Source organism: Epibacterium sp. HA2-3, assembly GCF_055693725.2.
On sequence record NZ_JBVFUL020000005.1, the window covers coordinates 57,672 to 115,342 of the forward strand.

The following is a 57,671-nucleotide window of genomic DNA, read 5'->3' on the forward strand; positions in this document are numbered from 1 at the left end:
GCCAGCGGGTGCTGATAGCCTCGGCCTTTGCTGCAGAGCCGAAGCTCATCATCGCGGATGAGCCGACAACAGCGCTGGATGTGACGGTGCAGAAACAAATTCTGCGTCTTATCAAGGAGATGCAGGAGCGCCACAATACGGCGCTGTTGTTCGTGACCCATGATCTCGGGGTGGTGGCCAAGATCTGTCAGAACCTGACGGTGCTGTTTGGCGGCAAGGTGCTCGAAGAGGCTGCGGTCGAGGCGTTTTTTGCAGCCCCCCAGCATCCCTATTCGCGCGCGCTGCTGGCGGCGACGCCAAAATACACCGATCCCGATCAGAGCCTGACGCCGGTGCCCCAGCGCATCATTGATGATTTGCAGGCCGAGCTGCGTTTTGCCGAAAGGACCACGACATGAGCGAGCCGATTTACCGCGTCCGTGATCTGCGGCTGTCGTTTCCGCTTCTGGCGCAGAAACCCCTGTTTGGCGCGGCACCGCGCGTGGAGGTGCTGAAGGGGCTGAGCTTTGACATTGCGCGCGGTGACGTGCTGGGAATCGTGGGCGGCTCGGGCTCCGGCAAATCGACTTTGGGCCGTGCTTTGGTGCGGCTGTTGGAGCCTTCGGCCGGGCTGGTGGCGTTTGAAGGGCGCGATATCACCCACCTCGACGAGACGGCACTCAGGCCCCTGCGCAAGCGGTTTCAGATGATCTTTCAGGATCCAATGTCCTCGCTCAATCCGCGCCGGACGGTGGGCGGGATCATCGCCGGGCCGCTCAGGCTGCACGGGTTTGACGACGTGGCCGACCGGGTCGGGCAGGCCTTGTCGCAGGTGGGGCTGCCGCAGGCGTTTCGCCACCGTTTCCCGCATGAGCTCTCTGGCGGCCAGCGCCAGCGCGTCGGCATTGCCCGCGCCATCGCCACCGAGCCGGAGTTCATCCTCGCGGATGAGATCGTCTCGGGGCTGGATGTATCCTCGCAGGCGCAGGTGCTGACGCTCCTGGAGCGGCTGGTCGCCGACATGGGGCTGACGCTGGCCTTTGTGAGCCATGATCTCTCGGTGATCCGGCGGCTCTGTGGGACCACGCTTGTGCTCAATCAGGGCGAGATCGTGGAACATGCCGCCACGCCCGAGGTCTTTGCCCGCCCCAAGGCGCAATATACGCGGGACCTGCTGGATGCGATCCCACTCCCCGAAGTGGACACAGCATGGCTTGGCATGCGCGCGGGGCAGGGGGTCTGAGAGCGAGAGTGAGCGGGTAGATATGACAGGCCAAGGGCCCTATCGGCCCACCGCATAGGCCTGCATCAACCGCGGCGTTGCGGCGGCGCGCAGCATCCCATCTGGTTCACGCAGCGCCGCCGTCAGGCGCCCAACGGTCCAGGGATCAGCGACGATCACCTTATGGCCCCGCGCACGCAGCGCATGGATGACATCCTCGCCAAAGTTGGGCTCCAGCATGATCTCGGCGGGGCGCACCTCACGCGGGAAGAAACTGCCCTGAAAATGCATCGTATGAAACAGCGGCGCATCCATACATTGCTGCAGCTCCATGCCAAAATGCACAAAGCGCAGGAACCAGATGAGCTGCCACTGGTCCTGCTGATCGCCCCCGGGCGTGCCAAAAACCAGCTGCGTGCCGTTCTTTTCCGCAAGGCTCGGCGTCAATGTGGTGCGTGGGCGGCGCCCCGGCGCCAGCGAGGTCGGCAGGCCCTCCTCGAGCCAGAACATCTGTGCACGCGAGTTCAAGGCAAAGCCAAGGCCGGGGATCACCGGAGAGCTTTGCAACCAGCCACCCGACGGGGTTGCTGAAACCATATTCCCCCAGCGGTCAATCACATCAAGATGCACCGTGTCGCCGCGTTTTTCCGTCAGATGCGACATGGTCGGCTCTTGTGCGGCCACAGGGCCGACGTCGAAATCCCGCGCGGCGCGCGCAACATAGGCGTCGGCCAGATGCTCGAATCCCGGCACCCGGCCCGGGCGCTGCGCCTGCGAGGCCTCGGCGGTGATCAATTTGCGCCGCGTGGCGTTGTAGTCCTCACTCAGGAGCACATCCATCGGGATCTCCGACTGGGCTGGATCACCGTAATAGGCCTCGCGGTCGGCATAGGCGAGCTTCATCGCCTCGGTCACGGTATGCACAAATTCCGCGCCCATCGGGTCCATCGCCCCAAGATCAAAGCCCTTGAGGATCGCCAGCGCCTGCAACAGCACCGGTCCCTGACTCCAGGCGTGGGTCTTGTGTATGGTCCAGCCCTCATAGTCATAGCTGAGCGTCTCCTCGTATGAGGCGCGCCAGGTCTTCATGTCGGCGGGCGCGAGCACCGCACCGTGTTTTTTGTCCGACACATCCATGACGCAGGCATCCGCGAGATAATCAAAGATGGCCTCGGCCACAAACCCCTCGCGCCAGGCGCTGCGGGCAGCATCGATCTGGGTGGTGCGCTCCGCACCTGCGGCCTCGCCTTCCTCGATAAGACGCGCGTAAGTGTCTGCAAGGTCGGGATTTTTAAAGAGTGCATTGGGTTCGGGCGCCTTGCCGTCTGGCGTCCAGACGGCGGCGGAGCTGGGCCACTCGGCCTCAAAGAACGCCTGCAGGCCTGCGATGGTATGGGCCACGCGCGGCAGCAGCGGATGACCGTCGCGGGCATAGAAGATCGCCGGTTCCAGAACCTCGCGCAGCGACATCGTGCCATGGTCACGCAGCATCAACATCCAGCCGTCAAAGGCACCCGGCACCACCGTCGCCAAGAGCCCCGAGCCGGGGATCAGCGCGAGTCCTTGGGACTTGTAATGTGCAATGGTCGCCGCCGCAGGCGCCACACCTTGCGCACAGAGCACCTCTGTCTTGCCGCTCTTGGCGCTGTAAAAGATCGCGGGCATATCGCCTGCTGGCCCGTTGAGGTGAGGCTCCACCACTTGCAGCACCAGCCCCGACGCAACCGCCGCGTCAAAGGCATTGCCCCCTTTCTCAAGGATGCTCATGCCCACGGCAGAGGCGATCCAATGGGTCGAGGTGGCCACCCCGAAGGTGCCTCGGATCTCGGGCCGGGTGGTGAAGTCTGACACGCTCTCTCTCCCTTTGCTGCGTCACCGCGAGGGTAGAGGGCCTGTCTCAAAGCGCAAGCCGCCTTGCGCCCGCGCGCTCAGACCGAGACTTTGGCCAACACCTCGTCCCGCGCCATCTCGCCCTTGCCGCCGGCAGCAATGACCGCCCCGCGCTGCAACACAACGATGCGATCCGCCAGGTCATAGGCAAAGTCGAAATATTGCTCGACCAGCACGATCGCCATGCGGCCCTCATCGCGCAGGCTGCGGATCACGTCTCCGATCATCTGGATGATGTTGGGCTGGATGCCCTCGGTGGGCTCGTCCATCAGCAAAAGCTTGGGCCGTGTGATGAGCGCGCGGGCAATCGCAAGCTGCTGTTGCTGCCCACCCGAAAGATCGCCCCCTCGGCGGTGCTGCATGTCCTTCAGGACAGGAAAGAGGTCAAACATCTCTTCGGGCACGGCGCGGTCGGCCTTGGGCAGGATCGAGAGACCCGTTTCCAGGTTTTCGCGCACCGTGAGCAGCGGAAAAATCTCGCGCCCCTGGCTCACAAGTGCGATGCCCTTGTGGGCGAGGTGATGCGCAGGCAGCACCGGCAGCGCCTCGCCATCCAGCATCACAGTGCCGCCCGAGCGGTTGTGACGCCCCGCAAGCGCGCGGATAAGCGAGGTCTTTCCGACCCCATTGGTGCCCATGACACAGGTGACCTCGCCCGTGCGGGCCTCGATGTCGACGCCATGCAGGATCTGGGAATGGCCATAATGCAGCGTGAGGTCACGGACCTGCAGCAAGGGATCAGCGCCCGAGATAGACATCAATCACCTCCTTGTTTGCGGTGACATGGTCAAGCGAACCTTCGGCGAGCACCGAGCCTTCGTGCAGCACCGTCACGCGGCAGTTGAGACGGCGCACAAACTCCATGTCATGTTCGACAACCACCACGGCGCGGGTCTTGGCCGCTTCGACCAGAATGGCGGTGGTGTGTTCGCGCTCGGCCGGGGTCATGCCTGCGGCCGGTTCATCCACCAGCAGGAGCCGCGGCTCCTGCGCCAGCAACATCCCGATTTCGAGCCATTGTTTCTGCCCGTGGCTGAGGGTGCCGGAGATCCGCCCCAGCGCATCCTCAAGGCCGATCTCGGCGGCAAGGGCGCGCACCCGCTCCATATCGGCGGACGCCGGTTTCCAGAACAGCACCGAGAGGGCGCCCCGCTTGGCTTTCAATGCCATCAGCAGGTTTTCCTCGACGGTCTGATCCTCAAACACGGTGGGTTTTTGAAACTTGCGCCCGATGCCCTCGCGCGCGATCTGCGCCTCGTTGAGCCCCAAGAGCGAGAGGCTCTTGTCGCCCCAGAGGATATGGCCCGCATCCGGGCGGGTCTTGCCGGTGACAATGTCCATAAAGGTGGTCTTGCCCGCGCCATTGGGACCGATGATCGCGCGCAGCTCGGCGCTGCCGATGGCAAAGGACAGGTTGTTGATGGCGCGAAACCCGTCAAAGCTGACGGAGACGCCCGACACTTCGAGAAGCTGGCTCATTCCTGCGCCTCCTTTTTGCGCGCGGCAATCAGATCAAAGAGCCCGCCAATGCCTTTGGGTGCAAAGAGCGTGACCAGCACAAACGACAGCCCAAGGAGAATGGTCCACCAATCGACCCATGCCACGGTATAGAACCCGAGGTTGATGTCGGGGGCTTGCCCACCGGTGAACCAGGTGGAGATCAGGCTGACAAAACAGGCGCCGATCACCGAACCATACAGACGCCCGCGCCCGCCGATGGCGACCCAGACCGCAAGATAGATCGAGGCCACGGGCGCTAGCTCTGCCGGGTTGATGATCCCCGCCTGCGGATAGTATAGCGCCCCCGCGACACCGCTGATCATGGCGGTGACGGTAAAGATGAAGAGCTTGTAGCGCTCCACCGAGTAGCCAAGGAACCGCACCCGGGATTCATTGTCGCGGATGCCACGGATCACGCTGCCGAATTTCCCCGATACGATCCATGCGGCCAGGAGATACCCAAGCGCCAGCGCCAAGGCCGAGGCCCAGAGGAACCAGACCGAGAGCACCGATTGCGGCACATGATCGAGATGCGGAATGTTCTGCAAACCCGAAAGCCCGTTGTTCCCGCGCAAGCCGCTGTCGTTCTGAAAGAGATACAACGCCAGCGCCAATGTCATCGCCTGCGTGAGGATCGAGAGATAAACCCCCGCCACCCGGGCGCGAAACGCCAGCCAGCCAAAGACAAACGCCAAAAGCCCCGGCACCAGAACAACCAACGCCAGCTGGATCACGAGACTGTCGGCAAAGCTCCAGACCAGCGGGAATTCAGAGCTGCCGACAACGCCAAAGATCTGCGAGCCGATGGCGTCCGTGATTTCCTCGGCGGTAGGGGGAATGGGCGCATTGGCGAGGTTTTGCGTCACGATCTGGCTGGTGCGCTCATACATGAGCCACATGCCGATCATATAGCCGCCAAGCCCGAAAAAGGCGAAATGCCCAAGGCTCAGGATGCCCGCGTAGCCCCAGACGAGGTCCATGGCGACCGCAATGAGCGCAAGGCAAAGCGTCTTGCCCAGGGTTTTCACCATCGACGTGGACAAAAGCCCAAAGCCCAGCCCCTCGGAGGCGGCGGTGATCGCAAATGTCGCCAGCCCAAGGAGGGCGAGGAACACCAGCACGGACGGATTGCGCGCGATAAAGCTGCGGTTCATGGCTCAATCCCCCGCTGCTCGGCCCTTGAGGGCGATGATGCCCCGCGGCCGGAACTGGATAAAGATGATGATGAAGATGATCATGTAGGTCTGCGCGGCGAGCGTGTTCGAGGGGTTCAGCCACTCGATGCTCTTTTGCAGGCCACCAATGAGACCCGCGCCCAGAAGCGTGCCCCAGATATTGCCGACCCCGCCCACAACCACGGTCATGAAACTCTGGACGATATAGTCCTGCCCCAGCTCGGATGTGACCTTGGCAAAGAGCCCGATGGCAACACCCGCGATCCCCGCAATGCCCGAACCAAGTCCAAACGTCAGCATATTGACCCGATCGGTGTTGATCCCCATCGAAGCCGCCATGCCCGGGTTCTGCGTCACCGCGCGGGTCTCCAGACCAAGCCGCGTGCGCTTCATGACAAAAAGAAACAGCCCCAGAAACAGCAGCGCCAGCACAAAGATGGCGATGCGGATATAGCTGATCGAAACCACATCGTTCAAAACCCACGCCCCCCCGAGCCAGTCGGGCGCAGTCAGCGGGCGGGCTTGGGTGCCAAAGATGTTCTTGGCCAGCTGTTGCAGCGCAATCGAAACGCCAAAGGTTGCCAGCAATGTCTCGAGCGGCCGGTTGTAAAGCCAGCGGATCACCAGCCGTTCAAGCGCCACCCCGGCCAGAAAGGTCACGCCAAAGGCGAGCGGAATGGCCACGGCAATGGAAAGCGTATGATCGGGGATCACCTGCTGCACCACATAGCCGGTGTAGGCGCCCATCATGATGAACTCGCCATGCGCCATGTTGATGACGCCCATCACGCCAAAGGTAATCGCAAGCCCGATGGCCGCGAGAAAATAGATCGACCCAAGCGAGAGCGCATCCAGCCCCAGATCAAGCGTCTGATTGAGCTGCACCTTGGTCTCAATGCGCCGCAGCGCCGAGCGGGCGGCATCGGTCACGGCAGTCGAAGGCTCCGCATAGACGTCGGCAAACCGATGCGCGGCGAGGGCCTCGGTGACCTCCGGCTCGGACACCAGCGCCGGGGCTTTTGCGGCCGCAACAAGGGTCTCATAGGCTGCAATGCGCCGCTCGGGGTCCGAGAGCTGCGCCAGCGCCACGCCACCAACGTAGCCGCCTTCGATATGTGCCGCCAATGTGGTGCGGATGTCATCGCTGCTCACACGGGCGGGGGCGAGATCCTGCGCCACCAGCATCTCATAGGCCTCGTCGCGGGGGAGGGTGTCATCACCGGGCGAGAGCGGGCGCGCCACATTCACCCCGTCGGGGATCGCCGCCGCATAGACCTTGCGGGTGGTCGCAAGCACAGGGTTGAGGGTGGCGCGGACATCAACGCCAAGATCGCCCGCCATGTCATTGATCGCCTGAATGCGCGCGCCATCACTGCTGCCGTAGGCAATGGTCAAAAGCCGCTCGAGCCGCTGCTTCTTGGCCAGGAGGTCAGGGTCATCCTCGGTCGGGATCGCTGCGCGCAGGGGCGCCAGCGCATCTGCCGAGGGGTCGCGTTCGAGCGACAAGAGCGCCTCGGCGCGCCGCTCGGGGTCCGGATCGGAGAGCTGAAACTGCACCAGAGCCACCGCCAGAAGCGCGCGGATACCGCTGTTGGGTTTGATCTGCTTCAGATCCCCCTTCTGGGCTGTGGCAACGACCTGCTGCTGGTCGAAATCATAGAGATCATAGCCCGCATCCGTCTTTTGGGCGCGAAAAAACAGCCCATCGGATTGACGCTGCCAGATGTCCTTGGCCTGCCAGGCCTCCAGCACCGATTGCGCCTGAGCAAGACCGCTGTTTGCCACCGCGTCGATGGCGGGGCCGATGGTCTTGCGCGAGGATTTGGTGATGATCGCCGCGTGCTCCTGCAGGATGTCCTGCATGGATGTGGCAGAAAGGGCGGATTGCGCGGCGACGGTCTGGGGCAGGGCGCCAAACACCACCGGCAGCAAGCTCAGCAGCAAGCCAAGGCTTGCCAGCACTCGTCTTATCATGAGGTTCTTCTTTCCCGAGTCCGGTGGGAGAGGCCGCATCGGCCTCTCCCGCAAGGTGCTGTCAGATCAGTAGTTCGATTTGATCTGCACGCAGCTCTCGGTCTCGGTGTTGTACATGCCGCAGCCCAGTTTCTCCCAGTCCGACATCAGCACGGCCGATTCCGGCAGGAAGTCGGTCCAGGCATCGCCCGCCACTTCGGAAGTCTGGCTGATGATGTCGAACTGGCCGTCCTCGAGGATCTCGCCAATCAGAACCGGCTTGGCGAGGTGATGGTTGGGCAGCATCTTGGCCATGCCGCCGGTGAGGTTCGGGAATTCCTGCCCGTACATCGCCGTGCGCACCGCATCCACATCGGTGGTGCCAGCGGCCTCGACGGCCTGCAGCCACATGTTGAAGCCGATGTAATGGGCTTCCATCGGGTCATTGGTCACGCGGTCCTCACCCATGACGTCTTTCCACTTGGCGACAAAGGCCTCATTGGCTTCGCTTTCGGCGGATTGGAAGTAGTTCCACGCGGCCAGATGGCCCACGAGGTTGGAGGTATCAAGACCCGAGAGCTCTTCTTCGCCCACCGAGAAGGCAACCACGGGGATGTCATCGGCCGAGATGCCCGCAGCCGCGAGTTCCTTGTAAAAGCCGATGTTGGCATCGCCGTTGATGGTGGAGATCACGCCGACCTTTTTGCCGTCGGCCCCCAGAGCGACCACATCGGCGACGATCTTGGACCAGTCAGAGTGACCAAAGGGCGTGTAGTTCACAAAGATGTCTTCCTCGGCGATGCCTTTGGACTGCAGGTAGCTCTCGAGGATGTTGTTGGTGGTACGGGGATAGACATAGTCGGTACCCAACAGCGCGAATTTCTCCACCCCAAGCTCATCAAGGAAGTAATCCGTTGCCGGGATCGCCTGCTGGTTCGGGGCCGCACCGGTATAAAACACGTTCTTGGAGCTTTCTTCGCCCTCATATTGCACCGGGTAGAACAGCAGACCGTTCAGTTCCTCGATCACGGGCAGAACGGATTTGCGGCTCACGGAGGTCCAGTTACCAAAGATCACATCGACCTCATGCACGCTCAGAAGCTCGCGCGCCTTTTCCGCAAACAGCGGCCAGTCGGAGGCCGGATCAACCACGACAGCCTCAAGCTCGCACCCCAAAACACCGCCCTTGGCGTTCTGTTCGTCGACAAGCATCAGGACGGTGTCCTTGAGCGTGGTCTCGGAAATCGCCATCGTACCGGAGAGCGAGTGCAGCACGCCCACCTTGATGGGGCAGTCTGCGGCGTGGGCGGCAAGGCTCATGGTGGCCAGGGCGACCGTGCTGGCCAGAAGTGTTTTTGCGGATGTCATAGCTGTCTCCCGTCACGCCTCATGCTGCGCTTGCCCTTTGGGGGGCAATTCGGCAGGATCGGCGCGCAATGTGTTTTCGTTGCATTCGTGTGGCGGCCAGACCGAGTGGCAATTCGCTGGTCGTCACACACCCGCCAAGGGCTCTTGGGCCTGTTCATGCGGATGAAACAAGGCTCCGCGCAGGGACGATTTCGAGCAAGGCGTTTTGCACCCGGCTGGGCGCGCGTTTCGGGAATGCACTCGATTTGGGCGGGAAACATACATGTCTGAGTAAGAATTGAGCGCTTGGCGCTGCGGTGCAGCAAACACAGCTGCGCCGCGCAGGAGCGCCCGCGCGGCGTATGGGGGGACCCTCTGTGGCAACGTGGCCTCGCGGGTCAGGCGACCTGATCGCTGCCAAGACCCGAGATCGCCTGGATCAGGCTGTCCTCGGTCACTTCTTCCGAGGTAAAGGTGCGCATGATGCGGCCGGAATACATCGCCGCGATCCGGTCGGACACATGCAGCACCTCGGGCATCTCCGAACTGATGACGATCACCGCATAACCCTGCGCCGCCAGTTCGCGCAGCAGTTTGTGGATCTCGGATTTGCTCCCGACGTCGATGCCGCGGGTGGGCTCATCCACGATCAGCACATTGGGATGCATCGACAGCCATTTGCCGATGACGATCTTCTGCTGATTGCCGCCCGAGAGATTGCCCACCTTCTGCCGCCAGCCGGGGGTGCGAATATCAAGCCGGTCGCGATACTGGTCAAAGATCGCGATCTCTGCGCCCTCGGCCACAAACGGCCCCGCCTTCATGTCATCGACCTGTGGCAGCGTCATGTTGTCCCGACAGTTCATGCCAAGCACAAGCCCCTGGCCCTTGCGATCTTCGGGCACGAGGGAGATCCCCATGTTGATGGCATCCACCGGCGAGCTGATCCGCACCTCGCGCCCTTCGAGGAATATCTGCCCGGCAGAGGGGTCCCGCAGCCCAAAGAGCGTCTCGGCAATCTCGGTGCGGCCCGCGCCCACCAGCCCGTAAAAGCCCAGCACCTCACCCCGGCGCACGTCAAAGCTCACATCCGTGAAGAACTTGCCGCAACTGAGGCCGCGCACCTCGAGGGCGACATCGCCCAGCTCGTGATGGCTGGCGTTACGAGACAGATCGAGCTTGCGCCCGATCATCATCTGCGTCACCGATTCCTCATTGGTATCGGCCGTCCGCACCGTGCCCTGATACTGTCCGTCTCGCAGCACTGTGATGCGGTCGGTGATCTTAAAGATCTCCTCCATGCGGTGCGAGATATAGATGATGCCGACGCCCTCGCGCTGTAGATCCGCGATCACGTCAAAGAGCACCACTTTTTCCGCATCCGTCAGCGAGGCCGTGGGCTCGTCAAAGATCACCGCCTTGGCGTCCACCGTCAGCGCGCGGGCAATTTCGACCATCTGTTGATTGGCGATCGACAGATCCCCCACCCGCGCATTGGCGTCGAAATTCACGTTGAGCTTTTTCAGGATCGCATTCGCCTGTGCGGCCAGCTTGGGCCAGTCCACCCGGCCAAAGCTCTTGCGGGGCAATTCGCCAAGGTAGATGTTTTCCGCCACCGAGAGCTCTTCGGCGAGGCTCAGCTCCTGGTGGATAAAGACGATGCCCTTATCCTTGGCCTCCGGCGGGCCGGCCATCACCGCCTTTTGGTCGCCCATGTAGATGCTGCCACCGTCGGGCTGGTAGATGCCGCCGAGGACTTTCATCAAGGTGGATTTCCCGGCGCCATTCTCGCCCATCAGGGCGTGGACCTCGCCCGGCAACACCGAAAAGGAGACCCCATCAAGGGCGCGCACGCCGGGGAAGGTTTTGACAATGTTTTTGAGACGCAGAACCGGATCACTCATACCTTGAGCTCCTCTTTGCCTTTGACGTTGAGCTGGCGGTCGAGGAACAGCACCGCGATGAGAATGAGACCGATCACAAGGTTCACGGTCGAGGTATCGGCCCCGATATGACCAAGCCCCTTGCGCAGCAGCTGGATCGCGATGACGCCACCAAATGTGCCGATCACATTGCCCGCACCGCCGGTGATCTTGGTACCGCCCAGCACCACCGCCGTGATGACCCAGAGTTCATAAAGCTGGCCGTCATTGGGATTGACCGAACCGCTTTCGGAATAAAAGACCACGGCCGAGAGCGCCGCCAGAAAGCCGATGATGGCAAAGTTGACCATCATATGCGGGCCGACACGGATGCCGGCGTTCACGGCGGCGTCGCGGTTATCACCAATGGCATAGGCGTTGCGCCCATGCACGGTGCGCGTCATCAGGAACCAGATTGCCAGCGTCACGATCAGCAGGAACCAGGTTGCGGTGTGCAGGCCAAGGAATTGCGCCTCGGCGAAATCCACCAGCGTCCAGTTCAGATGCGAAGTCGGGTTCTCGCCATTGAACATAAAGACGATACCGCGATAGCCGAGCATGGACCCCAGCGTCACGATGAAGGCATCAACCCCCGTTTTCCACACAATAAGCCCGTTGAGCGCCCCCAGAAGCGTACCCACCGCAAGCGCCAGAAGCCACGCCACCGGGATCACCCAGTCGCCAAGCCCGGCAAAGATCGGCCATGTCATACTGTCGAGCAGTACAATCGCGGCAATCGCAAATGTGGCCCCGACACTGAGGTCGATATTGCCGTTCACCATCACGATGGTCATGCCCATGGCGATGATCCCGATGGGGGCGGACTGCTTCAGCAAAAGCAGCATGTTCTCAAAATCCATAAAGGCCTTGTCAGAGAGCGACAGGAACTCGCCCGCGACGCTGAAGAAGATCAGCTCCAGCACGATGAAGCCCCAGATTGCGCCGTTTTTCAGCGCTTTGGACAATGCACCCGGTTGCATGGGCCTCTCCCTTCTTATGCGATTGGCGACCAGAGCTTGCCGCGCTTGGCCGCAATATCGAGCCAGACAGCAAGGATGATGATGACCCAGGTCACAACGAACTGGACGTAGAATTGCAGACCCATCAGCAGCAGACCGTTCTGGATAAAGCCAAGGATCAGCACGCCGATCACCGTCTTGAAGATGGTGCCCGACCCGCCCAGAAGCGAGGCGCCGCCGAGGATCACGGCCGCCAGCACCTCAAGTTCTAGCCCCTGGCCGACGGTGTTCTGCGACCCCAGAGAGCGGCTCGCCTGAATGAGTCCTGCAGTGGCGACGCAGGCCGAGGAAATCAGGTAGCAATTAAAGACGGTGCGCGCGCGGCGAATACCCGAAAAGGTCGCCGCAGTGCCATTGCCGCCCACCGCATAGATCTTGCGGCCGAATGCAGTCTTGCCCAGCACCAGCCCCAGCACCGCTGCCAACAGGGCAAAGATCAGGATCGGCACCGGAATGCCAAGGGCCGTCCCCTGCCCAAAGACCCCAAACCAGGTGCCTTCCTTGTCTGCAATGTCCATGTTCTGACCGCCCGAATAGGTCAGCGTCAGCCCGTGAATGGCCGACAGCATCCCCAGCGTCACGATCAGAGAGTTGAGCCGCAGGTAGCCAACCAGAAAGCCGATCAGCGCCCCCAGCGCCATCGTCATGGCAAACATCGCCGGGATCGCCATCAACGGTCCGATCTTGTCGTGCAGATCCAGCACCACGATGGTGGAAAAGGACATCATCGACCCCACCGAGAGATCGAGGTTGCCGCTGATGACCACAAAGGTCACCCCCAACGCCATCACACCCAGGATGGCCGAGGAGCGCACCACGCTCAACACGTTGTCAACGGACAGGAATTTGGGATTGGCGATGGTAAAGACGATCAGAAAGACCGCAAAAGCAATCAGGATGCCTTGAGAAGCAAGGACTCGTCCCAGTCGCTCTTTGTTCAGTGGTGCCATCATCCCCTCCCTTGGGTTCTGGGCATGTTGTGTTGTCTCCGGCATCGGCTCCTCCTGCCTCGCTCCGTCAAACTCCGTCCGTCAGATGCACTACCTCATACGAGGGTCATGCCCCCGTCGATCATCACGATCTGTCCGGTCATGTAGTCGCTCTCGCGTGAGGCGAGAAACGTGGTGGTTCCGGTGATGTCGTCCGGCGTTGCCACGCGCCCCTTCAGTATATTGGCGGAGAAGGCCTCCATCGCTTCTCCGGGGCGCTCAGACGCGCCGATCTCCATCAGGTCCTGGTCCACCTGTTCCCACATTTCGGTTGCCACAACGCCGGGGGCAAAGCCTGTAACCGTGATGTTGTGCCTGGCCAGGTCGCGGGCCCCCGATTGGGTCAGCGACACCACCGCCCACTTCGAGGCGCAATAGGGCGCGACATTGTCAAACCCCTGGCGGCTGGCGATGGAGGCGGTGTTGATGATCTTGCCTCCCTTGCCCTGGGCGATCATCTGATGCGCTGCTTCCTGCATTCCGATCATACAGCCCAAGCCGTTGATGCCCATAATAAAGTTCCAGTTGTCCTCGGTCACATCGAGAAAGTTCATGGGCCGGTTCACCCCGGCGTTGTTGAACTTCACATCAAGACGACCAAAGGTGTCGACCGTATGCGAAATCATCTGGCGCACCTCGGCGCGATTGGTGACGTCCACGGCGGCAGAGGTCACACGTCCGGCGTGCTCCTGCGCAAGGCTCTGGGCCGCATCGGCCACCTTGTCGTCGTTGATATCCGCCAGACAGACCATGGCTCCCTCCCGCAGGAGCGCCTCGGAAATGGCGCGGCCAATGCCCTGCGCCGCTCCGGTCACAAGGCAGACACGATCAGATACACGTCCCATCGGCGTGCCCCTTTCAAAGTCTTGGCTATCAGAAATGGAATGTGGGGCGTCCGCGTCAAGCGAGACGCCCCACTGGGAGTCGCTGCCTTAGAAGACAGGCTTGGTGAACTCACCCATGTTGTCCTGCGTGATCTTCGGCGTGTCGAAGTAGTTCAGGAACGGGATGTCCTTGCCAGAGAGGATGTCCACCGCGGTCTGCAGCGCGGCCTCGGCATCATCCACGGGCGACTGGTAGATGGAGCCCCAGTATTCGCCAGCGGCCATCGCCTCGTAGCCCACCGCAAAATTGGTGGCGCCGACAAAGATGATACCATCGCGACCGGCGGCCTTGGCCGCGTTCAATGCGCCCACACCCATGTTGTCGTCCCCGGCATAGACACCGTCAATGTCGTCATATTTGACGAGGAAGGCTTCCATCACCTGCTGCGATTTCTCGCGGTTCCAGTCGCCGGGCTGCGTGTCGACGATGGTCACATTCGGGCAGACCTCGGGCAGGCGGTCCTCAAACCCTTTGGCCCGCTCAATCGCGGTGGTGTAGCCGGGCTGGCCGGTAATGTGAACCACCTGGGCCTCATCCGCGATCCCCATGTCCTTGAACTTGTCGCACATGATCTCGGCAGACCGCGCACCCTGGGTGATGTTGTCGGGGCCGGAGAAGGATTTGATGAAGTCAAACCCGGCTTCGGCGATGTTGGAATTGGTCACAACCACCGGAATACCGGCTTTCTCGGCCTTGCGCACCGCGGGGATCACCGCTTCGCCATTGGTGGGCCAGATGATGATCGCATCAACTTCCTGCTGGATCAGGTCTTCCATCTGGGCAATCTGGCGCGCCACGTCACCGCCTGCGTCCAGGACCACGGCTTCGACCTCTTCATTGGCTTCGGCAGCGGCAATAAAGGCCTTTTCATAGGTGGTCTGGTAGCTGTCCACACCGACGTTATTCTGCGTGATCCCGATCTTCATCGTGTCGGCAGAGGCGGCCCCGGCCAGCAGCATCGCGGTGGTGGCGGCAAGCGTTGTTCTCATCTTCATATTTGATCTCCTCCCAGTGATTTTGGAAACGTCCGATTGGCTCTGGAGTTTCATGCACCCCTCCCGGGCGCTTTTCTGTCCTCCAGAAAACTGGCTGACTTCGGGCAGATTGCCAACTCTGACCCCTCAGGAATGCAGCAAAAATATCCATTTTGGATGTTTAAAAGTCCAAAATGGATAAATTCGCGCTACGCTGTAATTCTCACTTTGGACATCTTCAGGAGGAAATCCCGTGAGCAAATCCGCGTCATCCAAATCGGATAAAATCACGAAACTCCGCAATCCTCTGCACCGCAATAGGTCAAGCGCTCCGATGAATGCTTATGCAAGACATGACCAGACCGAACCGGTCTCGCCCGAGGCGAGATCCGAAGCTCTTGGCGTGTTGTCCTTTCTCGAGGAGCTGAGTGACGAGTTGGAGGATACGCTCGACGTCTATGCGCCCAACGCACATTTGCGGATGGCGATGCATCTCATCAAGGGGCATTTCGAAGCCAAGACAATCACCCCGACCTCGCTGATCGGGGCCAGTCGCGTGCCCTATGCCACGGCAAACCGCCGGCTCAAGGACATGATCGAGGCGGGCCTGATCGAGCAACGCCCGCGCACCAAATCCGGCAAAAGCTTTTCCATGCACCCAAGCGACACGCTGCTGGACCAGTGGACGCAGCTCTCCGGGCGGGTGCAGCGGATGGCCGAAGCCCGCTATGGCGGGCGGCATCGCGGGCCGGAGACCAAGGACTACTACTTTGGCGGCAGCTATACGGCGGCGCAGTCGATCCTGCCGATGCAGGTGCTGAGCGAGCCGCTCAAGGTGGCCGGTGGCCTCAGGGTGCTGGCCCATGGCGATCCCACATTCATGGTGATGGAGAACCTCAAGCGGCAGTTCGAACAGGTGATTGGCGTAGCGATCAGCCAGCGCGCGTTCTCCATCGACCGGCTGCGCGAAGAGGCGCTGCGCAATGCTGAGCGCGCCGCCAGCCGGTATGACATTATCGCGGTGGACCTGCCCTGGATTGGCGAGTTTGCCACCAAGGATGTGCTGATGCCGTTGGATCAGGTGATGGATCTGGCGCGGCTGGACACGGCGGATTTTCACACCGCGGGCTGGAAAGCCGCGCATTGGGGCGGGCGCGCCTATGGTGTGCCGGCGCAGACCACACCGGAGCTGCTGTTCTATCGTCGGGATCTCTTTGCCGAAGCGGGGTTCGAACCCCCCGCGACCACCGACGCCTTGCTGCACGCCGCCGAAGCGCTGCACGAGCCGCGCCGAGGGCGCTATGGCATCGCCTGGAACGCCGCCCGCGGCACCGCACTTGGCCATACTGCATTGATGGCAATGGCAGATTTCGGCCAACCGGTGCTTGACCTTGTGCAGAACGCGGGCGGGTTTGACACCGACGCGCTTGCAAAAGGGGGCTATCGCGCCACCATCGACACGCCCGCCGGACGGCAGGCCGCCGAATACCTGCTGGAACTTCTGCAGTATTCGCCGCCCGATATTCTGTCGATGTCCTGGTACGAGCGCGTGCGCCCCTATGCGGCGGGCAAGGTTGCGATGGCCTATGGCTACACGCTGCTGGCGCCGTATTTCGAGCTGGACGAAAGCTCTCCCGCTTGCGGGCAGACCGGGTATCTGCCGCATCCTGCGGGCCGCGACGAAAGCCCGATTGCCCCGGTGGGCGGCTATGTCATGGGCATACCGGCCAATCTGGCCCCCGAACGCATCCCCGCCGCCGTCGAGGCGCTCACTGTCTTCACGTCCCCCGAGGCGCAAAAGCTCTTTGTGCAGCACGGCAGCCGGACCAACCCGCGCTACTCTGTGGGCTCGGACCCCGAAGTGCGCCGCACATCGCAGATCTTCGAGGCCGTGGACGAAATGTCCTGGCGCGATGAGCTGCAATTCTGGCCCCGCCCGCCGGTGCCCGAAATCGGACAGATCATCCGCATCTGTGGCGAGGACTTTCACGACATGCTGCGCGGGGTCACCTCCCCGCGCGAGGCGTTGCGCAGCGCTCAGGCGCGCGCGGATGCCTTGATTGCATCACACGGTACATAGCGACTTGAGGAGGAGAGACCATGGACCCCAACCGTTTGAAAGGCAAAAACATTCTTATCACGGGCGCGGCGCGTGGGATGGGGGCTGCCAATGCCGAAGCCTTTGCCGCGCAGGGGGCGAATGTCTGCATCGGCGATCTCGACGGCGATGAAGCCCATGCGCTTGCGGAAAAGATCAACGGCGCTGGAAACGGTCGCGCCGTCGCGATCAAGATGGACGTCACCAAACGCGAGGACAACGCTGCCGCCGTCAAGGCGACCGTGGATGCCTTTGGCTCCATCAACGTCGGGCTATTCAACGCTGGTCTCAACAAGCCCCGGTTCTTCATGGATATCGATGAGGACAACTGGGACATGATCATGAACGTCAACACCAAGGCGATGTGGCTCGGAATGCAGGAGACCGCCCGCCAGATGATCGCACAGGGGCCAATGGAGGGCCATCCCTACAAGCTCATCAACGTTGGCAGCATCGCTTCGCGCAAACCGCTGGTGGATGTGACCGTGTATTGCACCTCGAAATACGGCTGCCTGGCGCTCACCCATTGCGGGGCGGTTGGCCTTGCCGAGCACAACATCACCGTCAACGGCTATGCGCCGGGCGTCGTGGTGACGCCCCTCTGGGAGCAGCTCGACAAGGACCTCGTCGATATCGGCTTCAAGGAGCGCGAAGGTCAGGCCTATGACGACATCGTGCGCGACGCGCTGCAGATCAAGCGCGTCTCCTACCCCAAGGACATTGTTGGAACCGCGTCGTTCCTGGCCTCGGACGACAGTGACTACATGACCGGCCAGATGATCCACATCGATGGCGGCTGGTGCATCCAATAACGCACTAAACAACTGAAATTGAATAATAAACGGGTGTGCGAGCGCATACCCGAAGGAGGAACTATGTGCCGCGCACTAACCCCGAACGTCCTGACCCCACAGGATCTTGAACCCAATTGGCAATGGGAAGGCCGCCTGCCGGCCTGGGGCCCGACCCAGGTGGATTTCGAACGCCGCGTCGATCACGACCGGCTGCGCCGCTACCGCCTGAGCCGCACCCGCGAGGCGCTGAAGAAAAGCGGCGCTGGCTCGCTTTTGCTGTTTGATGTCAACAACATCCGATATGTGACCGCGACCAAGATCGGCGAGTGGGAACGCGACAAGATGTGCCGCTTTGCCCTGCTCACGGGCGATGACGCGCCGCATGTCTGGGACTTTGGCTCTGCGGCGGTGCATCACCGCAAATACTCCGACTGGCTGGTGCCGGATCACTGCCACGCGGGCGTTGTCGGCATGCGCGGCACCATCCCGCCGAGCTTTGGCCTGATGAAGAAATACGCCGAAGACATCGCAGGTCTCATCGAGGATGCGGGCATGAAGGGCATGCCGGTGGGCGTGGACTATGCCGAAACCGCCATGTTCGAGGCCCTGAAAGAGGCCGGCATCAATGTGGTGGACGGTCAGCAGATCATGCTCTCGGCGCGCGAGATCAAGAACTGGGACGAGATCCAACTTTTGACGCAGGCCGCAAGCATGGTCGATGGCGTCTACCACATGATCTACGAGGAGCTGAAACCGGGCGTGCGCGAAAACGAGATTGTCGCCATGTCCAACAAGCTCCTCTACGAGTGGGGCTCGGACGATGTGGAGGCGATCAACGCCATTTCGGGCGAGCGCTGCAACCCGCATCCGCACAACTTCACCGACCGCATGTTCCGTCCGGGCGATCAGGCGTTCTTTGACATCCTGCAAAGCTATCAGGGCTATCGCACCTGCTACTATCGGACCTTCAACATCGGCAAATCGACGCCTGCGCAGGTGGATGCCTACGTCAAGGCGCGCGAATGGATTGATGCGTCGATTCAAGCGATTAAGCCGGGCGTGACCACCGATCAGGTCGCCAAACTCTGGCCGAAGGCCGAGGAGTTCGGCTTTCCGGACGAGCTGTCGGCCTTTGGGCTGCAATTTGGTCACGGGCTCGGGCTGGCATTGCACGAACGGCCGATCATTTCGCGCGCGGTCAGCCTCGACAACCCGATGGAGATCCAGACCGGCATGGTCTTTGCGCTGGAAACCTATTGCCCGGCCAGCGACGGCTATTCCGCCGCGCGGATCGAAGAAGAGGTGGTGGTCACAGACACCGGTTGCGAGGTGATCTCGCTCTTCCCGGCCGAAGAGCTGCCGATCGCCAACCGTTACTAACCTCCCCCGAAGATGGCTCGGGCCTTCGGGTCCGGGCGCTTTTTCCAGAGAGAGATCCCATGAGTGCCGCCAAGACATCATCCAATACAGAAGACTATCTGCGCATGTATCGCCAGATGGTCCGCATCCGTACCTTTGAGGACAACGCCAACCAACTGTACCTCTCGGCCAAGATGCCGGGGCTGACGCATATGTACTCCGGCGAGGAGGCCGTCGCCGTCGGCATCTGCGAGGCGCTGAAAGTCACCGACAAGATCACCTCGACCCACCGCGGCCACGGCCATTGCGTCGCCAAGGGGGCCGAGTTCAAGGAGATGTTCTGCGAGCTTCTGGGCAAGGAAGAGGGCTATTGCCGTGGCAAGGGCGGCAGCATGCATATCGCGGATCAGTCCAACGGCAACCTCGGCGCAAATGCCATTGTCGGTGGGTCCATGGGGATCGCGACCGGCTCGGCCTTTACCGCGAAACTCACCGGCAAGGACGATGTGACGGTATGTTTCTTTGGCGATGGCGCCACCGCACAGGGGCTAATGTACGAGGTCATGAACATGGCCGCGCTGTGGAATTTGCCGGTGATTTATGCCTGCGAAAACAACGGCTACTCGGAATATACCCGCACCGATGAAATCGCGGCTGGCTCCATCACCGCCCGCGCCGAGGCCTTTGGCATCGAGGCGCATCAGGTCGATGGCCAGGATGTGCTCGCCGTGAATGAGCTCACTGAACAGCTGGTGGCGCGCGCCCGCAAAGGCGAGGGGCCGTTCTTCATGGAGCTGATGACCTATCGCTATCACGGCCACCACGTCGGCGACATCAACCGCGAATACTACCGCTCCAAGGAAGAGGAGAAGGACTGGAAGGAAAACCGCGATCCGATCATCAAGTTCCGCGGCTGGCTGGTCGAGCAGGGCATCGCCACCGAAGACGAGATCGAAGCCCTCAATGAGGCGGTGCGCAAGGATGCCGAAGAGGCGGTGACTTACGCCCTGGAGGCCAGGTACCCCGACGAGTCCGAGGTCGACATGCACGTCTACACCGATGTCAAACACGCGCTGGCCTGAGGAGAGCGACATGCGAGAGATTACCCTATCCCAAGCGGTCAACGAGGCGCTGGCCGAGGAAATGCGCCGCGATGAGACCGTGTTCATCATTGGCGAGGACGTGGCCGAGGCGGGCACACCCTTCAAGGTCCTGAGCGGTCTGGTCGAGGAATTCGGCACCGATCGCGTGGTCGACACCCCGATCGCAGAGCCCGGCTTCATGGGTCTTGCCGTGGGGGCGGCGATGACCGGCACCCGCCCCGTTGTGGACCTGATGTTTGGCGATTTCATCTATCTGATCATGGATCAGCTCTGCAATCAGGCTGCCAAGACCCATTACATGTCCGGCGGCAAGATGAGCGCGCCTCTGGTGCTGCGCACCAATCTGGGCGCAACCCGACGCTCGGCGGCGCAGCACTCGCAATCGCTGCACGCGCTGGTGGCGCATATCCCGGGGCTGAAGGTGGCCATGCCCTCTTCCGCCTATGAGGCCAAGGGGCTGATGAAGACTGCGATCCGCGACAACAACCCGGTTGTGATCTTCGAAGACAAGCTGATGTACAACGACAAGGCCCCGGTGCCCGAAGAGGAATATCTGATCCCCTTTGGCGAGGCCAATATCCTGCGCGAGGGCGCCGACATCACGCTGATCGGCACCTCATCCATGGTGCAGGTCTGCGAGGCCGCCGCCGAGATCCTCGCCAAGGAGGGCATCAGCGCCGAGGTCATCGACCCGCGCACCATTGTGCCGCTTGATGAAGCCACGCTGATCAACTCCGCCAAGAAGACCTCGCGCGTGATCGTCGTCGACGAGGGCCATCAGAGCTATGGCGTCACGGGCGAAATTGCCGGGCGGATCAACGAGAAGGCCTTTTATCATCTGGACGCGCCGGTGCTTCGCATGGGCGCGATGGATGTGCCGGTGCCCTTCACGCCCGCGCTCGAGGACCTCACCGTGCCCACCCCGGAGGCCGTGGTCGAGAAGGCGCGCAAGCTGATGTCGGGGGAGATGATCCATGCCGCATGAGGTGATCATGCCCGCCCTTGGCATGGCGCAGGACAGTGGCCAGATCGTCGCCTGGCACAAAAGCCCGGGCGACGAGGTCGCCGCTGGCGACGTGCTCTTTGAGGTGGAGACCGACAAGGCCACGATGGAAGTCGAGGCGCAGGCCAATGGGGTTCTGGGTCAGGTGCGTCACGAGGCGGGCGCCGATGTGCCCGTGGGCGAGGTGATCGCCATGATCGGCACCTCTGCCGAGGCCACTGCGCCCGCGCCCTCCGATGGGAACGCCGCCAGCGCGCCGCCCCCTAACGCTGCCGCCCCGGCGCACGAAATCCCCGATGGCCACGGCGTCATCATGCCCGCGCTTGGCATGGCCCAGGACTCCGGCTTGATCGTCGCCTGGCACAAGGCCCCCGGCGATGCGGTCGCCTCTGGTGATGTGCTCTTTGAGGTGGAAACCGACAAATCCACCGTCGAGGTCGAGGCCGATACAAACGGATTTGTCGCGGCCCTTCTGGCCGAGGCGGGCGAAGAGGCCCCGGTGGGCGAGGTGATCGCGGTGATCTCCAAAGAGAAGCCAAACGCCCCCGTGCAACTGAGCCGCAGCGCCCTCGGCGACGCCCCGGCGTCCGCCGCAGCGGCCCAACCGGCAGAGCCAAAGGCCAAAGCCGCTGCAACCGCAGCGGAAACGCCAACCTCGGCCCCCCGCGCATCCGCGCAATCGGGGCCCGCCCCTGATGGGCGCATTCTGGCCTCACCCAAGGCCCGGCGGCTGGCGCTCGAGCAAGGTCTTGATCTTGCACGCCTGGCAGAGGCCGGCCATCCGCAACCCTATCACGTCGCTGATCTTGAGGTCCTGCGCGCCCTGCCCACCAAGGCACCCGAAGCTGCCGCCGCCAGCGCACGCCGTCTGACCGCCGATCTCGCCAGCGAAGGGTTCTCCGAATTTTCTGCCTGGGCACAAGACTCTGCGGGCCTCAGCGATGCGGCGGCGTTGCTTGCGGGCTTTGCCGGGGCGAGCCTTGGCCGCGCGGCCATTGTCGCGGTGGAAACCGTGAACACTCAGCGCCTCTATCAGGTGCCGCCAGGTCCCTTGGGGGATGTCACCGAAGCCGATCCCGACAGCATCCCGGATCTCTGCCTGCGCGATCTGCGCCTGAGCCGGATCAGCGGCGTCGATCTTGGACCCGAGGACTGCCCCACGCTGACGCTCTGCGCGGGTGGGTCCGGGCTGGTGGTAACGCTGGAATGCGCCGCCCACAGCCTCACCGCGCGCGAGGCTGTCGCCCTTCTTTCCAATTTTGCAGCGCGGATGGAACAGCCCGTCCGCCACCTGCTCTGAGCCATGGAGACTGTCATGGAATTCACCGATCTTTACATCAACGGCACATGGGTGCCCGGCGCGGAAAAGGCACGGTTCGACGTGGTGAACCCCGCCACCGAAGAGGTGATCGCCTCCGTTGCCTCCGCCGAAATCAGCGATGCCGACGCCGCATTGGACGCGGCTGAAGCCGCCATGAAGGACTGGGCCGCGCGTACCCCGCGCCAGCGGTCCGAGGTGCTGCGCAAAGCCTGGGAGCTGATGAGCGCCCGGCTGGAAGAATTTGCACACTATATCACGCTCGAGAACGGCAAGGCCCGCGCGGATGCCATGGGCGAGGCCACCTATGCGGCAGAGTTTTTCCGCTGGTTTGCCGAGGAAGCCGTGCGCGCCGACGGTCTTATCACCCATGCACCCGCCTCGGGCGCGCGCATCATGGTACAGCACAAACCGGCGGGGCTGGCGGTGCTGGTCACACCTTGGAACTACCCCGCCGCCATGGGCACCCGCAAGATCGCGCCCGCCCTGGCGGCAGGCTGCGCGGTCATCATCAAACCGGCTTCCGAGACGCCATTGACGATGCTGGCGCTGATGCCCTTGCTCGAAGAGGCAGGCGTGCCGCCGGGGCTGGTGAATGTGCTGCCCTCCAAACGCACAGGCGCGCTGGTGGATCACATGCTGCATGATCCGCGCGTGCGGGTGGTGTCTTTTACCGGCTCAACCGGGGTGGGGCGCAAACTGTTGCACTCCGCCGCCGATCAGGTGTTGAAACCGGCAATGGAGCTGGGCGGCAATGCCCCCCTCATCGTATTCGACGATGCCGATCTCGATGTCGCCGTCGAAGGCGCAATGCTGGCCAAGATGCGCAATCTGGGCGAGGCCTGCACCGCCGCCAACCGCATCTACGTGCATGAGGCCGTGGCCGCGGAATTCACCCGCCGGTTCTCGGCCGCCATGGGCGCGCTCACGGTCGGCGATGGCACCGATCCAAGCGTTGACGTCGGCCCGCTGGTGAACGCCGACACCCGCGACAAGGTGGCGAGCTTTGTCGCCGACGCCGTGGCCAAGGGCGCCAAGATCGAGATCGGCGGCACCCAGCCCGAGGGGCCGGGGTTCTTCTACCCGCCCACGGTGCTCTCGAATGTGCCCGAGACCGCCGAATGCGTACATGACGAGATCTTCGGGCCGGTGGCGGCGATCCAGACATTCACCGATCAGGAGGACGTGATCCGCCGCGCCAACGACACCGAATACGGTCTGGTGGCCTATGTCTTCTCCGAGGATATGAAACGCGCGCTGCAAGTCTGCGAGCGGCTCGAATACGGCATGGTTGGCCTCAACCGTGGACTGGTCAGCGATCCGGCCGCCCCCTTTGGCGGCGTCAAACAGTCCGGCCTTGGGCGCGAAGGCGGGCATGAGGGGATGCTCGAGTTCATGGAAACCCAATATATCTCGGCCAGCTGGTAAGGGGGCGCTTATGTCAGACGTCATCGCATCCCCTTCGGTCCGCGCCCTGGCGCGCGAAAAGGGCGTGGATATTGAAAAACTCGCTGCGGATCTCGGTCGCCAGACCATCGCGCGCGAGGATCTAGAGGGCGGCGCCTCCGCTGCCCCGGCGGGCGACACCTCCTATTGGGAGGTCGATCACAGCGCCTTTGGCCCGGTCACACAGGAGCCCATGAGCCGCTTTGGGCAGATCGCGGCGGCCAATCTTGCCGCCGCCAATGCGCTGATCCCGCAGGTCACACATCATGACCGCGCCGATGTGACCGCGATCGAGGCGCTGCGTCAGGAGCTTCGGGCCGAGGCCCAGGCGCAGGGCGTCAAGCTCACGGCGCTGGCGTTTCACGTCAAGGCGCTGGCACGCGCATTGCGGGAGTTTCCCCGGTTCAACGCCTCCCTCAGCGCAGATGCCAAGACCTTGATCCTCAAGGACTATGTGCATATCGGCATCGCCGTCGATACCGCTCATGGGCTGATGGTTCCGGTGATCCGCGACGCCGACAAAAAGGGGCTGTTGCAGATCGGCGCCGAGATCCGCGACCTCGCCAGCCGCGCACAAAACCGCAAGATCGGCCCCGACGAGATGGGCGGCGCCTCGATGTCGATCTCCAATCTGGGCGGCATCGGCGGCATTGGCTTTACGCCGATTGTGAACCCTCCGGAACTTGCGATCCTTGGCATCACCCGCACCGAAACCGTGACCGCCTGGGACGGGGACACGCCGCGCCCGGTGCCGATGGTGCCACTGGATCTGAGCTACGATCACCGGGTCATCAACGGTGCCGATGCGGCGCGGTTCCTGTCCTATTACGCAGGGCTCCTGAGCGACCCGCGCCGGATGATGGTCTGACAAAAGCCTTTGCGCCTGTGCAGAATGTGCAGGTTGGCGCAGACGGGCGCAGAGGACCAATCCTCGGCGCCCGCAATGAAACCCTGTGGCGCGCGGTCAGACGCCGTTGAATGTCACCTGCGACAGGATCGTATCCACGTCGAGCTCTACCGCATCGCGGGGCATGTCACGGGCGAAATTCAACCGCACCGCCGCGCGCCGTCCCTCGAGGGTGAAATGCTCTGCGCGCCCGTCAAAATCGATCACCGACTGGCCGGTCCGGATCGAAACCCGCTCGAAAGAGCCTTTGATGTCGGCCGCCAGATTGCTGAGCGCGATGTCGAGGTTCAAGCCCTGGGGCAGCGACAGCGTCACATCCGGGTCGCACCAGAACCCGATCCGCATCGGCCCTTTCTCCACCGAAATCAGCAGCTGATCCCCTTCGGTGCGCACCGAGGAGGTAAGCGCACAGCCGATATTGTCCTCGGTGGTCAGCATCGCCTCGCGGGCATCCCCCGCATGGGTGGTAAGCCGCAGCGCTGTGCCATCCCCCTTGAGGATGACCGTCGCAATGGCGCTGTCCAGCGCGATGGTCTGGTGGTCCTCTGCTTGCACCAGCCGCGGCGCGGCGCTCAGGAGGACCACAGCCGCGCTGAGCACGGCGAGGGTGATTTTGGTGTTGCGTTTCATGTCCAATCTTCCTTTGCGAGGGCCAAACGCCCGGTGTCGCCTGAGAGAGAAGATTGGGCAGCAGCCCCGGTGGCGCGACCTGATCCGCGAAAAAGGACGTCCCAAAACGGGAATTGGGTCCCGCGCGGTCAGCTCTCCGACGCGCGCTCCTGCACCCGCACTGCATCTTTCTGCGGGCGTGGTTCGGTGGCGCTACAGGCCCGGCTGCGCCATTCGCTTGGATTGAGGCCGGTCACACGCTGGAATTCGCGGTTGAAATTCGACTTGGTGGTGAAACCCACCGCAAAGATCACTTCCGTCACCGGCATATCCGTCTCTTCGAGGATACGGCAGGCGTCGCGGATACGAAACGTGTTGACATATTTAGGCACATTCATCGCCCGCAGCGTGTTCACCGCGCTTGAAACCTGTCGGGCGGGGACGCGGATCTTGCGCGCGATCTCATTGAGCGAGAGACTCTCGTTGCGATAGAGATGGTTGGTTTCCATCTCCTGGTCGAGCTTGGCGAGGATGCTCTCGGCGCTGGTTTCATCCTCCTGCGAGTGTGTCTGGGTCTGCGGCGTGCTGGGTTGCGGGCGCGGCGGCGCGGCGGCGGTGTCGTGACGGGTAAAGAACACCACGATGAGCGCCAACAGGAACGTCAGGTTCGAATAGCCCACCAGCGCCGGCGAGATCTGGCTGTCGTTGAGCCGGATATCCAGCGCCACCATCACATCGACCCCCGCCGAAATCAGCAGGATCGTCCCCGCCACCAGATAGGCGCGCTGGGTTGGAATAAGGCTCTGCAGCGGACGGCTGGCCATCCAATCGAGGTCAAGATGCATCCCCGACCAGATCAGATGTCCGCCAAAGACAAGATAGGTGAGGATCGGCAGCGCATCGACAATATCGTCATTGCCAAGCAAAAACGCCGTGGCATTGACCACAATGAGCGTCACCAACAGGATAAAGATCGCCGTCCGCCCATGGCGCCCGACCCGCCCGGCCAGCTCGTTGAGCGACAGCCAGGTCAACGGCGGCAGCGCGATCGCCAGCGAAATGAGCGGCAGTTTGGGCATGTCCTGGAATCCCCAGGAAATCCCCAGAAGCACCGATTGCAGCGCAAATCCGGACACCGTGAGCAGCACCACCCAATCCAGCCCCCGGCCGATGTAACGGGCCAGCTGGATGATGACAAAGATCAGGAAAAATGCAGTCAGGAACGGCAGGGGGAAAAACAGCAAGGCCTCTGGTCTCCGGTCAATGTGGGCAGGCGTCCGAGTGCCGGGGCATCCTCAATTCAGGCAATGCACAAAGCATTTCAATGCTTTGAGGGCCGCGCTCAGGCGGAAGGGGAACACAGGCGTGTGTCGGGCTTTGCGATGCCAGTCTCATGTCAGGCCGCCCTTTCAAGATCAACGCGCATGTCCAATATCCGATGTTCAATCTCTACGGCTTGGGTGGAGCATACCACCATCGCGCTATCAAACTCATTACACACCTCCTTATAGGAGAGTCGGGCCCCGCTTGGAAACCCCGGCGTATCCCGCAGCACAGCAGGCAGAAACGGATCAAGTGCAAAGCTTCCGAGCGGGCAGGCCAAGCCACGCCCATCTGCTTTGATATAGGCCTCTTTCATGACCCAGAGCCGCTGAAAGGCGCGCGCGAAGGCTGCGCCGCTGAGCGGCAGGAGCGCGGCCTGTTCCTCTGGGGCAAACAGGCGCTCCACCAGACGGCGGGCCTTGGGACGGGGGCGGCGCTGCTCCAGATCGACCCCGATCCTGGCCTCGGCGCAAAGCGCAATCATCGCGCCCCGACCGGAATGGCTGAGGCTGAAATGCGGGGCCTTTGCATGTTCCAGCACCGGGCGGCCATGGGGTTCGCTGGCAAAACGCAGCGCCGCGGGGGAGGTGCCCACATAGGCCCCGAGGATCTGACGCAACGCCACATGCGCAGCGATATATTGAAGCCGCCGCTGCGGATCGGGCAGGGCAGCGGCGCGGGCCCGTTCGCGCCGGTCCAGACTCTCTGCCGACGCCGGGACCCTATGGGGCAATCGCACCTGCCAGCAGATCACCTTTAGGGGGCGCGCACTCTTTGCGCCTGTCATAGCCCGCTGGCCATGCTGCGCCCGATCAGATCCAGGAGGATCTCGCTGGTGCCACCCCAGATCGACTGCACCGATGCATCCAGAAGATCCTGACTGGCGCGCGCGCCGCTGTCACCGCTGATCCCACCCGCCCCGCGCAATTGCACTGCAAGGCTTGCAAGCGCCTTGAGCGTGGCGGTGGTGCGCAGCTTGGCGATACAGGCCTGTTTGGGATCAAACCGCCCCTCCTGCACCTGCGGGATGCACTGGTCCACAAAGCTGCGGTTGACCGCGCATTCACTATAGAGCTCCGCCAGCGAGAACCGCGGGCTCTGATGCGCAAGCAAGCTCCCCTCCGGGGTCTGACGGGCGTCGCAGTCGCGGATCAACTCGGCAAGGATACGCTCGGCGCAGGCCTGCGCGTAGATCGCCAGCACCAGTCGCTCCACCCCCAGAAAGCTCATGAGATAGACAAAGCCCATGCCCTCGGCGCCCAGCAGATTACTCTGCGGCACCACGCAATCGTCAAAGGTGATGCGGCCCGTATCCAGCGCCGCCATCCCGGTTTTCTCGATCGCCGCCTGGGTGACGCCGGGGCGTTCGGTTTCTACCAGAACAAGGCTCAGTCCGGGCTGGTCCCCGATGCTGCCCCGCGCGCTCTTGGCGGCCACGATGACCACATCCGCCTCGGACCCGTTGGAGATATGCGTCTTGGTGCCATTCAGCACGAGACTGTCACCCCGCATTTCGGCGGTGGTGGTCATGGTAGAAAGCGCGCTGCCCCCCTGCGGCTCGGTGAGCGCAAGCGCGGCCAGCACCTCGCCCTGTGCCATGCCGGGCAGCAGCTTCTGTTTCTGCGCCTCACTCCCGAGACGTTGCACAAAGGGGGCAACGATGTCGCTTTGCAGGCAGGTAAAGAGCCCGTGGATGCGGTGGCGGGCCAGCTCCTCAATGATGATTGCGCTGTCGCGAAAATCCCGCCCGGCGCCGCCGAACTCGGTGGGCAGACCGCGCCCCAGGAGCCCCGCCGCCCCGGCCTTGGCCCAGGCTGCGCGCGGGGTCCTGCGCGCCGCCACCCAGGCGTCGTGATGGGGGGCGATCTCGGATTGCAAAAAGGCCGCAACCTCGCCGCGCCAGCGCTCGTGTTCGCTGTCAAAAAGTTTCCGCGCAAACATGGATACCTCGCCGTCAATTCAGGGTCAGGACTGGGGGAGCGGTTCCGGGCGCAAGACCTCGGCCCCGCCCAATTCGACCGCGCGCAGGCTGTGGCGCAGCTCCTCTTCGCTGCTGGGCACATCCAGCACCAAAGTGGTGTAGCCAAGGGCGCGATAGCGCCCCACATAGGCGGCCACCTCGCCATAGCTGCCCACAAGATAGGGGCAGAAGGTCTTGTAATTGCGCAGCGGAAACAGCCAATAGGCTCCATCACGGGCCTCGTGCAGATCCTCGGCCTTTTGCGAGATCTCCTGATGCCAGATGCTGTCGGTGGTGCCGCGCGCCATCTTATGCGCCAGTTGCCCGCGCCGATCCTCGGGAAAGCGGCTGCGCGCCTCACACCAGGCCTCTTCTGCGGTCTCGCGGGCGATCACCCCAAACCTCAGACCGATTTGCCCCGCGCCCACAAGCGGAGCCAGCGGTTCGAGATCCTGCGGCGGCTTTGTATAGCTCAGACGGGTCGCACCTAGCGTTGCAGCCGCGGCGGCGCAGGCCTCGGAGGCACCCGAAAGATAGAGATCCGGCATGAGTTCGGGCGGCAGCGCGGGCGAAAGCCGCAGATTGGCGACCGTGTAATATGACCCGCTGAAGGTCACCGTCTCTCCGCGCAACAGCGCCTGCAGGATCTCGGTGTATTCCACCAGCCGGTCATAGCGCGCGTCATGTTCTGTGGCATCGCCAAGCTGCTCGAGATCACGCACAAAGCCCCCGGCCACCATATTGAGCGCCATTTTGCGCCCATAGAGAAAGGCCAGAGAGGAGACTTTTCGCGCCGCAGCCAGCGGCGACATATAAAGCGGCTGCACCGCCACCAGCGGCTTGAAGCGGCGGGTGCGCTCCATCACCGCCTGCGCGACGGCCCAGGGGTCCATCAGGCTGTTGTCGGTGTAGATCAACATGCCCTCAACCCCGGCGGCCTCGTTCCATTGCGCAAGCGTGCCCACGGCCTCGAGATAGGTTCCGGGGGCAAATTGGACCGAGGGCGGGGCGGTGGTGAGCAGCTTCATTCTGAGGTTCCTTTTGTCAGGCACAAGGGGGGGCGGTCAGACCGGTTCGGTGCAGAAGGCGTCGAGCATCTCGGGGGGCTCCAAGAGGTGCAGCACCCGGTCGATCTGTCCGCAGAGCTCGGGGCGCAGCACCGAGGCGGAAAACGCCAGCCGCAGCCGCGCGGCAAGATGGTCGCACTCCGCATCTTCCTGCTGGCGCATCTGGGCATAGGCCCGGTCCACCGCGCCGCCGATCCGCCACGCCCAATCCGCAGGGCGATGCGCCGCCGCCAGATAGGCGGCCTGTTGCGCGCCGGGGCAGACATGCTCGCAAAGTGCGCGCGACAGCGCCTGCGCTTGCAGGGCGGCAACGCTCATGCCCTGACCATAGAGCGGATTGAAGGTGGCGATGGTGTCACCGATGGGAAAGTACCCGCGCGGCAGCGGCGCATCCGCGCGATCAAAGCGGCGAAAACGCACGGATTTGATCGCAAAGCCGCGCAGCGGCGACAGCATCGGCGCGTCCGCGATACGTGCCTGCAGGTCGGCGCCCGCGATTTCGAGCGCGCGCTGACGAAACCCCGCCGCATCGCGCGGCAATGCGGCGCCAAAGCGCCCGATCAGCGTGATCACCCAGCGGTCGTCCTCGATGGGCGCCATCACCAACCCTTGGGTCGCAGGGGCCTGGGCAGGCCGCAACCAAGCGCTTGGCGGATGGGCCAGATCCCCCGGATGCCGTGCAAAAAAGGCACTGGTATAGCGAATATCGGGGTGGCGGGTGGTCTCTGGCGGGGGGCGCAGACCGGCCGCTTCAAACCACTTGAGACTGTCGCCGGCCCGACCCGAGGCATCGACCACGATCTCGGCCGCAAGGCTCTGGCGGCGCCGGCTGGCGTCCTCGATTTCGACGCCAATAAGGCGCGGAGGCTCTGCAGCGCGCTCGGGAGGCGCCAGCCTGAGCCCCCGGACCCGCGCCGTACAAAGCGTGAGCGGCGCAAGCGCCAGCACCCGCGCACGCAGGGTATGTTCCAACAGAGCGCGGCTCTGGCTCAGAACGATGGGGCCGGTGTCCTCGGGGGCGCACCAGGCATGGCCGTCATGGCTGCGCCACTGCGACCGCACCCGGAGCGGCAGGCTGCCCGCATCGCGCAGGGCGGCGCCGAGGCCGGGCACCAGTGCTTCGAGCGCCTGCCGCCCGCTGTCGAGCAGCGCATGCACATGCGGCGCCTGCGGGATATGGCGGCGGATGGTCGGCGCGGAGGGCAGGGGCTCCTGTTCTATGAGCGTGAGCGAGGCCACATGGGGCGCCAGCGCACTGGCCGCCGCCAGCCCGGCAATCCCGCCCCCGATCACCACCGCGCGCGGGCCCACCGGGGTGGCGCGCGCAGGGTGGGCAGGCCTCTGTGGCGCGGCCATGGCGTCAGGCCCGCCCGGTCATCGCCGCGCGCAGGGGCACCCGGGTTGCGCGCAGGGCCGGCAACCCGCCCCCAAGCGCCCCGATCCCAAGCGCCAGCGCCACCGCGCTCAGCGCTTGCGGCCAGGACAGCGCGAGCTGGAACGCAAGCTGCGCATTGGCGCCGCTCTTTGTGGAGGCGCTCCAGCCATCCAACCCGATCCACGCCAGCGCCACGCCAATCGCGCAACCAATGAGCGTCAGGGCCAGCGCCTCCACCAAGGTGGCGACAAAGGCTGCGCTGCGGCTGAACCCAAGCGCGCGCACGGTCGCGATCTCCACCATGCGGTCGGACACCGAACTGTACATGGTGGTCATGGCCCCCACCGCGGCACCAATGGCCATCACGATGGCAAGTGGCCAGCCGAGATAGAGGATGATCCGGCTGATGTCGCTGGCCTGCGCTGCGTAAAACGCCTTTTCGGTCTGCGCGAGCAGGCCAAGGTCGAGCCCGTCGACATAGGCGCTGAAACGCGAAAAAGCTGCCGGATCTTCAAGCCGCACCCTGAGCGACTGCACTTGATTGGGGCGATTGAACTGCGCCTGCACCAGACCCGCATCCGCCAGAAGCTCGCTTTCAAAGACGCTGCCCCCGGCGGTGAAGTGGCCCACCACCCGCCATTGCGAGCGGCCAAAGGAAATGCTGTCGCCAAGCTTCAGGTTCTCATAGCGCGCGGCCAGACGGGCACCGACCACGATCTCGGCCGTGCCCGGCGCCATCATTCGCCCGGCGCTGATCTCAAGACCCGGGCGCAGAGCCAGCCCATTGGCAGAGATCCCGCGCAGGGACAGGGTTTCATTCTTGCCGCTTTCCTGCGCCACCGCATCGACCGGCACCACCAGTTCACGCGAAATCAGCGGCGCGCCGGCGGCGGTTCTGGCAATGCCCGGCGCTTCCTCGATGAGATGGGCCTGTTGCGTGCTGATGCGGCTCAGTGCCTCGCTAAAGGCGCCCCGGCTCAGCACCAGCGCCACATCCTCGGATCCCGTGGAGGACAAGGTCTTGCGAAACCCGTTGGCCATGGCAAGGAACCCAAGCAGCACCAGCACCACCAGAGTGACAGAAAGCACCATCGAGAGCGAAATCCACGCCCGACGCGGCAGGCTGCGCAGATTTGCGCTCGAAAGAGCAAGGGATTGACGGATTAAGCCGAACATGAGGTCACCTGTGTTTGAGAGCTGCCGCAATCGGCAGGCGAAGAGCGTTGATCGACGGAAGCGCCCCGCAAGCCAGGGCAAAGCCCACCGCCAGCGCCACCGCCGTGGCAATCACGCGCGGGGTCAGATAGAGGCCCGGCACCACGCTTTGCAGCGCATCCGCCAGCACCGGGATCGCCGCCGCCGTCAGGCACAGACCGAGGCTGAGCCCCAGTGCAAACAGCACCAGCGTCTCGGCCAGCACGATGCGCATGATGCGCCCACCGGAAAATCCCAGAACCTTGAGCACGCCGATCTCCAGCGTGCGCTCGCGGATGGCAAAGATCATCGTATTGGCCACGATCATCAGGATGGTGGCAAAGGCCACGCCGACGATCAGCCGTACCAGAAGCGCGATATTGGCAAACTGCTCCAGAAAGGCCGACATAAAGGCGCTCTCGGTCTGGGTGCGGGTCTGCGCGCCCGAATTGGCATAAAGCGCGTCGATCTCGCGGGCCAGCGCCTCGGTATCGGTGCCGGGCCTTGGCTGAATGCCAAAGAGATCCACCCGGTTCTTGTTGCGCATCACGGCGGCATGAAAATAATCCGCCCGTGCGAGCAGGAAACTGGTGTCGGTGGTCACCTCCGCCCCGTCAAAGATGCCAGCAATGGTAAAGCGCCAGTTGCGATCCCCGCCCTCGCGGGCATGCACAAAACTCGTCAGCGTTACTGTGTCGCCCGTGCGCCAGCCCATGCGTTCGGCAAGGGTGCGCCCGACCAGAATGGCCGTGCGATCCGCCTCTGCGGCCCGCAGCATCTCGGGGTCAAAGGCATAGGCATCCGCATAGACCCGCGCATAGCTCTCAAGATCGACCGCATTGGCGCCGACGATATTGCGCTCATGTTCCACATAGGCCCGCAGGCGGGTGATATGGGTGACATCCGCAACGCCGTTCAGGGCCTTGATCTCAGGCAGATAGGACAGCGGCAGGGTCTCGTTGCCGCCCACTTTGGAGGCCACCACCAGACGGGAGGTCTGCGTGCTTGCCCCCTCAAACCCCTGCCGGAAACTGGACAACACGCCAAAGATAAAGAACGCGACGCCAATGCAGAGGATCAACAGGATACTGCGCAAGAGCTTGCGCGTCAGGTTCTGTCGGATCAGCAAAGAGGGGCTCAGGCGCATTGCGCGATCTCCTCAGAGACAAACCGTCCCTTATCGAGAATGACAGTGCGCTTGGCCACACGGGTAGAGCTTTCATCATGGGTCACCATGATGATGGTCTTGCCGAGTTTGGTGTTCAAAAGCTGCAGCAGCTCCAGAATTTCATCGGCGGATTTGCGGTCGAGATCACCGGTAGGCTCGTCGCAGAGCAGGATCCGCGGATCGCTCGCAATGGCGCGGGCGATGCCGACGCGCTGCTGCTGACCGCCCGACAGAAGCGAGGGCAAATGGTCGTGGCGATCTGCAAGCCCCACAATATCGAGGATCGTATGCACCCGCTCGCGCCGTTCAGAGGCGCTGAGATCCGTCAGCAGCAAGGGCAGCTCCACGTTCTGCGCCGCGCTCAGCATCGGCATCAGGTTGTAGAACTGGAACACAAAGCCGATCACCTCCGAGCGCCAGCGCGTCAGGGCGCGGGTGCTCATCTTGTCGAGCATGGTGCCGCCGATGCTGACATGGCCGCTGTCCACGGTGTCAATGCCGCCGATCAGGTTCAAAATGGTCGACTTTCCCGACCCCGACGGCCCCATGATGGCGAGGAAATCGCCATCCGGAATGGTCATGGTCAGGTCTTCAAAGATCGGAATGCGCGATTTGCCGAGCGGATAGCTCTTGTAAACGCCGGTCAGTTCGATGTCATAAGAAACAGGGGTCATGGGTCAATTGCTCCCGTTGAGGCGGAGTTGGGCCAGCGCCCGATCCGTGCGGTTGATGAAAGTTGCTTTGGCAGACATGTTGGGGCGCACGCCGATCAGGTCGTCGGCCTCAAGGCGCAGGCGCACGCGGATGGTCGCCTTCTCGCGCGAGGCGCGCGGATCGATCATGGTGACTTGCGCGGCGAAACTGCGCTCGGGGAAGGCATCCAGACGCACCTCGGCACCCTGGTCGAGCCCGATTGCGGCGATGTTGCGCTCGGCCACATCCACATCGACATAAAGATGGCTGATATCCATCAGCTCCATCAGGCCCGCCTCATCGGCCCCGCCACTGGTGCCGGACGCCACCATCATACCCGGCGCCGCCGGAAGCGCGACGACTACCGCATCAAACGGGGCGCGCAGGATATGTTTGTCCAGATCCCGCTCTGCACGTTCAAGCGTCAGCCGGGCGGTCTCCACCTGGCTCTGGGCAATGGCGATCGCGTTGGCTCGCACCGCCAGATCGAGCCGCGCGTCCTCGAGTTCGGCGCGCTTTCCCACCCCGCGCGCCTCGAGGGTCTCAAGGCGTTGAAGCGGCCCTTCGGCAGCGGCAAAATCGGCCCGCGCGCTGCGCAACTGCGCCTTGGCAAGACGATAGGATTCATGCGCCAGCCCGACGGCAAGCTTGGCATCGCTCTGGTCGAGATGCAGCACCGGATCGCCGGTTTTGAGGCGTGTGCCCACCTCCACATCGACCCGGGCGACCTGCCCGCCGATGTCCGACATCAAAACCACCGAGGTCGGCGCGACAACAAAACCGGACCCGATCACCCGCGGCCCCGTAGGAGCCACATTGGCGATCCCGCCGGAGGCGTCCCCGGAAACCTCACCGGAGACCTCACCGGAGATCGCGCCGGGCGCAGCCTCGACGCTATCACCGGCCCTCGCCAAAGCGGATGTATCAGATGACGCCGCCCCCTGCGCAGTCGCAACCTCTGAGACGGGCGCAAAGGCCGGTGTCTCGCCAGATATTGCCGCCTCAACACGCAGACGCGCAGCCGCCCAAAGCCGTGAGGCCTCAGTGATGGCGGGCTGGGCAAATCCCGGAGCGCGCTCGCCCAGGCTCAGCCCAAGCACCAGCGTTGTGGACAAAAGCACCAGCCCCGCGCCCCCCAGACGCCGACCAAGGCGGCGGCGCGGCTTTGGCACCAGCGGCGGCGTTACCGAACGCAGAGGAGCCGGACCTTGGCCAGCATTCTGCGACACGTCAGAGGCGCGAGTCTCCGCAGCCTTCGCCGCCGCCGTCCCGCCCCGAGGAGAGGTCCGATCAATGGAGAGGGACCGCAGGCGGGTCTCAAGATCTTCGGAAGCGGACATCTGGAACTCTCTCCTTGGGGGGATGGGACGAAAACGGGGTGGACGGGGATGGCCCCGGTGGGGGCCTTTCAGGTGATCTCTGTTGATCTTGGCGCAGGCGGCCAAAGCGCGAGACCTAAATCACAAAGTAGGACGTCCTAATCGCGGAAGCCCTCATGTCTTCAGTGGGTTATCCGAATATTGCACCTGTCTGTCGGCCTCTGCACCGCGTTGCGCACCCTCGGGAACCACCGGCACCGGTGCCGCAAGCCGCGCCAAAAGCGCCGCGGAATCGACCTTACCGTTCACCGTCACCGGCAGATGCTCCAAAAGGCGGATGTCGCGCGGGATCATGGATTGGGGCAACCGCTCGGCGAGCGCTTCGCCGCACCGCGCCGCCGTGAGCTGCGCCCCGGATGCAGGCTGCACAAAAAGCACGATGTCGCGCAGCTGTCCGCCCTCGCGCACCGGCAGGCAGGCGGCCTTTTGAACATCGGCGAGACCATGCGCGGCGCGCTCGATCTCGTCGAGCTCGATACGGTTGCCGTTCCATTTCACCTGCCGGTCGGCGCGCCCCAGCAGAAACAGGTTGCCCGCCGCATCCTCGTAGCCCAGGTCCCCCGTGCGATAGCGCGCCAGCCCGTCCCGGTGAAAAAACGCCCGGTTGGCAGGGTGGTCGGCGGGAATATAGCCGCCGACGATCTGCGGCCCGCCCAGCTCCACCTCGCCGGGGGTGCCGCGCGGCACATCCTGGCCTTCGCTGTCGACAATGCGCATCACGTTCTGCGCCAGCGCCGGCCCCAGGGGCAGCAACGCGTTCTCTCGCAGATCACCCGCCACAAGGCTGTGGACATGGCTCATGCAGGTGCCTTCGGAGGGGCCATAGGCATGGCGGACCTCAGCTTCGGGAAAGCGGCGCCAGAGGTCCTTGATCAGGCTCGGCTGCACCGCCTCGCCGCCGATGAAGAAACAGCGCAGCTCCGGCAGGGTCCGGGCGTCAAACTTCGGGTCAGTGCACATCAGCTGCAACAGCGAGGGCGTCGAGAACCACGAGCGCACCGCGACCTGATCGCGCTTAGCGCTCAGCGCGGCGATGTTCCTCTGCGGCATGATGTTGTTGCGATGGTTCAGCATCACCACCGGTCGCCCGAGCGCCAGCACCGGCCAGAGATCAAGCATCCCCATGTCAAAGGCGAGGCTGGCGTGGTTGACATGACCGCTCTGCCACGGCGGAAGACCCTGACCCGCAATCTGCTGCAACATCTCGCCATACCACGCATAAAACGCGTCGAAGTTTCGCTGACGGATCGGCACGCCCTTGGGATATCCAGTGCTGCCGGAGGTGAAAATCACATAGAGAAGCGCCTCGGGATCGGCGTCTTGCGCCAACGCCTCGGCACACCCGTCTGCCTGCCACATCTGCGAGGCGCGCGGGATCGGATGCACCGATACTGCGCCCTTCAGGGCTGGCGCCTCCCCTGCGTGGAGCAGATGCGCCGCGCCACTGACCCGCAGCATCCGGGCAATCCGGTCGATCGGGTTGGACCGGTCGGCAAACACAAAGCCGCATCCCGCCAGCATGCAGGCCAACATCGTCGCCACCACCTCCGGCTCCTTGTGGCCATGGATCATCACCGGGGCGGAAGGGGGCTCTGCTTGCAGCCACGCCAGCACCGCCTCCACCTGCGCCCCAAGCGCGCCAAAGGATGTAATGCCGCCCTCACTCACCAGCGCCGGGGCCTCCGGCGTTTGGCGGATCTGGGTGAGGATGTCGCGCAGGACCGTCGGTGTCATGGGGCTCTCCCTGTGGGGGTGTCGGTATGGACGTCGCATCAAAGCGCGCGGCTCTCGGTCTCGGCGCGGGCGCCGCGCGCATGAAAAGAGACCGGTACTGCCCCGCGCGGGGCCAGCGTGGAGCGCAGGATCGGGCGCAGATTGCCCCGCTTGCAGTCCGGCGCGAGCTGCATCTGAAACTGCGAGACCACCGCGCGCACCGCGACCGAGAGCTGGTGTTGCAGGAACTGCGTGCGATTGCGCACCCGGGGGCCGATCCCAAAAGGCAGATAGCTGCTGCGATCCTCGGGCGGGGTCAGAAAGCGCCGCCCGTCAAACCGGTTGGGGGTCTCCCAATAGCGCGCATCGCGGTGAACCAGCCATGGCGCAAAAAGGATCGTGGTGCGCGGCGCCACCCGGTAGCCCTGCACCTCCATTTCCTTGCTGGTGATCCGGTAGATGAACGGCAGCTCCGGATAGAGCCGCTGCGCCTCTTGAATGACGGCGTAGCACAGGGGCGTCTGCGGGTCGGGCGCATGCAACAGATCCGCACATCCCGCCAGTTCATCGGCCATATCCTCAACCAGATCAGGGCTTTGCGCCAGATGGGTGAGCGTCCACAAAAGGCCCAGCCCGTCGATGTTGAGCTTCTCCAGAAGCAAGCGCCCGAGCGTCGGGCGCAGGAAGTCCACCCGCTCCGCGGCGCTGAGGTCCGGCGGCAGGCAGCGGTTCATCGTCGCCAGTACATTTGGCGCATCCGCGCCGTTCTGCGCCAGACCCGCATGCACCGCCCGGTCCAGAAACCCGCGCGCGATCTGGAATTCCTCAAGCGCCTCGGGGGTGGCGGTGGCCTCGGCATCCAGCGTGCTCATGGCGAAATAGAACTGCTCGATCTGCATCAGGCCTTCGACCATCTCCGGATCGGGCAGGGCGCGGCCAAAAAGCGCGGGACAAAGCGCGCGCACCGCCCAGAGCGAGCAGATCGGGCGCAGATCCACCGGCGCCCCGGCGCTGCGGGCAAGATCCGCAACCAAGGCCTCTGTGGCGTGGATCAAACTGTCATGCGCCCAGCTGTCCCACTGCGCATTGACCTCGGCCAGCCCGGCGCGGCTGGCGTCCCAGATGGCGGCATTCTCGGGCCGTTCCAGCGCATCCCCGATCAGGATCCGGGTGGTGCCGGCGTTGCTGGCAATATCGCCCAGCTCGGTCTGGAACTGGCCTTGATGGTTCTTCCAGTAGCGGATGCTGTCGGTGCCGGTCATCAGCAACATCTGGCGGCTGTCACTGGCCCGGATCATCACCACGTCGCCATGCTGGCGCATTGCGGTCTCGGCCACTTTGAGCAGACCAAGGTTCTGGTGGAACTCGGAACTTGCATCAAACACGGGGATCTGCGGATCGGTCATGAGGGGTCCTCTCAGCTGGGCGTTTCTAGGCTGGACGGGCTGTGCACATGGCGGTGACTTGCGGTCTTTGCCGCCTCTGCCAGCCAGGCCCGGTCGATCTTGGAATTGCGGTTGAGCCCGCTTTCAAAGCCCGCGTACCAAAAGCGCGGCACCAGATAGGGGGGCAGGTCGCGGGCCATCTGCTCTGCCAGCGCCCCCAGCGCGGCGGTGGTGTGCGCGCCAAAGACATAGGCATTAAGCGCGCGCGCCTCGCCGCGCAGCACATAGGGTTCGACCACCGCGTCCTCGATCCCGGGCTGGCGGCGGATATGGGCCTCGATATCGTCGAGGTCGACGCGCACGCCCTGCACCTTGATTTCGCGGTCGATACGCCCCTCGAAATACCAAAGCCCCTCGGGCGTCACGCGGCCCCTGTCGCCGGTGCGATAGCAGTTGGGACGCGGAAAGGCGGCGGCCTGTTTTTCGGGCAGGTTCAGATAGCCAAGCCCCACCGACGCGCCCTCGATTTCGATCTCGCCGCGCAGGGGGCCGGGTGTCGCCACCAGCCGCGTTCCGGCGCGCGCAGAGCCAATGGGCAGATCCTGCGGCGCGTCCAGATGCGCGCGGGTGATCTCGACAGAGGTGACCGCAACCGTGCATTCGGTCGGCCCATAGGTGTTGATCACGCGACAGCCGGGAAACCGCTCGAACAGGGTCTCGACCACCTGTTTGCTCAGCGCTTCGCCGCAGAACAAAAAGGTCGAAAGCGCAGGCAGGGTCTCGTGGTGGAACCGGCGGTTGCGCAGCATCAGCCGCATGATCGACGGCGTCGACACCCATAGACCCACCCCATCGGCCCGAAGCCGCTGGATATAGGCGGTGGAATTGGCAAACTCCGCATGATTGAGCGCCGTGATCGGGCAGCGCCGCTGCCACGCGCTCCACAGTTCAAACAGCGACACGTCAAAGCAATGGCGGATCGTGCCGCTCACCGCCTCAAAGGATGCCTCTGCCAGCAAGCCCTGCTGCCAAAGGATAAAATCCGCAAGGTTGCCATAGCTCACCTGAATGCCTTTGGGCTGACCGAGGGTGCCCGAGGAGAACATGATATAGGCCACGTCTTTCGCGGTGACAGGGGGCAAGGCGCGGGGCGCCGCCACCGAGGCGCCAGCAGGCTGCCGGTCGAGATCGACGCTCCAGACCGGGAGGGCGGGGTCCGCCATTGCCGCCGAGACATGCGCCAGATCGCCGGGATCCGGCTCTGCGACCAGCACGACGCGCGCTGCGCAACCCGCCGCGATCTGGCGCAGCCGCTCCGGCGGCGTGTCGCGCTCGGTCGGCACCAGAGGGCGTCCGGCCAGAAGACAGGCCCAATAGGCGATCATGTAGCGCGGGTCCTTGTGACCCCAGATCAGCACCGGGCCGGGATCGGCGGGCAGATCCACCAGCCGCGCGGCCAGCGCCAGCGACGCATGATAAAGCTGGTCATAGCTGAGCTGCGCGCCACCGGTGCGATAGGCCGCCGTGTGGACGCCCCGAAACCCGGCATGGATGTCGCGCAACAGCGCCCCTGGATCTGCCGCAGCGGATGTCATGCGGGCACGTCCTCTTTGATAAAGGAGGCGATCAGCGCCGACAGGCTCTGCACGGTGGAAAACTGCTCCGGGCGCAACTCCGATGGGTCGATCTCCAGCGCGGGCAAACGCTCTTCGAGCGCCATGAACAGCTCCAGCAGCAGGCCACTGTCCAGCCCGAGGTCGTCTTCGATCCGTGTCTCGGGGCCAATCGAGCTGCCGTCGTCCATGTCGAGCAACTCCACGATGGCGTCGATGATCTGGGTGTCGATGTCTGAGGTCATGGAAATGTCCTTTTGGTGGGATGCGTGGTTTGCGGCGTTATTCGGCGGCCGCGAGGTCACTGTGATCGGGGGTTGGGTCGGGGTTTTCGGAAGGCCCTGCGGTCGGGCGGGGGGCGGCGGCGATGGCCGCCAGCGCGGCGCGGTCGAGCTTGCCGTTCTGGGTGCGGGGCATCTGCGCATGGATCAGGATGCGCGCGGGCACCGCATGACTGTCGAGGCGGGTCTTGCACCACGCGATGAGGTCGCGATCCGTGCAAGGAGGCGCAGCCTCTGCCTGCGTCAGCGCCACATGCGCATGGCAGACCTGCCCCTGCACCGGATGCGCCGCGCCCAGCACACAGACCTCGGCCACCTCCGGGTGGGCAATCAGCGCTGCTTCGACCTCGGAGGGGGCGACTTTTTCGCCTGCGATCTTCAGGATGTCATCGCTGCGCCCGACAAAATAGAGATACCCCTCCGCATCCAGACGGCAGGTATCACCGGTATAGAGCACCCGCTCGCCGGGGCGCGGGCCGGGGCGCAGACGCTTGGCGGTGGCTTCGGGATTGTTCCAATAGCCCTGCATCACCGTGCTGCCGCGAATGACCAGCTCTCCGGTGGCGTTCTGGCGGTGGCTCTTGCCGGCACCATCCACCACCCACATTTCGGTGTTGGGGATGGCAAGACCCACACTGCTGCGCCGCCGCCCCAGCTCTGCGGGCGGCAGATAGGTACAGCGGTGGCATTCGGTCAGCCCGTACATGGAAAATATCGTCGCCTGAGGCAGCGCCGCCTCCAGCTGGTCAATCAGCTCCACATGCAGGGCCGCCGCCGTCGAAGACACCAGCCGCACCGCGCTCAGGTCAAAACGATCCGCAAGCGGCGCGATCAGCGGCACCATCGTCGGCACCACCGGGAACACCGTGGCGCGGCTCTGGGCGAGATGCTTCAGACCAAAGAGCGGCTGCTGAAAGCCCGGCTCGGCATGGACCTCCGCCCCGGTGAGCGCCGCCATGGTGATCTGGTGCAGGCCGTAGTCGAAACTCATCGGCACCGCGCAGAAAATCCGATCCTCGGGACCATAGCCAAGGTAGCTCGCGACGGACCGCGCGGCGCTGGTCATATTGAGATGCGACAGCATCACACCCTTGGGCGTGCCGGTGGAGCCGGAGGTGTAAATCAGCGTCGCCAGATCCTGATCGATCACGCGCGGCTCGGGCAGCGGGTCGACCAGCTCGCCAGCTTCGGCGGCACGGATGCAGGTCTCGAGCGCATCGCTTACCAGCGGCGTGGCCTCGTGGATTTCCCCCAGCGCCGCGCGCAGGGTCTCGGCGCTGCTGGCATCGCCGATCACTGCCGCCGGGGTACAATCGCGCAGCACATAGGCCAGCTTGGTGACCGGCGTGCCCGGATTGAGCGGCACCGCCACCGCGCCCGCGGCCAGGATGCCCCAATAGGCCACTACAAAGCTCACCGAATTGGGACAGCACAGCAGCACCCGGTCTCCCGCCTGCACCCCGCACGCGGCAAGGGTCTGCGCGGTGCGGGCGGCGGCTGCGCGCAAGCCCTTGTAGCTCAGGGCGTGCTGCGCATCGCGCACCGCTGGCGCTTCGGGACGGGCGTCCGTCGTCTTGGCAAGGAAATCCGTCAGGAGAGAATGAGAGGCGAACACGCGGCGTGCTCCTTTTCTGAGAGGGCAGGGCTGGAGGTAGCAGAGCTTGCGGTGCGGTCTGGCCGCGCGTCCTGCGGGGACCGGCTGATTGGCGCCGCCCCGGCATAGCCCCCCATCCCGATCGACAGGATCGCGCAGGTCTGCCCGGCTCCAAGAGCGGGCAGCTCGCGCTTCAGCAACAAAAACGGGTCGCTGGTGTAGCAATGGCCGATCTCGGGCAGCAGACTCAGACGTAGGCGCTCGGGCGCAAGCCCGGTCTCGCGACAGAACATCTGCCAGGCCAGACGGTTCACGTTATGGGGCAGCAGCGGCGAGGTGCTGTCCCAGTCAAATCCGATCCGGGACAGGGACTGACGCACGATCCCGCCATGAGCCGCAAAGAAATCGCCCATCTCGGCCGTGGTTCCGGCCCGCCCCCGGGCAAATCGGGGATGGGTACAAAGGGCCACCTCGCCCACCCGCACACCACCGGGCGCCTGATCGAGGATCAGGCCGCAAAACGCATCGCCCATCAGCGTGCAGCCGGGCACATAGCGATCCCCCAGCGGCAGGCCGATGTGGCTGTCGCCCCCAAGCACCAGAACCGCGCGCGCGAGCTTGGTGCGCAACAGGGTGCGCGCCAGATCCAGCGCCCAGAACAGGCCGCCGCAGTTATACTGGTCCACCTCATAGCGCCGCGTGATCCCCGCCAAAAGCGGCTGGCTGGCGCAGAGCGCCGCAACCGGCGACTGCCCGGCGGCATATTGCAGCGGCTGGCCATGCACATAGATCAGCGCATCCGGCAGCGCGCCGCTATGCTGCGCCGCCAGCGCCCCGAGCACGTGATCGAACTGCTGCGCCAGCGTTTCGCCCTCCGGCACCGCCGCCACCTGTTCAAGCCCGAACATGCGCTCAAACACCCGCGCCTCTGCAGGGCTGCCCCCGGCGGCGCGAATGATTTCCTCGGCGCCGATGCGGGCAGGGGGGATATGGCTTGCAAGCTGCGCCAGCCGCATCACACGCCCCGTCTCTCTGGATGGTCTGGTCTCCCGGAGAGATCCGCGCCTGCCGGCGCCTCTGGCGAAAGACCCACAAGGCAGACTTCGCAGTTGTGCCGCGTCACCATGAGACAGGCACGGGACCCATCAAGTTGCATCAGGCTGCGCAGCGGCGCGGCGCACATCTGCCGTGTTTGCGACGGGCACCACTGGGCAAACCCTTCGCCAAGCCCCGCCAGCGTCTCATCCGCGATCAGAACCGTGTCCTCGGGCACAAGGCCAAGATCGCGGCAGGCAGCATCCACCACTTGCGGCAGGTCGCCACTCTCGACCCCGATGCGCCGACGATAGCCGCAATACTGCAGCCCCGTCTGCGCGCCGCGCTCCAGAACCATCACGCTGGCAGAGTTTTCCGGCGTCAGCGCCTCCACCAGTGGCGCGCGATAGAGAAGGTGTTTCTGGTCCATGGTCATCACCAGGGCCCGCCCCCCCGGCCGGCGCAGGTAGCGCGCGGCGCACTCCATCGCAAACAGGGGCGCCGACAGACCCCGGTCGGAAATGGCAAAGCCAAACCCCTCGCCAAGCCCCAGGCGATGCAGCGCAAAATTGGTCACTGAGGTGCCCAGATGCAGATCCGGCATCCAATGCGCCAAGAGCACAAGGTCGATGTCCTCAAGCGTATCGCTCTGCTGCAACTCCTCCAGAAGCGCGCCCGCCATCGCGGCAAAGGACGCCCGATCCGGCGCCGAGAGCCAATTGGCCACATTGCTCTGGCGGGCGCTGTCATACGCCTGACCGTTGGAGCGGAAAAACCGCGCGTTGAAGTCTTCCCAATAGGCGTGCTGATCGGCGGCATCCGCAACCGGCTCTTCCAAGCCGTTGAAACTGCGGCCTTTGATCTTCTTGAGGTCCAGACGCAACGTCATGCGGGCACCTCTGCCACATAGGCGCGAAACGCATTGAGCACATGGATATTGGAGGTACCTTCCATATACTCAAAACCCTTGGCATCGCGCATCTTGCGCCGCAGCAGCGGATCGGTGAGCATCGCCGCAGGCGCCTCGCGGGCGATCCTGGCCACCAGCGCATCGCTAAAGGCCACGGCCTGATATTTGATCTCGCTGATGCGGTGGCTCTTGGGCTGGCCGCGCATGGCACTGGCACAGACTTCCGCCAGCGCCGCGATCAGCGCCGCATGGCTGCGATAGGCATCGCCAAAAGCGCTGGCCTGACCGTGGCGTTCCAGCCGCTCCAGCATCCCGCGCGCATTGCCAAGCGCCAGCGCCGCGACCACCGGACGGTAGCGCTCAAAAACGCCGTTGATGGCCATGAACCCGTCGCGCAGCGTCGGGCGTTCGGATTGCGCGGCCACAAGATCGGCCTCCGTGACCGGCACGTCGCGCAGTTCCAGACGGCACAGATCCGCCCCCGACATGCCCGAGGTGGGCAGGCGGGTGATCTCCAGATGTGCGCGCAGCTTTTCCGGCTCGATCAGCACCAGCGCCCGGCGTCCGGTTTCGGCAAATGTCGCAAAGACAATCCCGATCTGCGCCCGCGCCACATTGCCAATGAGCATCTTGCTGCCCCGGAGCACATAGCCCGTCCCGGTTGGATGCAACACCGTCGTCCCCGCCGACGCGTCCGAGCCGACCTCCGGTTCCGTCACCGCAAAAAACGTCCCCTGCGGGCCATGGCGGTAGGCCGCAAAAAAGCGCTCTTTCTGTTCGGGCGTGCCCACCGCGTCGAGGGCGCCTCCGGCAAGCGACGGTCCCTGCAGCGCCAGGATCGACCCCGCATCAAACCGCGCCAGCCGCTCCACGATGGCCACATGCAGATCATGCGGACAATGGGTGATGCCGAGGCCGCTCTCCGAGAGGGGAAAGCCATTATAGGCCTCCGGCACGCCAATCATGGTCAGGGCACGCGCCATCGGATCAGCCCAGAGATCACGCCAGGCCTCGGGATCATCGGCCAGCTTGGCGCCGGTGGTTTCAAAGAGCGGACGCAGCGCCTCGACCCGCGCAAGCACCGGATGGTCAAAAGGCGCCGGCAGCGCGGGCTGCAGGGCGGCGGGCGTCTCGGCCTGCACCCGGATCTGGCAGGGGATCTGGCGCGGGATCTGCTCATCGAGAAACGCCTGCAGCTCTGCGCGTTCGCGCACGAGCGTCGCCGTCTCCCCGTCAATCATGATCTCGGCTGGCGCGCCAAAACCCAGAAAATTCACCGGCGAGGCGGTGGCGCCATAGGCGCCGGACTGGTGGATGCAAATAAGGTCCCCCGGCGCGGGCGCGGCCAGCGGCACATCCTTGGCGATGACATCCATCGGCGTGCAGAGCGGCCCCGTAAGGCTCCACGGGCTGATGTCATCCGGCTTGGCGGGACCCGCAGGGTCTGGCACCAGCGACACCGGGAAATTGCGCCGCATGAATCCCTGTCCCGCCGCCGCGCTATGGAGGTTCGAGCCGCCATCGCAAACCGCGAACTGCGCGCCCTTGCTGGTTTTGACCTGCCGCACCGCGGTCACAAAACGCCCCGCTTCGGCAACCATGTAGCGGCCCAGTTCCACCGCGATCCTTGTCTCTGGGTGAAGGTCGCAAAACCCGCTCATCAGGGGCCGCATCGCTGCTCCGAGGGCCGCAAGATCCAGCGGGCTCTCATCCTCGTAATAGGGCACCCCATAGCCGCCGCCGATGTCGACGAACTCCAGTGGCTCCGGCAGGGCCTCTGTCATCCGCGCCGCCAGATCGAGGATGCCGCGGGTGTTCTCCACGATGGTCTCATGGGCCAGGATCCGGGTGCCCATGTAGACATGCAGCCCCACGAGACGCAGATGCGCGCAGGCCGCCACACGCCGGAGTGCTGCCTCCAGATCGCTCTCGTCGATGCCGAACTGGGTGGGCCGCCCGCTCATATTGAGCCGCGCGCCGCTGACTGTGAAACTCGGATTTATCCGAAGCGCCACCGGCTGACGACATCCGGCCCGTCCGGCGATGCGATCAATCTGATCGAGCTCGGCCAGCGATTCCACCACGATCGCCTTGATCCCGAGCGAAACCGCGCGCGCCAGATCCTCTTCGGCCTTGCCGGGGCCGACCATCAGGATGCGCCCCGCAGGCGCGCCCGCCGCAACAGCGGTTTCAAGCTCCAACCGAGAGCTCACCTCGGCCCCCGCGCCCTCTGCCACCAGAAGCCCGACAAGGCTCAGGTTGGGGTTGGCTTTGAGCGAATAGAAAAACTGCGTTCCGGGCAGCGCCTCGGTGAGCGCGCGATAGCGCGCCCGCACCAAAGCGGCGTCATACACATAAAAAGGCGTGCCCACACGCGCCGCCAGATCATGCAGCGTCGCGGCCTCCTGCGGTCGGATTTCGAACTCAGCCATGTTCAGACCGCCACATTTTGAGGAGTATGTTCTTGGATAAAGGCGGCAAGCGCCTCTGCGCTCTGAAAGACCGCGCCACCGCCTTCAAAACGCTCCATGAATTCAAAGCTCTCCACGCCCGTGCGGTCCGAGAGCGCGACGATGAACTGCACCAGCTCGATAGAGTTCAACAGCCCGCCACTGCCAAAGAGCGCATCGCCACCGCGCGCACGCTCGATCCGTTGCGGACCAAGGCCGATGTCGCTCAGGCTGGCCAGAATGGTGTCTGTGAGGTCGGTCATCAGGAAACTCCACTTGTCTGAAAAAGCTGGGGCAGCGGCACATCCGTCACCCGCAACAGCGCACAAGACGCGGTCGCGCCGAGGCCGATGCTGAACAACAGCACCTCGTCTCCGGGCACGAGCACCCCGTCCTGCGCCCCGCGCCAAAGGTTGAGAAAAGGATCAACGCCAAAGCAGTGGCCGTAGCAGCCAATGGTCGAAAGCCGCAGCTGCGCTTTCTGAAACCCGGCATCCTCGGCCACCTGATACCAGGAGGGCGCATTGACGTTATGCGGCATGATCCAGCGCAGATCCTCGGGGCGGCGGCCAAACTGGGCAAGCGCATCCGAAAGCGTGCTGCTGGCCAGTTGCAGATAGGCGCTGTCGAACCCGTCGAGATAGTTTTCGCCGCGCAGGCCGGTGTTCTTCCAGAACTGCGGCGCGTGGCGCACGAAGGTCTCAACCACCTCAAAGGGGCCGGGCACATGGCCCACCAGCACCGCCGCCGCCGCCTCGCCCATGATGGTGGTGTTCTCGATCACCCGGATCGCGGGGTGAAAGGCTTTTTCGCCAATCAGGATCAGCCCCAGCGCGCCGGGGTCCAGCAGGTGATCCAGAAGCCCAAGCATACTGAGCCCGGTGGCGCAGTGGTTCATGGTGGCCCCGAACACCTCAACGCCCGCGGCGGCAAACGCCTGCAGGCAGGCCGGACCGGTGGCACTGGCGGGGGGCTGGTCCAACGATGGCGCCTGGCCAAAGACATGGGTACTCAAGAGCGTGTGGCAGTGGACCGCGTGGCTCAGGGCGGGGCGGAGGTGGTGGTTGCGCGCCATCACCTCCTCGCTCGCCCGCGCAAGCAGCCGATCGAGCGGCTCGGCATGGTCGCAGTGAAAGGTCTCAAAGCCAAAGAACCGATCGAACATGCGGATCTGGTTGCGGCTGAGGGACAGATCCTCGGCCAGATCCACCAGCTTTTCCGCCCGCGCGGGAAAGACAACCGAGAGGTCGATGACATTCAGCATGGCTGTGCCCCCACGATCCCGGTGCGCGGCCGTGCGGTGGCCGGCGGGGTGGGGCGGGCCTTGCAGGTGGCTGCAGGCAGCACCGCGCCCGCCACCGCGTCAAAGAGGCGTGGATCGGCCAGAATGCTGTGGTGATTGCAGTCTTCCAGCAGCCGCAAACCCGCCGCCGGAGCCACCGCTTGGATTGCCTCCGCCTCGCTCACGCGCACCTGCCAGTCGCGCCGGGCATGGATCACCAGCAGACGCGCGCCCATGGCGGCATAGAGATCCGGCCCGATCCGGTCGGCCGGGCGCCCGTCGCGGCGTTCAATATAAGACAGCAGCGGTGCCTCGAGGCTCTCGGGGGCGCCGATGCGAAAGAGATAGGCCTTGAGAAGGGTCTCAAGCGAATAGGGCGCACAGATCGTGACCAGCCGCGCCCGGTGCAGCCCCGCCTCCAGCGCCAGCGCCGCAATCAGACCTCCGGCAGAATGGCCGACAACCGTTTGGATGGACTCGCCGCTGTACTGCGCGGCCAGAATGCGCGCCTTGGCGCCAAAGCTCATGGGGCGGGCAGGATTGCGCCCTTCGCCGGGCAGGTCCGGCACAATCACGCGTGCGCCCCGGGCGGCAAGTTCCAGCGCCAGCGGCAGCATCATGTCACTGCGCGCGTTCCAGCCATGCAGCAGCAGCACCTTCGGCCCCTCCAGCGGCCCAAACCGCTGCTCGGCAAGCGCGCCGGTCGCGGCCGGGTCGTCTTCGGGATCGCTGCGCTCGGGCACCATCCGCTCAAAGCGGTGCAGCGCCAGCCACGCCCCCCAGCGCGGGTTGAGCGCGGCAAGCCCGCTCAATTCCTGCCGCCGCATCCGGCCCCGGATGGCGCGAAAGGCAAACATCGGCCCCGCCGGTGCAGGACGCCCCGCCGCCCGGCGCAAGAGCGCCCAGGCGCAGAGGCCGGGATAGGCCAGCTCAAACAGCATCCGCACGCCCCAGCTTGCGCAGGAGCAGCAGGAACTGCACTGCAAAAAGACCAAAGCTCAGCGCGGCGGCGGCGATCAGTATATCCAGAATGAGCCCCATGCCCGCGCCCTGAACCATCGCCCAGACCACGCCCGCGCAGGTGCCTGCCTCCACAAGGAAGGTGATCACCAGCACCTGCAGCCCCCGGCCCAGCTGCTCGAGGATCACCTGCAGCATGGCAGAGCCGGAAATCAGGAAAAACGTCATCAGCAGCGCTGCAAACATCTCTTCGGTGGCAAGGCGCAGCGCTTCGGTCTCAGCCGGCACCAGAAGATCCAGCGCCCCGCTCCAATGTGGCAGCAGCACCGTCGCCGCCGCATAGAGGCAGAGCATGAACGGCACCCCGATCACCAGATAGCGCAGGCGCTGCCCGCTATGGCCCTCTTCGGCCAGCTGGTTCACGAGGATCGCGATGGCAGAGCCAATGGCGATGGCCGGGATCATGAAGGCAATGCGGTAGCGCAGCACCACAAAGAAGGCCGAGGCGCTGTCCTCCCCGATCTTGGCAAGGATCGGAAACACCACCGACGCGCTGACAAAGCCCACCACGATGGAGCTGAACACAGGGATGCCGACCCCGATCTGAAGCTGACGCATGCGGATGCGAAAAGGCTCCTCAGGGCTGTCTTCGCCGCTGCCGACTTCGCGGTGCAACAGCCACGCGATCACCGGCAGCATCAGGACCGGCCCCACGATATTGCCCACCAGCACCGCCTCAAAGCCCCAGCCGTGGCTGGAAACCAGCACATAGGTGGTGCTGAGATCGAGTGCGACGAGCCCTGCAAATGGCACCAGCCCCAGGAGCACTTTGCCCTGTCCCCGCATCGCACCATAAAAGATGTCAAAGACCACAAAGGGCACCAGCGACAGCATGAACAGCGGGAAATGCTCAAGGATCACCAGCATCTCTGCATCCTCGACCCTCAGCAGTGCCACTGCACCATACCCAAGCGCCGCCACCGCCAGAAACAGCAGCACGCCGTTGCGGCACAGGCGATGCACCGCGCGCAGGGTGCCGCGACGCGGCCAGTTGTGGCGCGACCGGGCGCTGAAGACCTGCGCCGTGATCGCAAGCCCCTCCATGATCGCCAGCGCCAGGATAAAACTCGGTTGCAGCAGCGACAGCGTGGTCAGCGCACCGGTGTCCGGCACCCGCGCCAACAGCGCCACCTTGCCCAGATTGAGCGTCGAGGTCGCCGCCGCGCCCACCGCAAAGGGGAGCGCAAGCAAGAGGATACGCGACAGGGTCTGCCCCACAGAAGGGCGGTCCCGGTCGAGAATGGCATCGGCAGTGGTGTTGGCAGGTTGCATCAGAGGCTCCTGAAGGGCGTTGCGGCAAAAGTACCAGACATGGGATCAGGCATCGGGTCAGGGATCGGATCGGACAGGCTGCCGGACCGGGTGTTGACCCGGCTGCCGGATGTCGACGCAAGGCGCGGGCTCAGGGCTTCGGCCCGGTCCCGGGTGCCCAGCAGCGCATAGCGCAGCGGTCGGCTTTGGGCGGGGCGGGGGCTCAGGCGCTGGGTGGGATCGCGCAGCACCAGCGACAGCCGGCTGCGCGCCGTCAGCGCCCGCGCCAGCACCATGGCGTCGCTCAGGGACTTGCGGCACTCCACCCGCAGCGCATGCACCGGCCCGTGATGATCAAGCGTCTGCAGCAGATGTTGCAGGATGGGGCTGCGGGTGTCGGGCTGGTGGCCGCAATGGAGATAGACCAGGAGCGGAATATCCGCCTCCGCGCAGAGCCGCTGCCAGTCCTGGCGCAACCGCTGTGCATGCAGCGCGCCCGCCGGGCCGTCGCCCTGAAACATATAGGTCAGCGCTGCACTCTGGCCGCGCGTCGCCTGCAGCCGCTGCCACGCCTCAAGCCGTGCGGGACGGCAGGGATCGACGCGCTCTGCACCCGGTGTCTCGGAGATCTCCGGTGTGTCACACGAAAACAGCAAGGGCCGCGGGTTTGGACGGTCAGGCAGCGATCCGGCCGCAAGCAGCCGCACCTCACCAAGCGGGGCGTGGGTCACCATGGGGTCATGCTCCGCTCTGTTGCGCGCCCGCCATCGCCTGGCCGCGTCCCTGCGGACTGGCCAAGGTGGCGCGGATCAGCACCGACAGATACTCCAGCCCATGCACCGAGGCATCGCGCAGCCCATGGCCGCCCATCAGCTTGGAGCATTGCAGAAGATGGGTGTCGATGGCGTTGTGGATCTGGTCCGGCGCCTCAAACCCCTGCGCGCCCGGCGCGAGGGCCAACTCCCGGCGCAGCTGGCTCAGAAAGGCCCAGCTGCTTGAGAACCGCGCTTTGACCAGCTGGTGATGCAGGGTTTTCTGGCCAAGACTCTCCCGGTCGCGCAGATGGGCAAACGCCAGATCGAGCGTGCGCGCCAAAAGCCCCGCCCGCAGGGCCACAACCAGCCCATGCACCTGCGGCGCGATGGGCTGCGGGGCTCTGGGCTCCAACTGCGACAGCACCAGATCGTAACAGCCGATGCCGGGTTCGCGTTCGGTGTCGCGGATCACCAGATCCCCCGGCGCCGCCGACAGGGCCACCAGTGGTGCGCCCGGGCGATGCACCGCATGGCAGGCCCCCGCAAGGAACCCGTCACGCCCCGTCGCCAGGAGGCAAGTCGCCTCCAGCGCATGCGCGGGTTCGGCCTGGCGCGCGATGTCAAACACCTGTTGCGCCGGTGTTTCGGCCTCGCGATCAAGCATGCGCCCGCTCCGCCTGCGCGAGGCTGGCCTCCACATGCTGCACCAGGTTCTCCATGGTGTTGAACCCGGCCTGCCCGATGGTCTCGGGATCAAACCGCAGCCCCGGCAGCTTGTCTTCGAGCCCCAGCAGGAACTGCACGAACATATAGCTGTCGAGGTCAAAATCCCGGTCAAACCGCATCTCGGGGCGCAGATCGGTGACCGGGCGTTCGAGAACCTCGCTCAGAACCTCGGAGATGGCGGTGGCAATGGTGGTGTTCATAAAAGACTTCCTTCGTCTTGCGCAAAAGGGATGGGGTCGTGGGCTCAGCTGAGGCCGGGGGCGGGGCGGGTGTCCGGCTGGCCCGCGCCGGGGCGAGCGGGGAACTCCTGATCGGTGGCCACGGGACGGGCGCGATCGAGGAGGCAGGCAGCAAAGGTGACGCCGGTGCCCGCCGCCAACAGCAGCACCTGCGGCGCGGGCGCACCGCTCTGCGTCAGCGCATCGAGATTGAGCAAAGGGTCAGAGCAATAGGCGTGGCCCGTGCCCGCCACATCGCCGCGATAGCTGCGGTGCTGCCAGTCAAAGGCCCGGATCAGCGCCTCGGTGACGGGTCGGTTGAGGTTATGCGGCACAAAGACCATCTCCGGGTCGAGCACCCCGGCATGGCGGTCCAGGAATCTGCGCACAAAGTCGATCAGCGCCGGGGTATAGACCTCCTGCAATGCGCTGCGATCCTCGGCACGCATGGCCTCGGGATTGATATGGAACCGGGGCAGGTGATGCACATCGCTCGCCCGGAGCTGCCAGGCGCCGGGGTCCGGCGCACCATTGAGCACCGCCGCTGCGGGCACTTCGGCCAAGAGCCCGACGGTCAGCCGCGCCACCGATGGATGAAACGCCTTCTCGCCCGTCAGGAGGATCACAGGCGCCCGCTCGGCCCCGCCCCCCGCACCGCTGCAGGCCTCTAGGAAATGCAACGCGACCAGCGCCGAGGCGCAGCTTGTCATCGACAGCCCTAGCACCTCCCAATGGGCCAGCCCCTGCGCATCCGCGAGACGGCGCAGCCAGTTCTGATCGCTTAGCGTGTTGTGGGTCTGGGTCTTGCAATAGACCAGCATCCCCGGCCTTTGCCCGCCATCAGAGAGCTGCGCCACCGCATCGCGCAGCACCGCACCAAGCATCTCGGTTTGATCGCCGCTCTGGCGCATCACCGATTGCAAACCAAAAAATCGATCATACATCTTGGCCGAGGCGACCGTGAGCCCATGGCTCCCGCCAAGCTCCGAGATCGGCACTTTCTGGCCGCCATCCTGCGACACCGCGATGTGGCTGAGGCGTATGCTGGCGTTCATTGGGCCATTCATGGAGCCGTTCCTCTTTGAGGTCGTCCCAACGGCGGGCGACCTCAAAACCGCTACAACGGCGTAAAATCTTGGGCGTCCAATTTCACGAATTAGGACGCGCTAGATTGCGAATTAGGACTTCTTTAACCTCGGTGGGGCGTGGCCTAGATCACGACAAGCCTCTGTAAAGAATGTCATAATTCTCGCCACATGAATCCCTTAACCCGCTACGGCGCCGAGTGCGCAAAATTGGGGCTGGCTGCATAAATGCACCTCTGGAGATATGATCGCGTTCCAGCGCCCCCGCCTCCACGGCCTCGATCAGGACGGCGCGATTCCCGTCTTTAGGCCCTGCGCGCGCAGACCATGCGGCGGGCCGTTCAATTGCGCGCGTCAGATCCGCACGGGTGCTTTCTTTGCTGCCTCCGATCGCGCGGAGCGCGGGTCACGCAATATATATAACATAATCATCATTATGGCATCATGTGATAGTCGGCGCCGAAACAGACCATGACCCGTAAAAACACAGGCGGCCCCCGGACACCGGAGGCCGTTTTATGGTGCAAATCCGCGCGATCACGCCTTCGCGTTTTTGGGGCCTTGCGGGATCAGACCCTGTGTCATCTCACACCAGCGGCCCCACGCTCAGGCCTTCCTGCGCCGGTGGGTGCGACCTCATCCGGCTCTGTCCGCAAGCGCCGTCGCCGCCCTGAGGAACGCCGCCTCCGTTTGCGCGAGGTCCTCCTCGCTCAGCGCCAGCGAGGGATAGAGTTTCCCCGGAGATTTAAAGACCCCTTCCGCCCGCAGCACCCGGTTCCAGATCTCATTCGATTTGGGGTCGGCATGTTTTGCACTGCGGTAATCGACCGGGATCTTGTCGGTGAAATAGATGTCAAAAAGCGTCGGGTCACCGCAGATCCGATGCGAGATGCCACGCGCCGAAAGCGCCTTTGACTGCATCTGCATCAACCGCTCTCCAAGGTCCCGAAGCCGCTCGTATTGGCCGGGGCGCTGCAGGACCTCCATCGTCTTCAGCCCCGCGGCCGAGGCAACCGGATTGCCCGACAGAGTCCCCAGTTGCATCAGCCATTTCTCGGCTCCGACGGTGGCCTTGTCAAAATGCGCCATGATGTCCGCCCTGCCCCCCAGCGCCGCCAGAGGGAAGCCGCCGCCGATGATCTTGCCCAGCGTGCAGATGTCCGGCACCACGCCATAGCGCTCCTGCGCGCCACCATAAGCGAGGCGAAAGCCGGTCACGATCTCGTCAAAGATCAGCAGCACGCCGTATTGGTCACAGAGGTCGCGCAACCCTTTCAGATAGCCAGGCTGGGCCGGGATGATGCGTTGCAGCGGCTCCACGATGATCGCGGCAATATCGCGATGCTCCTTCAGCAGCGACGCCACCGCCGCCAGATCGTTGAACGGCGCAATCAGCATCTCGTCCGCAACACCCTGCGGGATGCCCGCACTGTCGGGCACGGCGGTCGGAAAATTGACGATGCGGCTTGGGGCCAGGCTCATCTGCGCCTCGGCGGACATGCCGTGATAGCCGCCCTCGAATTTCAGGATCTTGGACTTGCCGCTATAGGCACGAGCAAGGCGGATCGCATACATGTCGGCCTCGCCCCCGGAGGTCACAAAACGCACCTGCTCACAGCAGGGCACCGCCTCCACGATGGCCTCGGCAAGCGCGATGCCTTGGGCGTTATTGGCAAAAAAGGTCATCCCCTTGGGCAGTTGTTCGAACACGGCCTCCAGAACCTCCGGGTGGCCGTGCCCCAGCAGCATCGGACCGGAGCCGATGAGATAGTCCACATATTCGCGGCCATCTTCGTCCCAGACGCGGCTGCCCTGCCCGCGCGCGATGATGATGCTGGCGTCGAAATTGCCAAAGCCCGCTGCGGGCAGAACCTCGCGGGCGCGGTCGATCCATTCGGCTTGGGTGTGGGTGCGGTGCATAAAATCAATCCAGTATCAGGTCGGGCGAGCCGAGGGCGGTTTCATCGATGGCGATCCCAAGCCCCGGTCCATCCGGGGGCGCAATCCGTCCCGCGATGCGGGTCGGCGCGGTCGGGGCAAGACGCGGGGCGACATAGTTTGAAAGGTCACAGACATTGAGCACCCGCTGCGGCGGGCTTGCGGCTCCGAGGTGCAGCGCGGCGGCGGTCACGATGTCACTGCCCCAGGTGCATTCGATGCACATCTTGGCCCCCAGATGCAGACAGAGATCACGGGCGCGCCGCGTCGCGGAGAGCCCCCCGAATTTCGAGAGTTTCAGCGCCACCGCATCCATGATGCCAAGCTGATGCCCGGCCAGCAGCGACGCGGTGTCATGCGCCAGCTCGTCCAGTTTCATCGGCAAGCCCGTGGCCGCCTGCACCCGCGCGCAGTCTTCGAGCGTGGCGCAGGGCTGTTCGAGCATCACATCCAGATGCGCCGCCCCGCGCCCCACGCGAATGGCATCAAGGGTCGTCGCGCCACAGTTCCAGTCGCCATAGACAAGATAGCCGGGCCCAACGCTCTCGCGCACCTTGGCCAGCCGCTCCACATCCGTTTGCCAATCCCCGCTCGCGCCCAGCTTGACCTGAAACTGCGTAATCCCTCCGGCTTTGGCGTCGCGGGCAATACGCGCCATGTCGTCCGGCACCACGCAGGTGATGGAATGATAGAGCGGCAGGCTCTCCTGTCGCCGCCCGCCAAGCAGGGCATGAAGCGGCAGCCCCGCCGCCTGCCCCGTGAGATCCCAAAGCGCAATATCTAGCGCCGATTTGGCATAGACATGACCGGGCAAGTGGCGATCCGCCTGCGCCATGAGCGCTTCGGCGCCAAGGGGATCTCCCCCCAAAAGCACGGGCGCCAGCTCGGTCAGGGCCGGGGCGACCCCACGGGCATAGGCGGGCAGGTAATGCGGGATGGGGCAGACTTCACCCCACCCGGTCAGGCCCGCGTCCGTGTCGAGGGCGATCACAACGGTCTCAACCGTGTCGCAGGTTTTGCCATCGGCCATGTAATAGGTGGCGTGGCTCGTCAACGGGACATGCCAGAGCCGCAGTCGCGTGATCCGCGGCCCCGATCGCGCGCGGGCAAACGCCGCAGCGGCCACCTCGTTCATTCCGCCGGCTCCGCGACAGCGTCCATGCGCGGCAGCAGGCTTTGCGGATCATAGGCCGGCTCGCCAAGCACGCGGGCCGCGCGCGCCGCCCCGTGGATCACGATCTCAAGCCCTGTGCCGGGCACAGCGGCCCGCGGCTTGACATAGGCAAACGCAAGGATCTTGCCGACCGTATGGCCAAATACGATCGATGCGATCGAGCCCACGACCTCGCCCCCCAGCAGCACCGCTTCGCCGCCATGGCCGTCGATCTCGCCATCGGGTTCGATCTCCAGATAGGCACAGACCCACGGCAGATCCGTGTTCAAAGTCTGCTCTTTACCCAGATAGGATTTGTCCGTCCGGGCAAAGCGCAGCACATCGGCCTCGGCCAGCGTGACTTCGTTGGTCAGCTCCCCTGCCCCTTTGAACCCCTTTTCCATCCGCATCACATTCATGGCAAAGCTGCCGTAATCGGCAATGCCAAACGCCTCTCCCGCGGCCCAGAGCGCCGCATAGACATCCGACATCGCATCAAACGGCATATGGAGCTCCCAGCCCAGCTCCCCCGCATAGGACATGCGGAAGGCCCAGACGGAATGTCCCGCGATCTCGATCTGTTGTGCCGAGAGCCAGCGAAACGCCCCGTTGTCTAGCCGCGCCGAGGTGCAGCCCTGCAACACGCTGCGCGCCTTTGGACCATTGAGCGACAGCGCGCCCCATTGATCCGACAGCGCAGTGACAGTGACCTCGACCCCCTCACGATGGGCTGCAAGATGATCCAGAAGGCGCTGCTCAAAGAAGGCCGCGCAGACGAGATAGAACCGATCTTCGGCCATCCGCACGATGGTGGTCTCCAACTCGATCCGCCCGCGCCGGTTCAGCATATGGGTCAGCGTGATCGACCCCACCTTCTGCGGCATCCGGTTCGCGGTGAGCCGGTCGAGCAACTCATAAGCCCCCTGCCCTTCGACCAGCACCTTGGTGAAGGCTGTCACATCCATGATGCCCACCCGCTCACGTACGGCTTTGACCTCGGCGGCGACCACGTCATCCACGGCGGTGCGGCGAAAGGAATAGTGATCCTCCTGGGCAACGCCCTCTGTTGCAAACCATCGCGGCCGTTCAAACCCATAGACCTCCTCAAAGACCGCGCCCTTGGCCTTGAGCGTGTCGTAGAGCGGCGAGGGTTTGACCGGGCGCCCGGCAAGGCGGTTGAAATGCGGGAACGGAATTTCATGGCGCAGGCAATAGTCTTCCTTTGCCTTGATCACCTGCCAGTCCTTGTCCGCATAGGCACCAAACCGGCGCGGGTCATACTCGCGCATCGAGATATCCGCCGCCCCATGCACCATCCAGCGCGCCAGTTCCCGTGTAAGGCCCGGGCCCCAGCCGATCCCGATCTGGGTGCCGCAGCAGCACCAGTAGTTGCGCACGCCGGGCGCAGGGCCGATCAGCGGGTTGCCATCCGGCGGGTGGCTGATCGCACCATGAACATCGCGGCTGATGCCGAGTTCCGCAAAAATCGGCATGCGGTTCAGGCTTTCTTCGAGCCAGGGCATGACCCGGTCATAATCCGGTGCAAACAGCTCGTTTTCGGCCTCCCACGGGCAGTGATCTTCCCAGACGGTATTGGGATTGGCCTTCTCG

50 protein-coding genes (2 of these 50 cut by a window edge) are annotated in these 57,671 nt (G+C 64.1%); 10 read left to right on the forward strand and 40 right to left on the reverse strand.

Annotation, left to right across the window (positions count from 1 at the left end; translation table 11 throughout):
• Together ACZ1HH_RS20085 and ACZ1HH_RS20090 are read left to right on the forward strand one after the other, a co-directional pair.
• A protein-coding gene (locus ACZ1HH_RS20085; RefSeq protein WP_472635813.1) for an ABC transporter ATP-binding protein crosses the window boundary here: on the forward strand, window positions 1-398 show its 3' portion. It extends 463 nt beyond the left edge of the window; 398 of the gene's 861 nt are visible here — the last part of the coding sequence; the start codon falls outside the window, past its left edge; it ends in the stop codon at window positions 396-398.
• Window positions 395-1,222, forward strand: a complete 828-nt coding sequence (locus tag ACZ1HH_RS20090; protein WP_472635812.1) for an ATP-binding cassette domain-containing protein — start codon at window positions 395-397, stop codon at window positions 1,220-1,222. The genes ACZ1HH_RS20085 and ACZ1HH_RS20090 overlap by 4 nt, the downstream gene beginning before the upstream one ends.
• 39 nt (window positions 1,223-1,261) lie before the next feature.
• Here the strand turns inward: ACZ1HH_RS20090 and ACZ1HH_RS20095 are convergent, their stop codons facing one another.
• The 11 genes from ACZ1HH_RS20095 to ACZ1HH_RS20145 form a co-directional block, all read right to left on the reverse strand.
• On the reverse strand, window positions 1,262-3,052 hold the full coding sequence (locus tag ACZ1HH_RS20095; RefSeq protein ID WP_472635811.1) for a gamma-glutamyltransferase family protein: 1,791 nt from the start codon (window positions 3,050-3,052) through the stop codon (window positions 1,262-1,264).
• 77 nt (window positions 3,053-3,129) lie between these two features.
• Window positions 3,130-3,849, reverse strand: coding sequence for an urea ABC transporter ATP-binding subunit UrtE (gene urtE / locus ACZ1HH_RS20100; RefSeq protein WP_472635810.1), 720 nt, complete (start codon window positions 3,847-3,849; stop codon window positions 3,130-3,132).
• Entirely contained in the window at window positions 3,830-4,570 is a 741-nt protein-coding gene (gene urtD / locus ACZ1HH_RS20105; protein WP_416370187.1) for an urea ABC transporter ATP-binding protein UrtD, read from the reverse strand. Before urtD ends, urtE begins: the two co-directional genes overlap by 20 nt.
• Window positions 4,567-5,745, reverse strand: a complete 1,179-nt coding sequence (gene urtC, locus ACZ1HH_RS20110; RefSeq protein ID WP_472635809.1) for an urea ABC transporter permease subunit UrtC — start codon at window positions 5,743-5,745, stop codon at window positions 4,567-4,569. Before urtC ends, urtD begins: the two co-directional genes overlap by 4 nt.
• A 3-nt stretch (window positions 5,746-5,748) precedes the next feature.
• Window positions 5,749-7,740 carry an urea ABC transporter permease subunit UrtB gene (gene urtB, locus ACZ1HH_RS20115; protein ID WP_472635808.1) on the reverse strand — a complete coding sequence of 664 codons (1,992 nt, stop codon included), beginning with the start codon at window positions 7,738-7,740 and terminating at the stop codon, window positions 5,749-5,751.
• Between the two features lie 66 nt (window positions 7,741-7,806).
• Entirely contained in the window at window positions 7,807-9,087 is a 1,281-nt protein-coding gene (gene urtA / locus ACZ1HH_RS20120; protein ID WP_416370190.1) for an urea ABC transporter substrate-binding protein, read from the reverse strand.
• Window positions 9,088-9,464: 377 nt separating this feature from the next.
• Window positions 9,465-10,970, reverse strand: coding sequence for a sugar ABC transporter ATP-binding protein (locus ACZ1HH_RS20125; protein ID WP_472635807.1), 1,506 nt, complete (start codon window positions 10,968-10,970; stop codon window positions 9,465-9,467).
• Window positions 10,967-11,968 (reverse strand): ABC transporter permease, encoded by a 1,002-nt coding sequence (locus ACZ1HH_RS20130; RefSeq protein WP_416370192.1) that lies wholly within the window; start codon window positions 11,966-11,968, stop codon window positions 10,967-10,969. The genes ACZ1HH_RS20125 and ACZ1HH_RS20130 overlap by 4 nt, the downstream gene beginning before the upstream one ends.
• Before the next feature lie 14 nt (window positions 11,969-11,982).
• The gene (locus ACZ1HH_RS20135; RefSeq protein ID WP_416370252.1) at window positions 11,983-12,960 is read right to left on the reverse strand and encodes an ABC transporter permease; all 978 of its coding nucleotides are present in this window, start codon (window positions 12,958-12,960) and stop codon (window positions 11,983-11,985) included.
• 92 nt (window positions 12,961-13,052) lie between these two features.
• Window positions 13,053-13,841 (reverse strand): SDR family oxidoreductase, encoded by a 789-nt coding sequence (locus ACZ1HH_RS20140; protein ID WP_472635806.1) that lies wholly within the window; start codon window positions 13,839-13,841, stop codon window positions 13,053-13,055.
• 87 nt (window positions 13,842-13,928) lie between these two features.
• Complete coding sequence (locus ACZ1HH_RS20145; RefSeq protein WP_416370194.1) at window positions 13,929-14,876, reverse strand: sugar ABC transporter substrate-binding protein; 948 nt, start codon at window positions 14,874-14,876, stop codon at window positions 13,929-13,931.
• Between the two features lie 313 nt (window positions 14,877-15,189).
• On the opposite strand from ACZ1HH_RS20145, the gene ACZ1HH_RS20150 reads away from it, so the two are divergent.
• From ACZ1HH_RS20150 to ACZ1HH_RS20185, 8 genes are all read left to right on the forward strand, one after another.
• Window positions 15,190-16,935: an ABC transporter substrate-binding protein gene (locus tag ACZ1HH_RS20150; protein ID WP_472635805.1), complete on the forward strand. Its 1,746-nt coding sequence runs from the start codon at window positions 15,190-15,192 to the stop codon at window positions 16,933-16,935.
• A gap of 20 nt (window positions 16,936-16,955) precedes the next feature.
• A complete protein-coding gene (locus tag ACZ1HH_RS20155) occupies window positions 16,956-17,765 on the forward strand; it encodes an SDR family NAD(P)-dependent oxidoreductase (protein WP_416370195.1) in 810 nt (269 codons plus the stop codon).
• A gap of 63 nt (window positions 17,766-17,828) precedes the next feature.
• Window positions 17,829-19,127, forward strand: coding sequence for a M24 family metallopeptidase (locus tag ACZ1HH_RS20160; protein ID WP_472635804.1), 1,299 nt, complete (start codon window positions 17,829-17,831; stop codon window positions 19,125-19,127).
• A 59-nt stretch (window positions 19,128-19,186) separates the two neighbouring features.
• Entirely contained in the window at window positions 19,187-20,188 is a 1,002-nt protein-coding gene (locus ACZ1HH_RS20165) for a thiamine pyrophosphate-dependent dehydrogenase E1 component subunit alpha (RefSeq protein WP_472635803.1), read from the forward strand.
• A gap of 10 nt (window positions 20,189-20,198) precedes the next feature.
• On the forward strand, window positions 20,199-21,194 hold the full coding sequence (locus ACZ1HH_RS20170) for an alpha-ketoacid dehydrogenase subunit beta (RefSeq protein ID WP_416370198.1): 996 nt from the start codon (window positions 20,199-20,201) through the stop codon (window positions 21,192-21,194).
• A complete protein-coding gene (locus ACZ1HH_RS20175; protein ID WP_472635802.1) occupies window positions 21,184-22,512 on the forward strand; it encodes a biotin/lipoyl-containing protein in 1,329 nt (442 codons plus the stop codon). Before ACZ1HH_RS20170 ends, ACZ1HH_RS20175 begins: the two co-directional genes overlap by 11 nt.
• Before the next feature lie 15 nt (window positions 22,513-22,527).
• On the forward strand, window positions 22,528-23,958 hold the full coding sequence (locus ACZ1HH_RS20180) for an NAD-dependent succinate-semialdehyde dehydrogenase (protein WP_416370200.1): 1,431 nt from the start codon (window positions 22,528-22,530) through the stop codon (window positions 23,956-23,958).
• 10 nt (window positions 23,959-23,968) lie between these two features.
• On the forward strand, window positions 23,969-24,844 hold the full coding sequence (locus ACZ1HH_RS20185) for a 2-oxo acid dehydrogenase subunit E2 (RefSeq protein ID WP_472635801.1): 876 nt from the start codon (window positions 23,969-23,971) through the stop codon (window positions 24,842-24,844).
• Between the two features lie 96 nt (window positions 24,845-24,940).
• Here ACZ1HH_RS20185 and ACZ1HH_RS20190 read toward each other — a convergent pair whose 3' ends face one another.
• From ACZ1HH_RS20190 to ACZ1HH_RS20330, 29 genes are all read right to left on the reverse strand, one after another.
• Window positions 24,941-25,513 carry a hypothetical protein gene (locus ACZ1HH_RS20190; RefSeq protein WP_487320561.1) on the reverse strand — a complete coding sequence of 191 codons (573 nt, stop codon included), beginning with the start codon at window positions 25,511-25,513 and terminating at the stop codon, window positions 24,941-24,943.
• Between the two features lie 128 nt (window positions 25,514-25,641).
• The gene (locus ACZ1HH_RS20195) at window positions 25,642-26,736 is read right to left on the reverse strand and encodes a helix-turn-helix domain-containing protein (protein ID WP_472635798.1); all 1,095 of its coding nucleotides are present in this window, start codon (window positions 26,734-26,736) and stop codon (window positions 25,642-25,644) included.
• Between the two features lie 152 nt (window positions 26,737-26,888).
• Entirely contained in the window at window positions 26,889-27,602 is a 714-nt protein-coding gene (locus ACZ1HH_RS20200; protein WP_487320562.1) for a 4'-phosphopantetheinyl transferase family protein, read from the reverse strand.
• Entirely contained in the window at window positions 27,599-28,756 is a 1,158-nt protein-coding gene (locus ACZ1HH_RS20205; protein WP_487320563.1) for an acyl-CoA dehydrogenase family protein, read from the reverse strand. Before ACZ1HH_RS20205 ends, ACZ1HH_RS20200 begins: the two co-directional genes overlap by 4 nt.
• Before the next feature lie 24 nt (window positions 28,757-28,780).
• Window positions 28,781-29,803 (reverse strand): LLM class flavin-dependent oxidoreductase, encoded by a 1,023-nt coding sequence (locus ACZ1HH_RS20210; protein WP_472635794.1) that lies wholly within the window; start codon window positions 29,801-29,803, stop codon window positions 28,781-28,783.
• A 36-nt stretch (window positions 29,804-29,839) separates the two neighbouring features.
• On the reverse strand, window positions 29,840-31,198 hold the full coding sequence (locus ACZ1HH_RS20215) for an NAD(P)-binding protein (RefSeq protein WP_472635793.1): 1,359 nt from the start codon (window positions 31,196-31,198) through the stop codon (window positions 29,840-29,842).
• 4 nt (window positions 31,199-31,202) lie between these two features.
• On the reverse strand, window positions 31,203-32,393 hold the full coding sequence (locus ACZ1HH_RS20220) for an ABC transporter permease (protein ID WP_472635792.1): 1,191 nt from the start codon (window positions 32,391-32,393) through the stop codon (window positions 31,203-31,205).
• A 4-nt stretch (window positions 32,394-32,397) separates the two neighbouring features.
• The gene (locus ACZ1HH_RS20225; protein WP_472635791.1) at window positions 32,398-33,558 is read right to left on the reverse strand and encodes an ABC transporter permease; all 1,161 of its coding nucleotides are present in this window, start codon (window positions 33,556-33,558) and stop codon (window positions 32,398-32,400) included.
• On the reverse strand, window positions 33,549-34,253 hold the full coding sequence (locus ACZ1HH_RS20230) for an ABC transporter ATP-binding protein (RefSeq protein WP_416370210.1): 705 nt from the start codon (window positions 34,251-34,253) through the stop codon (window positions 33,549-33,551). The genes ACZ1HH_RS20225 and ACZ1HH_RS20230 overlap by 10 nt, the downstream gene beginning before the upstream one ends.
• Window positions 34,254-34,256: 3 nt before the next feature.
• Complete coding sequence (locus ACZ1HH_RS20235) at window positions 34,257-35,612, reverse strand: efflux RND transporter periplasmic adaptor subunit (protein ID WP_472635790.1); 1,356 nt, start codon at window positions 35,610-35,612, stop codon at window positions 34,257-34,259.
• A gap of 153 nt (window positions 35,613-35,765) precedes the next feature.
• A complete protein-coding gene (locus ACZ1HH_RS20240) occupies window positions 35,766-37,385 on the reverse strand; it encodes an AMP-binding protein (RefSeq protein ID WP_472635789.1) in 1,620 nt (539 codons plus the stop codon).
• A 38-nt stretch (window positions 37,386-37,423) separates the two neighbouring features.
• Window positions 37,424-38,770 carry a cytochrome P450 gene (locus ACZ1HH_RS20245; protein ID WP_472635788.1) on the reverse strand — a complete coding sequence of 449 codons (1,347 nt, stop codon included), beginning with the start codon at window positions 38,768-38,770 and terminating at the stop codon, window positions 37,424-37,426.
• Window positions 38,771-38,781: 11 nt separating this feature from the next.
• A complete protein-coding gene (locus ACZ1HH_RS20250) occupies window positions 38,782-40,344 on the reverse strand; it encodes an AMP-binding protein (RefSeq protein ID WP_472635787.1) in 1,563 nt (520 codons plus the stop codon).
• Window positions 40,341-40,607, reverse strand: coding sequence for a phosphopantetheine-binding protein (locus ACZ1HH_RS20255; protein ID WP_472635786.1), 267 nt, complete (start codon window positions 40,605-40,607; stop codon window positions 40,341-40,343). The genes ACZ1HH_RS20250 and ACZ1HH_RS20255 overlap by 4 nt, the downstream gene beginning before the upstream one ends.
• Window positions 40,608-40,644: 37 nt before the next feature.
• Window positions 40,645-42,258 carry a class I adenylate-forming enzyme family protein gene (locus tag ACZ1HH_RS20260; RefSeq protein ID WP_472635785.1) on the reverse strand — a complete coding sequence of 538 codons (1,614 nt, stop codon included), beginning with the start codon at window positions 42,256-42,258 and terminating at the stop codon, window positions 40,645-40,647.
• The gene (locus ACZ1HH_RS20265) at window positions 42,234-43,253 is read right to left on the reverse strand and encodes a beta-ketoacyl-[acyl-carrier-protein] synthase family protein (RefSeq protein ID WP_472635784.1); all 1,020 of its coding nucleotides are present in this window, start codon (window positions 43,251-43,253) and stop codon (window positions 42,234-42,236) included. The genes ACZ1HH_RS20260 and ACZ1HH_RS20265 overlap by 25 nt, the downstream gene beginning before the upstream one ends.
• Complete coding sequence (locus ACZ1HH_RS20270) at window positions 43,253-44,161, reverse strand: hypothetical protein (protein WP_487320564.1); 909 nt, start codon at window positions 44,159-44,161, stop codon at window positions 43,253-43,255. Before ACZ1HH_RS20270 ends, ACZ1HH_RS20265 begins: the two co-directional genes overlap by 1 nt.
• A complete protein-coding gene (locus ACZ1HH_RS20275) occupies window positions 44,158-46,614 on the reverse strand; it encodes an acyl-CoA dehydrogenase family protein (RefSeq protein ID WP_472635781.1) in 2,457 nt (818 codons plus the stop codon). Before ACZ1HH_RS20275 ends, ACZ1HH_RS20270 begins: the two co-directional genes overlap by 4 nt.
• 2 nt (window positions 46,615-46,616) lie before the next feature.
• A complete protein-coding gene (locus ACZ1HH_RS20280) occupies window positions 46,617-46,895 on the reverse strand; it encodes a hypothetical protein (RefSeq protein WP_416370220.1) in 279 nt (92 codons plus the stop codon).
• Window positions 46,895-47,896, reverse strand: a complete 1,002-nt coding sequence (locus ACZ1HH_RS20285) for a 3-oxoacyl-[acyl-carrier-protein] synthase III C-terminal domain-containing protein (RefSeq protein ID WP_472635780.1) — start codon at window positions 47,894-47,896, stop codon at window positions 46,895-46,897. The genes ACZ1HH_RS20280 and ACZ1HH_RS20285 overlap by 1 nt, the downstream gene beginning before the upstream one ends.
• Entirely contained in the window at window positions 47,890-48,855 is a 966-nt protein-coding gene (locus tag ACZ1HH_RS20290) for an alpha/beta fold hydrolase (protein WP_472635779.1), read from the reverse strand. The genes ACZ1HH_RS20285 and ACZ1HH_RS20290 overlap by 7 nt, the downstream gene beginning before the upstream one ends.
• Window positions 48,845-50,206 (reverse strand): MATE family efflux transporter, encoded by a 1,362-nt coding sequence (locus ACZ1HH_RS20295; RefSeq protein ID WP_472635778.1) that lies wholly within the window; start codon window positions 50,204-50,206, stop codon window positions 48,845-48,847. Before ACZ1HH_RS20295 ends, ACZ1HH_RS20290 begins: the two co-directional genes overlap by 11 nt.
• The gene (locus tag ACZ1HH_RS20300; protein WP_472635777.1) at window positions 50,206-50,919 is read right to left on the reverse strand and encodes a hypothetical protein; all 714 of its coding nucleotides are present in this window, start codon (window positions 50,917-50,919) and stop codon (window positions 50,206-50,208) included. The genes ACZ1HH_RS20295 and ACZ1HH_RS20300 overlap by 1 nt, the downstream gene beginning before the upstream one ends.
• A 4-nt stretch (window positions 50,920-50,923) precedes the next feature.
• The gene (locus ACZ1HH_RS20305; RefSeq protein WP_472635776.1) at window positions 50,924-51,604 is read right to left on the reverse strand and encodes a hypothetical protein; all 681 of its coding nucleotides are present in this window, start codon (window positions 51,602-51,604) and stop codon (window positions 50,924-50,926) included.
• A complete protein-coding gene (locus ACZ1HH_RS20310; RefSeq protein ID WP_416370226.1) occupies window positions 51,597-51,866 on the reverse strand; it encodes an acyl carrier protein in 270 nt (89 codons plus the stop codon). The genes ACZ1HH_RS20305 and ACZ1HH_RS20310 overlap by 8 nt, the downstream gene beginning before the upstream one ends.
• A 44-nt stretch (window positions 51,867-51,910) precedes the next feature.
• Entirely contained in the window at window positions 51,911-52,939 is a 1,029-nt protein-coding gene (locus ACZ1HH_RS20315; RefSeq protein WP_487320565.1) for a 3-oxoacyl-[acyl-carrier-protein] synthase III C-terminal domain-containing protein, read from the reverse strand.
• Window positions 52,940-53,605: 666 nt separating this feature from the next.
• Entirely contained in the window at window positions 53,606-54,889 is a 1,284-nt protein-coding gene (locus ACZ1HH_RS20320; RefSeq protein ID WP_472635774.1) for an aspartate aminotransferase family protein, read from the reverse strand.
• A 4-nt stretch (window positions 54,890-54,893) separates the two neighbouring features.
• Window positions 54,894-56,042 (reverse strand): mandelate racemase/muconate lactonizing enzyme family protein, encoded by a 1,149-nt coding sequence (locus tag ACZ1HH_RS20325; protein ID WP_487320566.1) that lies wholly within the window; start codon window positions 56,040-56,042, stop codon window positions 54,894-54,896.
• A protein-coding gene (locus ACZ1HH_RS20330; protein ID WP_472635773.1) for an FAD-dependent oxidoreductase crosses the window boundary here: on the reverse strand, window positions 56,039-57,671 show its 3' portion. It continues 824 nt past the right edge of the window; the window shows 1,633 of its 2,457 coding nt (coding positions 825-2,457); its start codon lies off the right edge, out of view; the stop codon is at window positions 56,039-56,041. Before ACZ1HH_RS20330 ends, ACZ1HH_RS20325 begins: the two co-directional genes overlap by 4 nt.

Bases quoted from the DNA above. Each gene is read 5' to 3' on its own strand.
- ACZ1HH_RS20240 (WP_472635789.1), bottom strand. From the start codon at position 37,385: ATGACACCGACGGTCCTGCGCGACATCCTCACCCAGATCCGCCAAACG.
- urtB (WP_472635808.1), bottom strand. From the start codon at position 7,740: ATGATAAGACGAGTGCTGGCAAGCCTTGGCTTGCTGCTGAGCTTGCTG.
- ACZ1HH_RS20090 (WP_472635812.1), top strand. From the start codon at position 395: ATGAGCGAGCCGATTTACCGCGTCCGTGATCTGCGGCTGTCGTTTCCG.
- ACZ1HH_RS20300 (WP_472635777.1), bottom strand. From the start codon at position 50,919: ATGGTGACCCACGCCCCGCTTGGTGAGGTGCGGCTGCTTGCGGCCGGA.
- ACZ1HH_RS20325 (WP_487320566.1), bottom strand. From the start codon at position 56,042: ATGAACGAGGTGGCCGCTGCGGCGTTTGCCCGCGCGCGATCGGGGCCG.
- ACZ1HH_RS20135 (WP_416370252.1), bottom strand. From the start codon at position 12,960: ATGATGGCACCACTGAACAAAGAGCGACTGGGACGAGTCCTTGCTTCT.
- ACZ1HH_RS20275 (WP_472635781.1), bottom strand. From the start codon at position 46,614: ATGGCTGAGTTCGAAATCCGACCGCAGGAGGCCGCGACGCTGCATGAT.
- ACZ1HH_RS20270 (WP_487320564.1), bottom strand. From the start codon at position 44,161: ATGACGTTGCGTCTGGACCTCAAGAAGATCAAAGGCCGCAGTTTCAAC.
- ACZ1HH_RS20160 (WP_472635804.1), top strand. From the start codon at position 17,829: ATGTGCCGCGCACTAACCCCGAACGTCCTGACCCCACAGGATCTTGAA.
- ACZ1HH_RS20180 (WP_416370200.1), top strand. From the start codon at position 22,528: ATGGAATTCACCGATCTTTACATCAACGGCACATGGGTGCCCGGCGCG.
- urtC (WP_472635809.1), bottom strand. From the start codon at position 5,745: ATGAACCGCAGCTTTATCGCGCGCAATCCGTCCGTGCTGGTGTTCCTC.
- urtD (WP_416370187.1), bottom strand. From the start codon at position 4,570: ATGAGCCAGCTTCTCGAAGTGTCGGGCGTCTCCGTCAGCTTTGACGGG.
- ACZ1HH_RS20130 (WP_416370192.1), bottom strand. From the start codon at position 11,968: ATGCAACCGGGTGCATTGTCCAAAGCGCTGAAAAACGGCGCAATCTGG.
- ACZ1HH_RS20210 (WP_472635794.1), bottom strand. From the start codon at position 29,803: ATGAAGCTGCTCACCACCGCCCCGCCCTCGGTCCAATTTGCCCCCGGA.
- ACZ1HH_RS20315 (WP_487320565.1), bottom strand. From the start codon at position 52,939: ATGAACGCCAGCATACGCCTCAGCCACATCGCGGTGTCGCAGGATGGC.
- ACZ1HH_RS20285 (WP_472635780.1), bottom strand. From the start codon at position 47,896: ATGCTGAATGTCATCGACCTCTCGGTTGTCTTTCCCGCGCGGGCGGAA.
- ACZ1HH_RS20295 (WP_472635778.1), bottom strand. From the start codon at position 50,206: ATGCAACCTGCCAACACCACTGCCGATGCCATTCTCGACCGGGACCGC.
- ACZ1HH_RS20250 (WP_472635787.1), bottom strand. From the start codon at position 40,344: ATGACATCCGCTGCGGCAGATCCAGGGGCGCTGTTGCGCGACATCCAT.
- ACZ1HH_RS20245 (WP_472635788.1), bottom strand. From the start codon at position 38,770: ATGACCGATCCGCAGATCCCCGTGTTTGATGCAAGTTCCGAGTTCCAC.
- ACZ1HH_RS20185 (WP_472635801.1), top strand. From the start codon at position 23,969: ATGTCAGACGTCATCGCATCCCCTTCGGTCCGCGCCCTGGCGCGCGAA.
- urtA (WP_416370190.1), bottom strand. From the start codon at position 9,087: ATGACATCCGCAAAAACACTTCTGGCCAGCACGGTCGCCCTGGCCACC.
- ACZ1HH_RS20215 (WP_472635793.1), bottom strand. From the start codon at position 31,198: ATGGCCGCGCCACAGAGGCCTGCCCACCCTGCGCGCGCCACCCCGGTG.
- ACZ1HH_RS20140 (WP_472635806.1), bottom strand. From the start codon at position 13,841: ATGGGACGTGTATCTGATCGTGTCTGCCTTGTGACCGGAGCGGCGCAG.
- ACZ1HH_RS20145 (WP_416370194.1), bottom strand. From the start codon at position 14,876: ATGAAGATGAGAACAACGCTTGCCGCCACCACCGCGATGCTGCTGGCC.
- ACZ1HH_RS20230 (WP_416370210.1), bottom strand. From the start codon at position 34,253: ATGACCCCTGTTTCTTATGACATCGAACTGACCGGCGTTTACAAGAGC.
- urtE (WP_472635810.1), bottom strand. From the start codon at position 3,849: ATGTCTATCTCGGGCGCTGATCCCTTGCTGCAGGTCCGTGACCTCACG.
- ACZ1HH_RS20200 (WP_487320562.1), bottom strand. From the start codon at position 27,602: ATGACAGGCGCAAAGAGTGCGCGCCCCCTAAAGGTGATCTGCTGGCAG.
- ACZ1HH_RS20170 (WP_416370198.1), top strand. From the start codon at position 20,199: ATGCGAGAGATTACCCTATCCCAAGCGGTCAACGAGGCGCTGGCCGAG.
- ACZ1HH_RS20165 (WP_472635803.1), top strand. From the start codon at position 19,187: ATGAGTGCCGCCAAGACATCATCCAATACAGAAGACTATCTGCGCATG.
- ACZ1HH_RS20255 (WP_472635786.1), bottom strand. From the start codon at position 40,607: ATGACCTCAGACATCGACACCCAGATCATCGACGCCATCGTGGAGTTG.
- ACZ1HH_RS20150 (WP_472635805.1), top strand. From the start codon at position 15,190: ATGAATGCTTATGCAAGACATGACCAGACCGAACCGGTCTCGCCCGAG.
- ACZ1HH_RS20220 (WP_472635792.1), bottom strand. From the start codon at position 32,393: ATGTTCGGCTTAATCCGTCAATCCCTTGCTCTTTCGAGCGCAAATCTG.
- ACZ1HH_RS20125 (WP_472635807.1), bottom strand. From the start codon at position 10,970: ATGAGTGATCCGGTTCTGCGTCTCAAAAACATTGTCAAAACCTTCCCC.
- ACZ1HH_RS20305 (WP_472635776.1), bottom strand. From the start codon at position 51,604: ATGCTTGATCGCGAGGCCGAAACACCGGCGCAACAGGTGTTTGACATC.
- ACZ1HH_RS20190 (WP_487320561.1), bottom strand. From the start codon at position 25,513: ATGAAACGCAACACCAAAATCACCCTCGCCGTGCTCAGCGCGGCTGTG.
- ACZ1HH_RS20320 (WP_472635774.1), bottom strand. From the start codon at position 54,889: ATGCACCGCACCCACACCCAAGCCGAATGGATCGACCGCGCCCGCGAG.
- ACZ1HH_RS20280 (WP_416370220.1), bottom strand. From the start codon at position 46,895: ATGACCGACCTCACAGACACCATTCTGGCCAGCCTGAGCGACATCGGC.
- ACZ1HH_RS20205 (WP_487320563.1), bottom strand. From the start codon at position 28,756: ATGTTTGCGCGGAAACTTTTTGACAGCGAACACGAGCGCTGGCGCGGC.
- ACZ1HH_RS20265 (WP_472635784.1), bottom strand. From the start codon at position 43,253: ATGCGGCTGGCGCAGCTTGCAAGCCATATCCCCCCTGCCCGCATCGGC.
- ACZ1HH_RS20310 (WP_416370226.1), bottom strand. From the start codon at position 51,866: ATGAACACCACCATTGCCACCGCCATCTCCGAGGTTCTGAGCGAGGTT.
- ACZ1HH_RS20175 (WP_472635802.1), top strand. From the start codon at position 21,184: ATGCCGCATGAGGTGATCATGCCCGCCCTTGGCATGGCGCAGGACAGT.
- ACZ1HH_RS20225 (WP_472635791.1), bottom strand. From the start codon at position 33,558: ATGCGCCTGAGCCCCTCTTTGCTGATCCGACAGAACCTGACGCGCAAG.
- ACZ1HH_RS20235 (WP_472635790.1), bottom strand. From the start codon at position 35,612: ATGTCCGCTTCCGAAGATCTTGAGACCCGCCTGCGGTCCCTCTCCATT.
- ACZ1HH_RS20155 (WP_416370195.1), top strand. From the start codon at position 16,956: ATGGACCCCAACCGTTTGAAAGGCAAAAACATTCTTATCACGGGCGCG.
- ACZ1HH_RS20290 (WP_472635779.1), bottom strand. From the start codon at position 48,855: ATGCTGTTTGAGCTGGCCTATCCCGGCCTCTGCGCCTGGGCGCTCTTG.